General features: G+C 70.9%; 55 protein-coding genes (2 of these 55 running past the window's edge). 34 read left to right on the forward strand and 21 right to left on the reverse strand.

Going from position 1 to position 55,621, the window contains the following annotated elements:
• A protein-coding gene (locus MB828_RS17690; RefSeq protein ID WP_301649048.1) for a S8 family peptidase crosses the window boundary here: on the reverse strand, nt 1-226 show its 5' end (the start). Its footprint begins 3,623 nt before the window's first position; only the first 226 of its 3,849 coding nucleotides appear in the window; it begins with the start codon at nt 224-226; its stop codon lies beyond the left edge, outside the window.
• Between the two features lie 274 nt (nt 227-500).
• On the opposite strand from MB828_RS17690, the gene MB828_RS17695 reads away from it, so the two are divergent.
• On the forward strand, nt 501-1,235 hold the full coding sequence (locus tag MB828_RS17695; protein ID WP_301649049.1) for a formylglycine-generating enzyme family protein: 735 nt from the start codon (nt 501-503) through the stop codon (nt 1,233-1,235).
• Between the two features lie 126 nt (nt 1,236-1,361).
• Here MB828_RS17695 and MB828_RS17700 read toward each other — a convergent pair whose 3' ends face one another.
• Nucleotides 1,362-1,607 carry a DUF5133 domain-containing protein gene (locus MB828_RS17700; protein WP_133024243.1) on the reverse strand — a complete coding sequence of 82 codons (246 nt, stop codon included), beginning with the start codon at nt 1,605-1,607 and terminating at the stop codon, nt 1,362-1,364.
• A 282-nt stretch (nt 1,608-1,889) separates the two neighbouring features.
• On the opposite strand from MB828_RS17700, the gene MB828_RS17705 reads away from it, so the two are divergent.
• A complete protein-coding gene (locus MB828_RS17705; RefSeq protein WP_301649050.1) occupies nt 1,890-2,603 on the forward strand; it encodes a VOC family protein in 714 nt (237 codons plus the stop codon).
• 272 nt (nt 2,604-2,875) lie between these two features.
• The gene (locus MB828_RS17710) at nt 2,876-4,402 is read left to right on the forward strand and encodes an RICIN domain-containing protein (protein WP_301649051.1); all 1,527 of its coding nucleotides are present in this window, start codon (nt 2,876-2,878) and stop codon (nt 4,400-4,402) included.
• A gap of 85 nt (nt 4,403-4,487) precedes the next feature.
• On the opposite strand, the gene MB828_RS17715 is transcribed toward MB828_RS17710, so the two are convergent.
• Together MB828_RS17715 and MB828_RS17720 are read right to left on the reverse strand one after the other, a co-directional pair.
• Nucleotides 4,488-4,994, reverse strand: coding sequence for a hypothetical protein (locus MB828_RS17715; protein WP_301649052.1), 507 nt, complete (start codon nt 4,992-4,994; stop codon nt 4,488-4,490).
• Between the two features lie 42 nt (nt 4,995-5,036).
• Nucleotides 5,037-6,131, reverse strand: coding sequence for a hypothetical protein (locus tag MB828_RS17720; RefSeq protein ID WP_301649053.1), 1,095 nt, complete (start codon nt 6,129-6,131; stop codon nt 5,037-5,039).
• A gap of 244 nt (nt 6,132-6,375) precedes the next feature.
• On the opposite strand from MB828_RS17720, the gene MB828_RS17725 reads away from it, so the two are divergent.
• The 3 genes from MB828_RS17725 (at nt 6,376) to MB828_RS17735 (ending at nt 10,993) form a co-directional block, all read left to right on the forward strand.
• On the forward strand, nt 6,376-7,095 hold the full coding sequence (locus MB828_RS17725) for a hypothetical protein (protein WP_301649054.1): 720 nt from the start codon (nt 6,376-6,378) through the stop codon (nt 7,093-7,095).
• Between the two features lie 67 nt (nt 7,096-7,162).
• The gene (locus MB828_RS17730) at nt 7,163-9,010 is read left to right on the forward strand and encodes an FG-GAP-like repeat-containing protein (RefSeq protein WP_301649055.1); all 1,848 of its coding nucleotides are present in this window, start codon (nt 7,163-7,165) and stop codon (nt 9,008-9,010) included.
• Nucleotides 9,011-9,271: 261 nt separating this feature from the next.
• The gene (locus MB828_RS17735) at nt 9,272-10,993 is read left to right on the forward strand and encodes an endo-1,4-beta-xylanase (RefSeq protein ID WP_301649056.1); all 1,722 of its coding nucleotides are present in this window, start codon (nt 9,272-9,274) and stop codon (nt 10,991-10,993) included.
• A gap of 51 nt (nt 10,994-11,044) precedes the next feature.
• On the opposite strand, the gene MB828_RS17740 is transcribed toward MB828_RS17735, so the two are convergent.
• Nucleotides 11,045-11,941, reverse strand: coding sequence for a LysR family transcriptional regulator (locus tag MB828_RS17740; RefSeq protein ID WP_301649057.1), 897 nt, complete (start codon nt 11,939-11,941; stop codon nt 11,045-11,047).
• Between the two features lie 160 nt (nt 11,942-12,101).
• Here MB828_RS17740 and MB828_RS17745 point away from each other — a divergent pair, with 160 nt between their 5' ends.
• Entirely contained in the window at nt 12,102-13,094 is a 993-nt protein-coding gene (locus MB828_RS17745) for a DMT family transporter (protein ID WP_301649058.1), read from the forward strand.
• 72 nt (nt 13,095-13,166) lie between these two features.
• On the opposite strand, the gene MB828_RS17750 is transcribed toward MB828_RS17745, so the two are convergent.
• Nucleotides 13,167-13,928, reverse strand: a complete 762-nt coding sequence (locus MB828_RS17750; RefSeq protein WP_301649059.1) for a nuclear transport factor 2 family protein — start codon at nt 13,926-13,928, stop codon at nt 13,167-13,169.
• A 398-nt stretch (nt 13,929-14,326) separates the two neighbouring features.
• On the opposite strand from MB828_RS17750, the gene MB828_RS17755 reads away from it, so the two are divergent.
• Nucleotides 14,327-15,259: a helix-turn-helix domain-containing protein gene (locus MB828_RS17755; RefSeq protein ID WP_301649060.1), complete on the forward strand. Its 933-nt coding sequence runs from the start codon at nt 14,327-14,329 to the stop codon at nt 15,257-15,259.
• Between the two features lie 140 nt (nt 15,260-15,399).
• Here the strand turns inward: MB828_RS17755 and MB828_RS17760 are convergent, their stop codons facing one another.
• The gene (locus MB828_RS17760) at nt 15,400-15,531 is read right to left on the reverse strand and encodes a hypothetical protein (protein ID WP_301649061.1); all 132 of its coding nucleotides are present in this window, start codon (nt 15,529-15,531) and stop codon (nt 15,400-15,402) included.
• Nucleotides 15,532-15,972: 441 nt separating this feature from the next.
• On the opposite strand from MB828_RS17760, the gene MB828_RS17765 reads away from it, so the two are divergent.
• The 5 genes from MB828_RS17765 to MB828_RS17785 are packed head-to-tail and all read left to right on the forward strand — an operon-like array spanning nt 15,973 to nt 21,551.
• Nucleotides 15,973-17,295, forward strand: coding sequence for an NAD(P)/FAD-dependent oxidoreductase (locus MB828_RS17765; RefSeq protein ID WP_301649062.1), 1,323 nt, complete (start codon nt 15,973-15,975; stop codon nt 17,293-17,295).
• The gene (locus MB828_RS17770) at nt 17,292-18,026 is read left to right on the forward strand and encodes a DUF1365 domain-containing protein (protein WP_301649063.1); all 735 of its coding nucleotides are present in this window, start codon (nt 17,292-17,294) and stop codon (nt 18,024-18,026) included. Before MB828_RS17765 ends, MB828_RS17770 begins: the two co-directional genes overlap by 4 nt.
• Nucleotides 18,023-19,444 carry a class I SAM-dependent methyltransferase gene (locus MB828_RS17775; protein WP_301649064.1) on the forward strand — a complete coding sequence of 474 codons (1,422 nt, stop codon included), beginning with the start codon at nt 18,023-18,025 and terminating at the stop codon, nt 19,442-19,444. The genes MB828_RS17770 and MB828_RS17775 overlap by 4 nt, the downstream gene beginning before the upstream one ends.
• A complete protein-coding gene (locus tag MB828_RS17780; protein ID WP_301649065.1) occupies nt 19,441-20,751 on the forward strand; it encodes an SAM-dependent methyltransferase in 1,311 nt (436 codons plus the stop codon). Before MB828_RS17775 ends, MB828_RS17780 begins: the two co-directional genes overlap by 4 nt.
• Nucleotides 20,748-21,551 carry a DUF1295 domain-containing protein gene (locus tag MB828_RS17785; protein WP_301649066.1) on the forward strand — a complete coding sequence of 268 codons (804 nt, stop codon included), beginning with the start codon at nt 20,748-20,750 and terminating at the stop codon, nt 21,549-21,551. Before MB828_RS17780 ends, MB828_RS17785 begins: the two co-directional genes overlap by 4 nt.
• A gap of 67 nt (nt 21,552-21,618) precedes the next feature.
• On the opposite strand, the gene MB828_RS17790 is transcribed toward MB828_RS17785, so the two are convergent.
• Nucleotides 21,619-22,374: an anti-sigma factor gene (locus MB828_RS17790; protein ID WP_301649067.1), complete on the reverse strand. Its 756-nt coding sequence runs from the start codon at nt 22,372-22,374 to the stop codon at nt 21,619-21,621.
• Entirely contained in the window at nt 22,371-22,955 is a 585-nt protein-coding gene (locus MB828_RS17795) for a sigma-70 family RNA polymerase sigma factor (RefSeq protein ID WP_301649068.1), read from the reverse strand. Before MB828_RS17795 ends, MB828_RS17790 begins: the two co-directional genes overlap by 4 nt.
• 286 nt (nt 22,956-23,241) lie before the next feature.
• Between MB828_RS17795 and MB828_RS17800 the strand changes: the two genes are divergently transcribed.
• The gene (locus tag MB828_RS17800) at nt 23,242-23,799 is read left to right on the forward strand and encodes an AAA family ATPase (protein WP_301649069.1); all 558 of its coding nucleotides are present in this window, start codon (nt 23,242-23,244) and stop codon (nt 23,797-23,799) included.
• A gap of 21 nt (nt 23,800-23,820) precedes the next feature.
• Here MB828_RS17800 and MB828_RS17805 read toward each other — a convergent pair whose 3' ends face one another.
• Together MB828_RS17805 and MB828_RS17810 are read right to left on the reverse strand one after the other, a co-directional pair.
• Nucleotides 23,821-24,684, reverse strand: a complete 864-nt coding sequence (locus tag MB828_RS17805; protein ID WP_301649070.1) for an aminoglycoside phosphotransferase family protein — start codon at nt 24,682-24,684, stop codon at nt 23,821-23,823.
• 66 nt (nt 24,685-24,750) lie between these two features.
• On the reverse strand, nt 24,751-25,530 hold the full coding sequence (locus MB828_RS17810; protein WP_301649071.1) for an SDR family oxidoreductase: 780 nt from the start codon (nt 25,528-25,530) through the stop codon (nt 24,751-24,753).
• 133 nt (nt 25,531-25,663) lie between these two features.
• On the opposite strand from MB828_RS17810, the gene MB828_RS17815 reads away from it, so the two are divergent.
• Both MB828_RS17815 and MB828_RS17820 read left to right on the forward strand, forming a co-directional pair.
• On the forward strand, nt 25,664-26,512 hold the full coding sequence (locus tag MB828_RS17815) for a helix-turn-helix transcriptional regulator (protein WP_301649072.1): 849 nt from the start codon (nt 25,664-25,666) through the stop codon (nt 26,510-26,512).
• 57 nt (nt 26,513-26,569) lie between these two features.
• Entirely contained in the window at nt 26,570-27,022 is a 453-nt protein-coding gene (locus MB828_RS17820; RefSeq protein WP_301649073.1) for a hypothetical protein, read from the forward strand.
• Between the two features lie 129 nt (nt 27,023-27,151).
• On the opposite strand, the gene MB828_RS17825 is transcribed toward MB828_RS17820, so the two are convergent.
• On the reverse strand, nt 27,152-29,869 hold the full coding sequence (locus MB828_RS17825) for a SpoIIE family protein phosphatase (protein ID WP_301649074.1): 2,718 nt from the start codon (nt 29,867-29,869) through the stop codon (nt 27,152-27,154).
• Nucleotides 29,870-29,975: 106 nt separating this feature from the next.
• Entirely contained in the window at nt 29,976-30,596 is a 621-nt protein-coding gene (locus MB828_RS17830) for a TetR/AcrR family transcriptional regulator (RefSeq protein ID WP_301649075.1), read from the reverse strand.
• Between the two features lie 144 nt (nt 30,597-30,740).
• On the opposite strand from MB828_RS17830, the gene MB828_RS17835 reads away from it, so the two are divergent.
• Nucleotides 30,741-31,202: a cupin domain-containing protein gene (locus MB828_RS17835; RefSeq protein WP_301649076.1), complete on the forward strand. Its 462-nt coding sequence runs from the start codon at nt 30,741-30,743 to the stop codon at nt 31,200-31,202.
• Complete coding sequence (locus MB828_RS17840) at nt 31,199-31,543, forward strand: hypothetical protein (RefSeq protein ID WP_301649077.1); 345 nt, start codon at nt 31,199-31,201, stop codon at nt 31,541-31,543. The genes MB828_RS17835 and MB828_RS17840 overlap by 4 nt, the downstream gene beginning before the upstream one ends.
• A gap of 366 nt (nt 31,544-31,909) precedes the next feature.
• On the opposite strand, the gene MB828_RS17845 is transcribed toward MB828_RS17840, so the two are convergent.
• Both MB828_RS17845 and MB828_RS17850 read right to left on the reverse strand, forming a co-directional pair.
• Entirely contained in the window at nt 31,910-32,644 is a 735-nt protein-coding gene (locus MB828_RS17845) for a class I SAM-dependent methyltransferase (RefSeq protein WP_301649078.1), read from the reverse strand.
• A gap of 234 nt (nt 32,645-32,878) precedes the next feature.
• Nucleotides 32,879-33,901, reverse strand: coding sequence for an LLM class flavin-dependent oxidoreductase (locus MB828_RS17850; protein ID WP_301649079.1), 1,023 nt, complete (start codon nt 33,899-33,901; stop codon nt 32,879-32,881).
• Between the two features lie 199 nt (nt 33,902-34,100).
• On the opposite strand from MB828_RS17850, the gene MB828_RS17855 reads away from it, so the two are divergent.
• From MB828_RS17855 to MB828_RS17870, 4 genes are all read left to right on the forward strand, one after another.
• Nucleotides 34,101-34,406, forward strand: a complete 306-nt coding sequence (locus MB828_RS17855) for a helix-turn-helix domain-containing protein (protein ID WP_301649132.1) — start codon at nt 34,101-34,103, stop codon at nt 34,404-34,406.
• On the forward strand, nt 34,403-35,977 hold the full coding sequence (locus MB828_RS17860; RefSeq protein ID WP_301649080.1) for a helix-turn-helix transcriptional regulator: 1,575 nt from the start codon (nt 34,403-34,405) through the stop codon (nt 35,975-35,977). Before MB828_RS17855 ends, MB828_RS17860 begins: the two co-directional genes overlap by 4 nt.
• Nucleotides 35,978-36,032: 55 nt before the next feature.
• The gene (locus MB828_RS17865; protein WP_301649081.1) at nt 36,033-36,608 is read left to right on the forward strand and encodes a transcriptional regulator; all 576 of its coding nucleotides are present in this window, start codon (nt 36,033-36,035) and stop codon (nt 36,606-36,608) included.
• A gap of 201 nt (nt 36,609-36,809) precedes the next feature.
• Nucleotides 36,810-38,390, forward strand: coding sequence for a hypothetical protein (locus MB828_RS17870; protein ID WP_301649082.1), 1,581 nt, complete (start codon nt 36,810-36,812; stop codon nt 38,388-38,390).
• Nucleotides 38,391-38,821: 431 nt separating this feature from the next.
• On the opposite strand, the gene MB828_RS17875 is transcribed toward MB828_RS17870, so the two are convergent.
• Entirely contained in the window at nt 38,822-39,430 is a 609-nt protein-coding gene (locus MB828_RS17875) for a TetR/AcrR family transcriptional regulator (RefSeq protein ID WP_301649083.1), read from the reverse strand.
• A gap of 57 nt (nt 39,431-39,487) precedes the next feature.
• Here MB828_RS17875 and MB828_RS17880 point away from each other — a divergent pair, with 57 nt between their 5' ends.
• From MB828_RS17880 to MB828_RS17905, 6 genes are all read left to right on the forward strand, one after another.
• Nucleotides 39,488-40,387, forward strand: coding sequence for an alpha/beta fold hydrolase (locus MB828_RS17880; RefSeq protein WP_301649084.1), 900 nt, complete (start codon nt 39,488-39,490; stop codon nt 40,385-40,387).
• A gap of 114 nt (nt 40,388-40,501) precedes the next feature.
• Nucleotides 40,502-40,837 carry a hypothetical protein gene (locus tag MB828_RS17885; protein WP_301649085.1) on the forward strand — a complete coding sequence of 112 codons (336 nt, stop codon included), beginning with the start codon at nt 40,502-40,504 and terminating at the stop codon, nt 40,835-40,837.
• 187 nt (nt 40,838-41,024) lie between these two features.
• Nucleotides 41,025-41,303 carry a GlsB/YeaQ/YmgE family stress response membrane protein gene (locus MB828_RS17890; protein WP_301649086.1) on the forward strand — a complete coding sequence of 93 codons (279 nt, stop codon included), beginning with the start codon at nt 41,025-41,027 and terminating at the stop codon, nt 41,301-41,303.
• Nucleotides 41,304-41,472: 169 nt separating this feature from the next.
• A complete protein-coding gene (locus MB828_RS17895) occupies nt 41,473-42,501 on the forward strand; it encodes an SDR family oxidoreductase (RefSeq protein WP_301649087.1) in 1,029 nt (342 codons plus the stop codon).
• Nucleotides 42,502-42,510: 9 nt separating this feature from the next.
• On the forward strand, nt 42,511-43,323 hold the full coding sequence (locus MB828_RS17900) for a helix-turn-helix domain-containing protein (protein ID WP_301649088.1): 813 nt from the start codon (nt 42,511-42,513) through the stop codon (nt 43,321-43,323).
• 115 nt (nt 43,324-43,438) lie between these two features.
• A complete protein-coding gene (locus tag MB828_RS17905; RefSeq protein ID WP_301649089.1) occupies nt 43,439-44,179 on the forward strand; it encodes a class I SAM-dependent methyltransferase in 741 nt (246 codons plus the stop codon).
• Nucleotides 44,180-44,225: 46 nt separating this feature from the next.
• On the opposite strand, the gene MB828_RS17910 is transcribed toward MB828_RS17905, so the two are convergent.
• From MB828_RS17910 to MB828_RS17920, 3 genes are all read right to left on the reverse strand, one after another.
• The gene (locus MB828_RS17910; protein WP_301649090.1) at nt 44,226-44,621 is read right to left on the reverse strand and encodes a VOC family protein; all 396 of its coding nucleotides are present in this window, start codon (nt 44,619-44,621) and stop codon (nt 44,226-44,228) included.
• A gap of 170 nt (nt 44,622-44,791) precedes the next feature.
• The gene (locus MB828_RS17915; RefSeq protein WP_301649091.1) at nt 44,792-45,499 is read right to left on the reverse strand and encodes an alpha/beta fold hydrolase; all 708 of its coding nucleotides are present in this window, start codon (nt 45,497-45,499) and stop codon (nt 44,792-44,794) included.
• An 82-nt stretch (nt 45,500-45,581) separates the two neighbouring features.
• Nucleotides 45,582-46,367 (reverse strand): hypothetical protein, encoded by a 786-nt coding sequence (locus tag MB828_RS17920; protein ID WP_301649092.1) that lies wholly within the window; start codon nt 46,365-46,367, stop codon nt 45,582-45,584.
• Between the two features lie 221 nt (nt 46,368-46,588).
• On the opposite strand from MB828_RS17920, the gene MB828_RS17925 reads away from it, so the two are divergent.
• The 5 genes from MB828_RS17925 to MB828_RS17945 all read left to right on the forward strand — a co-directional run bounded on the left by MB828_RS17925 (nt 46,589) and on the right by MB828_RS17945 (nt 52,437).
• On the forward strand, nt 46,589-47,173 hold the full coding sequence (locus MB828_RS17925; protein ID WP_301649093.1) for a hypothetical protein: 585 nt from the start codon (nt 46,589-46,591) through the stop codon (nt 47,171-47,173).
• A gap of 392 nt (nt 47,174-47,565) precedes the next feature.
• The gene (locus tag MB828_RS17930) at nt 47,566-48,444 is read left to right on the forward strand and encodes an SDR family oxidoreductase (protein WP_301649094.1); all 879 of its coding nucleotides are present in this window, start codon (nt 47,566-47,568) and stop codon (nt 48,442-48,444) included.
• A gap of 111 nt (nt 48,445-48,555) precedes the next feature.
• Nucleotides 48,556-49,443, forward strand: a complete 888-nt coding sequence (locus tag MB828_RS17935) for an alpha/beta fold hydrolase (RefSeq protein WP_301649095.1) — start codon at nt 48,556-48,558, stop codon at nt 49,441-49,443.
• A gap of 219 nt (nt 49,444-49,662) precedes the next feature.
• Nucleotides 49,663-50,643, forward strand: coding sequence for a threonine ammonia-lyase (locus tag MB828_RS17940; protein WP_301649096.1), 981 nt, complete (start codon nt 49,663-49,665; stop codon nt 50,641-50,643).
• 390 nt (nt 50,644-51,033) lie between these two features.
• The gene (locus MB828_RS17945) at nt 51,034-52,437 is read left to right on the forward strand and encodes a hypothetical protein (protein WP_430381396.1); all 1,404 of its coding nucleotides are present in this window, start codon (nt 51,034-51,036) and stop codon (nt 52,435-52,437) included.
• 136 nt (nt 52,438-52,573) lie between these two features.
• On the opposite strand, the gene MB828_RS17950 is transcribed toward MB828_RS17945, so the two are convergent.
• Both MB828_RS17950 and MB828_RS17955 read right to left on the reverse strand, forming a co-directional pair.
• Nucleotides 52,574-53,344: an SDR family oxidoreductase gene (locus tag MB828_RS17950; protein WP_301649097.1), complete on the reverse strand. Its 771-nt coding sequence runs from the start codon at nt 53,342-53,344 to the stop codon at nt 52,574-52,576.
• A 207-nt stretch (nt 53,345-53,551) separates the two neighbouring features.
• Nucleotides 53,552-54,157 carry a TetR/AcrR family transcriptional regulator gene (locus MB828_RS17955; protein WP_301649098.1) on the reverse strand — a complete coding sequence of 202 codons (606 nt, stop codon included), beginning with the start codon at nt 54,155-54,157 and terminating at the stop codon, nt 53,552-53,554.
• Between the two features lie 422 nt (nt 54,158-54,579).
• Here MB828_RS17955 and MB828_RS17960 point away from each other — a divergent pair, with 422 nt between their 5' ends.
• A protein-coding gene (locus tag MB828_RS17960; protein WP_301649099.1) for a DUF1996 domain-containing protein crosses the window boundary here: on the forward strand, nt 54,580-55,621 show its 5' portion. Its footprint extends 53 nt past the window's final position; the window shows 1,042 of its 1,095 coding nt (coding positions 1-1,042); its start codon is at nt 54,580-54,582; its stop codon lies off the right edge, out of view.

A 55,621-nucleotide genomic window follows, 5' to 3' on the forward strand; every position in this document is an offset into this window, starting at 1 on the left:
TACCCGGCACCACCGAGGCGGTGCGCCGGCCGTCGCTGCCGGGTGTCACCGTCACCCGGTCACCCGTCACCAGCCGTACGGTGGAGGGCGATCCGGCGACGCCCTTCGCCTCCGCCGCACCGGGGGAGGACGCGAGGGAGGACGCCTGCGCGGAGGCGGACGAGAGCCCTCCTGTGGTCAGAACCAGTGCTGTCGATATCGCCGCCGTCAGACGGATCCATGCCATCAGCCACACACCTTTCGTGCAACGCTTGATCACGCGTTGTCCGAAAGAATCTGCCGAGCGGATGACCATGTCACGGGCCCACGATGTCGCGACTGCGACATGTCCCAACTGCGCCACTCCGTGCCGGTGAACGGGCGCGCCGCGACGGTGAACGCGACCCGTCCGTGGCCCGGTGTCCTGGGTCCAAGGTCGCGGGTCACATGGGTCCCTCGGCCGACGCGCGTCCCGCCCACCGAGGTGATCATGGGATGCCCCCGTGAGTTGAGGAGGATCCATGCGGGCGGAGCAGGTCGACTGGGTCGGCATTCCGGCCGGGTCGCTGCAACGGGGCACGCCGGCCGACGAGGTGGCGGCCGTGGCCCGCCGCTACGCGGACACCGGTGTGCCCGCGGAGTGGTACTTGAAGGAGGCTCCGCGCACGGAGATCCACGTCCCGGCGTTCCGGATCGCCCGTACCCCGGTCACGGTCGGCCAGTGGGCACCCTTCGCGGTGGACACCGGCCGACCGGTCCCGCGGGCGCCCGCGGACCACCCGGTCATCGGGGTCGCCTGGGAGTCGGCGACGGCCTACTGCCGGTGGCTCGGAGACCGGCTCGGCCTGGAGGTGCGGCTGCCCACGGAGGACGAGTGGGAGCGCGCCGCGCGGGGCGACGACGGCCGCGAGTTCCCGTGGGGCGACGAGTACCGAACCGGTCTGGCCAATCTGGTGGACCTGGGCATCGGCACCACGACGCCGGTCGGCTCGTTCCCGGCCGGAGCCGGCCCGTTCGGCGTACTGGACATGGCGGGCAACGCCGACGAGTGGACCTCGACCCGCTACGCGCCCTACCCGGGCGCGCCCGCCGGGGTGCCGGCCACCGAGGACTGGGCCTTCGACCGGCACGTCACCCGAGGCGGTGCCTTCCGTCATGACCGGGACCTGGCCCGTTGCGCCCGCCGGCACGGCGCCTACGAGCCGGACCTGGAAGCGATCGGCGTGGGCTTCCGCCTGGCGGCACCGGCCGCGTAGCACCGGACACCGCCCAGGCATCGCATCCCGGAACGTGTCTCCCTCAACGGGATCCGCAGGGACGGAGTCTCCCTCAGCTGGGTCCGCAGGGACAGGGTCCCCTCAGCGAGGTCCGCGGGGGTTGGTTCATGCCGCCAGCGTCGCGTTCTTCTGTCCGGTGGTGTCGCGGTCCGCGAGGTAGCGCTGCAGGAGCGCGTCCGCTGCGCGCAGGGCCTGTTCGGTGGTGCGGGCCCCGGTCATCACGCACAGGGTGTACGTGGCGTCTTCGAGTGCCCTGCTGGTGCGACCGGTCGGACGTACGTCGTGCTCGATGCGTGCCTGGGCGAACTGGGCGAGCACCGTGCGTAGTTGCTTCTCCGCCGGAAGGAGCATGGGGGTTCCCTTTCCATACAGGCACAGCTCGCGAGGCGGCCGGGAGGCCACCGCGAGGAACGGGTCTGACCGACGGCCTCCGCTGCCTGCGGCGACGGACGGCGTCGAGCAAGTGATCAGGTGCCCCGTGCCGGGGGATCTACGCCAACCTGGGCGGTCCGGTCGCCTGTTCGGTGAAAATAGGTTCCTCCGAGCAGGGCGGCTGTACCTATGCTCTCCTGAGGCGCTGACAGGGCGCCCTGCCGAGACCCGGCACTCGACGGACCGAGGAAGCGTGGGGCAATGACCAGCCGACTCATCGCACTCTCCTTCGACGCGCACCAGCCCGAGCGGCTGGCGGACTTCTGGTCCGGGGTCCTGGGCCTGAAGAGAGCTGAGGACGGCTACGACGGCGTGGCCCTGTTGTCCGGGAACGACGCCGGCTACCTCATCGGCTTCCGTCCGGCCCAGGCTCGGAAGGTCGCCCAGAACCGGCTGCACTTCGACCTGACGAGTTCCTCTCCCGAGGACCAGCAGGAGACCGTGGCCCGGGCACTCGCCCTCGGCGCGCGCCACGCCGACGTCGGCCAGGGGCCGGACGCGTCCCATGTGGTGCTCGCCGACCCCGAGGGCAACGAGTTCTGTGTCATCGAGCCGGGCAACCGGTTCCTGGCCGGCTGCGGCCACATCGGCGCGCTAGCCTGCGACGGTTCGCAGGCCGTGGGCTACTTCTGGAGCGAGGCCCTGGGCTGGCCGCTCGTCTGGGACCAGGACGAGGAGACCGCCGTCCAGTCGCCGAACGGCGGCACGAAGATCACGTGGGGCGGACCGCCGTTGATGCCGGACCCCGGCAAGGACCTGCACCTCGAACTCGCACCGGACGGCGATCAGCAGGCGGAGGTCGAGCGCCTGCTCTCCCTCGGGGCGCAACGCCTGGACTCCACCCGTGGCGAGGACGGCCCGGTACTGCTGGCCGACCCCGACGGCAATGAGTTCCGCGTACTCACCCCTCGATGAAGCCGCAGTACAGGGGCGGCCGCCCCGGTCGCATCCGGCTTCCTGGAGCACGCGAGGACCCGGCACGCGCCGGGCGCCGCCCTCCGAGACCACGGAAAGCCCAGGTGGGACATCTGCTGGGAGCGACTGCCGAGCCGGTTCGGACGATCCTCGCCGTGCGCCGCCGCAATCACCCGGAAGTGATCTAGCCAGCCCTCCCGCACCTGTGACTTTCTGGAGTCTCATGACCACTGTCTGTAGCGGGTGGTCCGGATTCGGATGAAGGGATGACGATGAGCACTCCGCAAGGGGCGGACGCGGGTCGTGATGGTTCAACCCCTCCGATCAGAACGGTTGCGGGAACCGGGGTGGCGGGGTCCGCAGGGGACAACGAGGCCGCGGTCTCGGCTCAGTTGAACCGCCCGTACGGGATCGCGGTGGACGGCACCGGCACCCTGTACTTCGCCGACTACAGCGGTCACCGGGTCCGGAAGATCACGACGGACGGGGTGATCAGCACGGTCGCGGGGACCGGTGCCGCGGGTTTCAAGGGCGACGGCGGCCCGGCGGTCTCGGCCCAGCTGAACTGCCCGCGTGAGGTGGCGGTGGACAGGGCCGGTGCCGTCTACGTCGCTGATTCCAGCAACCACCGGATCCGGAAGATCACGACGGACGGGAAGATCAGCGCGGTCGCCGGTACCGGGGTGGCGGGCTTCAGGGGTGACGGCGGTCCCGCCGACGCCGCCCAGCTGAATCTCCCGTTGGGAGTCGCGGTCGACAGCACAGGTGTCCTCTACATCGCCGACTACAACAATCACCGGGTCCGCAGGATCACGACGGACGGGGTGATCGGCACGGTCGCGGGGACCGGTGCCGCCGGTTTCAAAGGTGACGGCGGCCCGGCGGTGTCGGCGCAGCTGAACTGCCCGGCGGGGCTGGCGGTGGACAGCGCCGGCACCCTCCATGTCTGCGACTACGGCAACCATCGGGTCCGCAGGATGACGGCGGACGGGGTGATCGGCACGGTCGCCGGGACGGGTGTCGCGGGCTTCAGCGGCGATGACGGACCCGCCGTCGCGGCCAGGCTGAACTCCCCGTTGGGGGTGGCGGTGGACAGCACCGGCGTCCTCTACATCGCGGACTACAACAATCACCGGGTTCGCAGGGTCACGGTGGAAGGGGTGATCGGCACGGTCGCCGGCACGGGCGCCGCGGGCTTCGGCGGCGACGGGGGCCCGGCCGCCTCCGCCCAGCTGAACGGCCCGCGCAAGGTGGCGTTGGACTGCGTCGACACCCTCTACGTCACCGACCACCTCAACAACCGGATCCGGAAGTTGACGTCGGGGAAGATGGCCGGGCGGCCCGAGTCCGGCACGGTGGTCACCTGGGCCAACGTCCGCAGCAGGCTGCGCATGGGAGTCCTGCGCGAATCCACCCAGGACGGGGCGGAGATCCACCAGACCCTGCCCGTTTCCAGGAACCACCAGCGGTGGCGGCTGGTCGCGGCGGGCCAGGACGACGGCGACGTCCTGTACCGGATCGAGAACGTGCGCAGCGGCAAGGTCCTGGAGGTCGTCGAAGCGCAGGAGAGGGCCGGGGCGCTCGTCGTGCAGCGCGGCTACGAGGGCGGCGACGCGCATCACCAGCACTGGAGGCTGATCCCGGTGGGCCCGGTGAGCGGCGATCCGCGGGTCTACGAGATCGCCAATCGGCACAGTGGTCTGCTGCTGAGGGTCGACACCAACGCCTGTACGGCCGTCAGGCAGCACGGGGCGGAGGGCGACCACCGGGGCCGCCAGTGGCAGCTGCTTCCCGTGTAGCGAACGGAAGGGGGCAGGGGCGGTCCCGCCCCTGCCCTCCTGCGACTGCTCCCTCCTGCGACTGCTCCCCCCTGCGACTCCGGCCCTACTCGGAACGGGACGGCTTGTCCGCGGTCGCCTTGGACGCCTTGGGCGCTTCCGGGGCCTTGGGGGCCTCCGGAGTCCTGGGGGGTTTGGTGTAGTCGCTCTTCTTCGGCATGTTCGCCAGGTCCTCGTCCTTCTGGAGGTCGCCGTGCTCCGTCACCGTCGCACTCGCTTCCTGCATGCCGGCGGAGGCCGCCTTGGTGACCGAGCCGGGATCCCGTGCGTACTGGGACTGCGCGCCCGCGGACGTCCGGGTGGTCTGGATGAAGGCGCCGAGGAAGCCCAGGACGGCCCGTGCTTCGGGCGAGGTCTCCCGCACGATCTTCGCGTCGGAGGAGGCGCCGTGGATCGCGTTGTTGAACAGGCTCGGGCTGGTGTCGTCGTACGTGTCGGCGTCGGAGTCCTCGAAGTCGACACCCTCACCCGGCCGCGGCTTCGTGCTGTCGGTGGTCACGGAGAAAAGCCCCGCGCCCTTGGCCGCGGAGTTGAAGATGTTGTCGAACACCATGGTCGTCACCTCGTGTCGTCGTGGCGGCGGGGTGCCGCGCGGTCAGGGCTGCTTGTAGAGCGTCTGCTGGCTGACGGTCAGGCTCTCGACGTCGAGCAGGGCGTGGTGCACGTCCAGGGCGGAAACGACCTCGGCCAGTCCTTTCATGCGGAAGCCACCGGGCGCCAGGTCGATGTCGCCGATGTCGCGCGCGACCATCCCGCTGAGTGCGGGATAGGTACCGGGCTGCGGGGGAGACAGGACCGCCACCGGCACCGCGTACTGCACCGCGATCAGTCCGGAGAAGGTCACCGGGATCTCGTAGGTGTACTGCTTGCGGGTGCGCCGCTGCGTGACGATGGTCTGCACACGGGAGTTGGCCGGCACCTTGCCCGAGATCTGCGACTTCGACGCCCAGCTGGTGGTCAGGGAACCCCCCACGGTGGCCGCGATGCCCAGGGCCAGCTGGGCGTTGAGCGACGCGTTGCCGGTGGCGCTGCCCGAGGTGGTGAACCCCACCGAGTTGGTCATCCCGTTCGACGAGGAGTTCGTCGCCGAACTGCTCGCGGACGTCTCGCTGGTATTGGCGTTGTCGACGCCGACACTGTCCTTGCTGTTCTTGTTGGTCACCGTGTTCGAGTTCCGGTTCGCCGTCCCGTTCTGGCACGACGCCTGGAGCTGCGACTGGAGATCCAGACGGAGCTGATTCTGCAACTGCAACTGGAGCGAGGCGCCGACGCTGCCGCCGAAAGTGAGTTTGGCGTCCCCGTGGAGCGACCACGTCACCCCGTTCGAGACGGAGAAATCGACCGAGTCGGTGAAGTTCATCTCCTCTTGGCTTCGGTTGACGTATGAGCGGGTGGAGAACGTGTCGGGCGGAGGCTGCCCGATATCGCCCCGCACCTCGATCAACGGCTCCCCGAGGTTCATGTAGGCCAGCCAGCCGAGCTGGAACGCGGAACCGGGGAAGCTGCCGAAGCTCGACTTGTTCACCGAGAAACCGACGGGCTTGTGCTTCACGCCGGAGGCGTCGACGTAGACCAGGTTCGGGTGATTCAGGATGGACTGCCAGGTCTGCTCGATGTTGAGTTCCCGCAGGTTCTTCTTCGTCAGCGGCTGACGCTTGGCGTCTACCAGGCTGTATGCGGTGGAAGGCATCTGTCCGTCCTCGACTAATTCCGACAGAACGTCTTGGGCAGTCGAAATTAGCACGCGAAATAATGGCCGGGAAGAGGTGTCTGTACATCGCACTCATTCGAGTGAGCGCTCCTTAATCGTCACTCGATCGATGACTTTCCGGCGGCCCATTTCTGTCAGTAACATGAACTCGGCCATTTTCATGCACAGGCTTTCCCGTGCATTCTGACGTTGTTCTTCACATGAAAAAGGAGAGGTATCCGCGATGTACACCCAAGAACGCGCGACGATGTCCAATCTGGTGGTCGGCGGCCCGGTGGCGGTGAACAGCTACGACAACGCGATCGTGGCGGCACTGGTCGAGAACCGGCCGGTCATGCTCGTCCACGCCTTCAACGGCGGCTACCTGCGGCCCGTCGAGCTGAAGGAGGAGAGCCATGACAAGGGGGTCAAGCTGGCCACCGCACTCGACCCGGCCACCAAGGAGGCCAAGGGCCACCTTTGGTACATCACCCCGGCCGGCTTCTTCGGCCAGCGACCGCTGTACGTCATCGAGAGCGCAGCGGGACAGGTGACGCCCAAACAGGCCGCTACTGGGACAGCCGACGCCGGCCGGGGGGACGACGGCGTGCCCAAGCCGCAGCGCAGGCGCGTCACCGTCCACCAGGAGGCACCCAAGAGCACAGCCGACAGCGTCCAGGTCGGCCTGCCCGACAAGGTCGGCGACAAGTGGCGGGGGAGGAACGGCGCGCCCGAGGACACCCAGCTCTGGATCGTCACGGTGACGCCGTGGGGCGGGATCACGTTCGTTCCGATCACCCACCCGGACACCATCCTCGGGTTCAAGGACCACGCGGTGGCGGCCGACAGCGAGGTGCGGGTCACCTACAACTGGGGTGGGGACTTCACCGGAACGGTCATCAACACCTTCCACCCGCGGCTGCCCAGCGAGTGGGACGTCCCCTACCACCACGTCTTCACGTGACGGCGCTCGGCCGCCGCACCACACCCGTCCCGAGCCGACGCCCCCACCGTCTGGAGGAGGCACCACCATGCCCCTGCCCGTGGAAGAACTGAAGTTCCAGATCGTCAACGCCGCCACGGGGAAGCCCCTCGGCGTCGCGGCCGCACCCGGCGCGGGCGGAGCCCTCGTCGTCCGAGACCCGCTCGACGGCGACTCACTCGCCGGACAGTGGCAGCTCACCCCCGTACCGCCCGCACCGGGCGGGCGGACCGAAGACGACCTCGTGTACGTGATGCGCAACGTGGCCGGCGACAAGGTGCTCGACAACCCCGCTGCCGCGGACCGCGGCGTGCGCCAGGGGAACCCCGTCGCGGGCAGGAAGGGACAGCAGTGGCGCGTCGTCCCCGTCGACGGCGAAGCGGGTTCCTGCTTCATCGAGACGGTGACCGACGACACCGTTCTCGACCTCGCCGACCCCGGCGAGGACGGCACACGGGTGGTCCTGCGTGCCTACGACGAGAACGCGGCAAGCCAGCGCTGGCGGTTCGTGACCGCCGAACCCGAGCGCAGCAGCGACCCCGTGCTGTGCTGGGCACCCCTGAGCCACTGGAACAGCCGTCGGTCCTGGCGCCTGTCCCGCTCGGCCGCGCTGCGTCCGGCACCCGGCGCGGAGCCTTCCTTCAGCGACCTGCTGCTGGTCCTCGAACGCTTCGGAAGCGACCAGAACGCCGGCGGCTGGCGGAGCGACGGGCCCGCCCGGCCACCGAACGGGCAGCCGGGCGGATGGGCCGGGCTCGGTGCGCGCTTCCTCGCCGACACCACGGGGGCGGGGCGGACGGACATCGTCGCGCTCAAACCCGCGAAGGGGGCGGTGACCGCGTCCGGCAGAGGTGACGGTACGTTCGACGACGACGAACGCGTCCTGCACCAGCCCCCGCCCTCGCCGAATCCTGCGGACCTGTGGGCCCTCGTGGACATGACGGGCGACGGCAGCCCAGATGCCGTCGCACTGTGCGCCGACGGCGTCCGTGTGGCCGCTCGGGGCGACAGCGGGACGTTCACGCCCGCGGGCGGCAACCTGGCCGTCAAGGGGTTCGGCCACGACCGGAAGGCCGGCGGATGGCTCGTCGACAAGCATCCCCGTTTCCTGGTCGACACCACCGGTGACGGACGCGTCGACATCGGCGGCTGCCACGACGACGGCGTCTGGATCTCGCTCCAGGACGAGGAAGGAAAGTTCACGCCGCTCGCCGACGAACCGGTGCTCCGCGCCTTCGGTCACGACGAGAAGGCGGGCGGGTGGCTCGTCGACAAGCATCCGCGTTTCCTCGCGGACACCACCGGTGACGGACGGGCCGACATCGTCGGCTGCCACGACGACGGCGTCTGGGTCTCGCTCCAGGGAGAGGACGGCACCTTCACCGAACCGCGGTACATCCTCGATGACTTCGGAACCGACCAGGGGTCGAACTCGGCCGAGGAGTACCCCCGGTTCCTGATCCGCACCATCGGTGAGGAGAAGACGGACCTCGTCGGGTTCGGCCCACAGGGCGTCGTCGTCTCACGAGGACGCGGTGACGGCACGTTCGAGCCCGCGAAGCTGGTCCTGAACGATTTCGGGCACGCCCAGGGCTGGACCGGCGGCAAGCACCTCCGCCTCCTCGCCGACGTCACCGGCGACGGCAACCCGGATGTCGTCGGCTTCGGCGACGAAGGAGTCTGGGTGTCGCACAACCGCGGCGACGGCCGGTTCGACCAGGCCCGACTGGTGTGCCGTGGCTTCGGGTACAACGACGACGCGGGCGCCTGGCGAGTCGACCGCCACCCTCGCTTCGTCACCGACATCACCGGCGACGGACGCGTCGACATCGTCGGCTTCGGCGGCCAGGGCGTGTACGTGGCCCGCAACCTGTTCCGCCGATTCAGGACCAGGTGACCGTCCCGGGCCTGCGCAGCCGGAGGGGGAGCCACCCCCGTCGGCTGCCGCGTCCACGTTCAGACCGCAGGCCACGGCTGACTACCTGCCGAGCGGTGTCGCCTATGCGCTGTCCGCGCCGGTCGCCTGGCGCTTCGTCCGCAGCCCGGAACGGGCCGGCGAAACGGCGGCACGACACGTGGGTTCGCGGAGTTCCGGACCGGGAGATGATGACCCTGGGCGCGGCACGCACTGACCGGGCCGAGTGGTCGGTGGAGAGTCGTGGAGGGACTGTCGGTGGGGGTACGGCGCAGGAGTGTGGTCGCCGCTGCTGCCTGGCTGCCGTTCGTCGGCGCCTCGACGTCCTGCACCGGCGGCCCCGAGCCGGTACGAGGGCCGGCGACAGACCTGCTCGAGGGCCGGGACTGGGCCCACTTCGCCGGGGCGAAGCCCACGTCGGCGGGGGTTCGCATCACGCGCCTCGACCGGCGCATCACCCGGCAGGACGGCGGCGGAGGGCAGCCGAATCCGCCGGTGAACCTGCGCGGCCCCCACCTCGTGTTCCGGGGCGCCGTCCGGATCGAGGCACGCCTGAGAAGAACGGACGACACGGACGCCTACCTGCACCTGTACGGCGAGACTCCCGTCGTGTACGACGAGTGGCGTCAGGAGCCGCGCGGGGTGCGGATCGGTGTGGCCGGCGGACGGGTCAGGTTCGACCGCTGGGACGGAGACTCGGACCGGCCCGCCGCGACCCGTACGTTCGCCGGGGACTTCGGGGAGGACGTCCGGCTCGCCGTCGAGGTGCGGGGGAGCGGGCTGGTACTGGAGGCCGACGGGACCGTCCTGGGGACCTTCGCGGGGCGGGACGTCTTCGGTCACGGCCGTGTCTGGTTCGGTGCGGACGCGCAGGGTGACGGGGAAGGCTGGACACTCGGCGAACTCCGCGCGCTGCCACTGGGCCGGGGACGGATGGCCGTCCAGAACGCCCCCGGTCTGGAAGTGCCCCGGTCCACCGACGCGTTGCGTGACCTGGCGGCCGACCTCGAACGCCCGATCCGCCTGGGAACCGCCCTGGCCGCGGGCCCGCTGCTGACCGACGGCGCGTACCGCAGGACGGCGGGCGAGGAGTTCTCCATGCTCACCCCGGAGAACGACTTCAAGCCGCAGTTCGTCCAGCCGCGACGCGGCGTGTTCGCCTTCGAGGAGGGCGACACCCTGGTGGCCTTCGCCGAGGCCAACGGGATGCAGGTGCACGCGCACACGCTCGTCTGGTTCGAGGCGCTGCCCGCGTGGATGCGCGCCGAGATGACGGACGCGGACCGCAGGCGCGTCATGACCGACCACATCCGGGCGGTCGCGGGCCACTTCCGGGGCAGGGTGGCGGAATGGGACGTGGTGAACGAGCCCATGTCCGACGAGGACGAGGACTACACCAACGGCAACCTCGGGGTGCGGCCGCACCTGTGGTTCGAGGCGATGGGCGAGCGGTACATCGACATCGCGTTCCGCACCGCCCGGGAGGCCGATCCGCATGCGGTGCTCTACCTCAACGAGTACGGGGTCGAGGAGGACGGACCGCGCTGGGACGCCCTCCTCGCGCTGCTGATCCGGCTCAGGGGACGCGGTGTCCCGATCGACGGCGTCGGTTTCCAGAACCACGAGTACACCGCCGGCGACCGTACCGACCCGGAGGCCTTCCGGCGCAAGGTCCGGGCACTGGCCGGACTCGGCCTCAAGGCCCGGGTCTCGGAGATGGACGTCCTCGTCGGCGACGGCGCGGAGGACGAGGACGTCCAGGCCCGCCAGTTCGCGGGGAAACTCGCCGTCTGCACGGAGGAACCCAACTGCACCTCCTTCTCCACCTGGGGCTTCACCGACCGGTACGGTTCCACGGCCGACATCCGCACCTATCCCCCCGGTCCGGGAAACGCCCTTCCCTGGGACCCCGCGTACGAAGCGAAACCCGCGTACTGGGCCCTGCGAGACGTCCTCGACCGCTAGCCACGCGGGACCACCGCATAGACGGCGCCGCCGGTCGTCGGCCGCCGGTGGTCAGCTGCCGGCGGTGGCCGCGTCCCGTAGCGCGTTCAGGAAGCTGTGCAGAGCCGGTTGTCCGAGGGCGGTCTCCCGGGCGGCGGCCGAGATCACCCGGACCGGCTCGGGGTTGCGGACCGGGCGTACCACGACACCGGGGTGCCGGCTGCGCAGCCCGAGGCGCGGCATCAGACCGACGCCGAGGCCGGCTGCGACGAAGCCCTGTGCGGTGGCGTAGTCCTCGCTCTGGATGACGAAGTCGGGGCTGAAGCCGGCCGCGGCGCAGGAGTCGATGACGGGTTCGAGGCAGGGACCGGGCGGCTCGCTGCCCACCCACTGCTCACCGGACAACTCGTGCAGGTCGATCACCTCCTCGCCGGCGAGCCGATGACCGAGGGGCAGTACGGCCGCGTACGGGTCGTCGAGGAGGTGGACGAGCCGGCAGCCGTCCCCCGCACGGCCTCGGGCCTGGACGGCCACGGCCAGGTCGGCCCGGCCGTCCGCCACCTCCTGGAACGGGTCCTGCGGGTCGCTGAGTTCGAGGTCCACGCGGACGCCGGGGTGCTCGGCGCGGAGCCCGGCCAGGGCCGGCGCCACCAGGGTGGAGCCTGCGGTGGCGAAGTAGCGGACCGACAGCCGGCCGGTGCGACCGGCCCGGAGGTCGGCGAGCGCCGACTCCGCCTGGGCGACCGCCGCACTGATCAGCGCCGCGTGCTCGGTGAGCAGCAGCCCGGCCGCCGTCGGGCGCACCCCGCGACCGACCCGCTCCAGCAACGCCGTTCCGGCCTGTCTTTCCAGCGCGGCCACCTGCTGGCTGACGGCGGACGGGGTGTACCCGAGGTGGGCCGCGGCCGCCGTGACCGTGCCGCTGGTGACCACCGCGCGCAGGACCTGCAGTCGCCTCACATCAAGCATGTAGGACAGCTTAACGGTGTTGGTAGAAGCGTTTGCTTGTTCTCAAAGCTCGGCTGGGGCACCGTCGTTGGGAGCCGCAGGCACCGACGAGTCGACCACCGGACGACGCGACGACAAGCGACAAGACGACAAGACGACAAGACGAGAACGGGGAAACGCCATGGCGGACAACAGCGGCACGCGGGCCCTGCGGGGCGGCGCGCGGGTGGCCGTGCTCGCCCTGCTGTGGGGCTCGACCTTCCTCTGGACCGAGCTGGCGCTGCGTGGACTCTCCCCGCTCCAGGTCACCTTCGCGCGCTGTGCCATCGGCGCGCTCGTCCTCGTCGTCGCCTGCTACGCGTCGGGGCACCGGCTGCCGACGGCCGGCCCCGTCTGGCGGCACATCGTCGTCGCGGCCCTCTTCTGCAACGCCCTGCCGTTCGCGCTGTTCAGCGTGGGCCAGCAGACCGTCGACTCCGGGCTGGCGGGCGTCCTGAACGCCACGACCCCGCTCTGGTCGGTCATCCTCGGTCTCACCCTCGGCTCGGAGCGCGGGCTGCGGCCCGTACGGCTGGCGGGGCTGCTGCTCGGCTTCACCGGCACGATCGTCATCTTCGCCCCGTGGCGGACGACCGGGGCCACCGGGTGGGGCGCACTCGCGATCCTGGGCGCCGCCGCCAGCTACGCCATCGCGTTCACGTACATGGGCCGCACCCTGGTCCGCCGGGGCACACCCACCATCTCGCTCTCCGCCGCCCAACTCGTCGCCGCGAGCGGGCTGACCGCGCTCGCGGTGCCGATCGGCGGTCTGGACGCGATCGACCCCGGACCGACGGTCCTCGTCGCGGCCGTCGTCCTCAGCGTGTGCTGCACCGCGGTCACCTTCCACCTCACCTACCGGATCATCAACGACGAGGGCGCCACCGACGCCGCCGTGGTCGGCTACCTGCTGCCGGTGGTGTCCGTACTGCTGGGTGCCGTCGTCCTGGGCGAGGACCTGAACGTCCGGGTGGTCCTGGGCATGGCGGTGGTACTGCTGGGCGTGGGGATGACCCGACGGCAGGGGGCACCCTCGAACGCCTCGGCACGCCGGCGGACGCCCGCACACCAGATCGCGGGCGTCCGCCGGCGTGCGGGGCACGTCAGCTCAGAGCAGCCTCACCGTACGGGGTGACGGTGACACGGCCTGGTCAGCGGAGTCCCACCGGCCGGCCGGGCCGTGTCCCGTCACCTGCCCGACGGGGCGTCAGAACAGGCCGTTGTCGTGCGGCAGCGTGGCAGGCACCGGCGCGATGACGTCCCAGTGCTCGACGATCTTGCCGTCGCTCACCCGGAAGAGATCGTAGTAGGCCACCGGCACGCCGAACTCGCCCTCGGACTGGAGCAGGACGAACTCGCCCTCCGCGATCACCTTGTGGACCTTCTTGTACGTGAGGAGCTTGCCCTGCTCGGCCCACCGGGCGGCGGCCGCGCCGAAGCCCTCGAGTCCGTCGGCGGCCTCGGTGTTGTGCTGGTCGTAGGTGGTGGTGGAGATGTAGTCGGTGAGCACCGAGTAGTCGGCGCCGACGAGCACCTTGTCCGCGAACTCCGTCACCAGGGCACGGTTGGCCTCGGTGCTGTCGGGTTCCGTCACCTCGGTGGGGCCGTCGGTCTGGGAGCGGCCGGAAGCGGTGTCCTTGACCAGCGGGGTCAGCGCGTCCCAGTGCTCGGCCAGCTTGCCCTCGGCGTCGACGCGGAAGACGTCGAAGGCCACGAGCGGGTCGGGGCCGAAACCGTGGTAGGTACCGTGCAGAGCCACCAGTTCGCCGTCGGCGAGCACCCGGGCGCTCTCGTAGCGGAAGTCCGCGCCGAGGCTCGCGACGAGCCCCCGCAGCGCCTCGGGACCGTCCGCGGCGAGGGCGCTGTGCTGCGTGTAGCCGGCCGCCACCCAGCGGTCGACGGCCGCGGGGTCCTTGTCGCCGAACAGTTCTCCGGCCGCCTGCAGAACCGTGCTCTTGGGGTTGCTCATGATGTCCCTCGGGATGTCGATGTACTCAGACCGGCACCGGCGCATTCGATCGGTGCCGCTGTTCAAACTAGGTCTGGGGCAGGGGGAAGTCCGGAGCCAATCGCGACTCGCGATGGTCGGAATCCGACACGCCCGCTGCGGGCCTGGTCGTTTCCCGATACTTCGGGTGCGTGGTCAGCGGCCGAGCTCCGTCAGGACCACGTCGGCGCGGACCGGTACGGACAGGGCGGGCAGGAGTTCTGGGTGCTGCCGGTGGTGCTCACGACGGGATGGTTCCTTCCGGCGCCGCGGACGTGCGGCCTTCCGCGCCGCTTTCCGCCCGTCGGCGTCTTGCCGTCATGCGGGCGTATCGCCACCGTGGGCCCGGCCCGTGGAAGAACCGGATACACTTCTGACTGATGATGGTCAAAAACCGACACGAAACCTCGCGTGGGATCCTCGACATCCCGTTCGCCGCGCCCGCGGGCACCCCTGCGGGCGTCGAGGTGATGTCGCTGGCCGCGCTGCGCGGTCGGGTCTCGCGGCAGCTCGTCGCCAGGCCGCAGCGCTCGGACTTCCACCACCTGCTCACCCTGACCTCCGGCGGCATGTGGCACACCGTCGACTTCGACCGGTACCGGCTGCGCCCGGGTTGCTGGCTGTGGGTGCGCCCGGGCCAGGTTCACCAGTGGGGGAACCTGACCGGCAGCGAGGGTACGTTGATCCTCTTCCAGCAGGACGTCCTGGACCCGGCCACCGCGGCGGCCGCCCGCGTCGACGATCCCTACGGGGCCGTCGTCAGCGAGCCGGTCCACCAGGACGCCGAGGCGGTGAACCTGGCCGCGGAGCACCTGGACCACGAGTTCCGCGCCCTGGGACAACTTCCCCTGGACGCACACCTCGTCGTGCTGCGGCATCTTCTGGCGGTGCTGCTGCTGCGCCTGGCCCATCTCACGGGCCCCGCCGACGGCCTCCCACCGGCACCGGACGACGCCTACGTCCGCTTCCGTGACCTGGTGGAGCGGCACTTCGCCCGCACCCGGCGGGTGGAGGACTACGCGCAGATGCTGGGCTATTCACCGCGCACGCTCGCCCGGGCCACGCTGTCCCACGCAGGGCTCAACGCCAAGGAGTTCGTCGACCGCCGGGTGGTGCTGGAGGCGAAGCGTCTGCTGGCGCACAGTGATCTGACCTCGGCCCAGATCGCGGGCCGGCTCGGTTTCGCCACCCCCTCACAGTTCAGCAAGTTCTTCGTGCGCCGCGCACAGCACTCCCCGATCGACTTCCGCAACTCCGTCCGAGGGCGTGAGAGCACCCCGGACGTTCCGCCCGGCCCTCTGTCGGCTCACTGAGGTTGTCGGCTTTTGATCCTCGCCCAGCCCATTCGGACATCGTCCTGGTAGGACTGCTGCGGAGGATGGGACGTGACAAGGCCGCTGCGGATTCCGGCAGTTCACGGGATGTTCGAAGGTGACCCGTGAAGAGCCGCCTGTTAACCGGTGGCCTCCAGCAGGCGCTCATGGTGGTGCGTGATGCGGGCCAGGTCGAGGCGGCCGGCGCTCACAGGCGGGTCGTACGACATCGCGCGCGGCGCCCGGGCACGGTTCGATGCCGTGGGGGGCACGCAACGCGGCGGTGGCCGTCGTGCGTGGCAATCATGTATCCACGTGCACTCGGGTGGATTCAGCGAATGCCTCCGCCGTCGCTGGGCGCCGGAGGCGGCGCCTGAGATGCGCCGGATGCTGGGGATGCGCCGGATGCAGGGGAGCGCCGCGGCAGCCACGCCGCGCGCAGGCCCGGTCCCCGGGTGCGCACGAAGACGCCGGGCCGGCCGCATGGTGCCGCTGTGTCCCATGCGGTGCGCCGTCGTGCCGTCGGCCGGCGCGAGGGTGGCACCGCCCAGGGGGTCCTCGGCGTCGGCGTCCTCGTGGTCCTGGGCCGGTTCCCTCCAGCGGACGCGTCCGGTGCCCCCGCCCGTCGACTGATCTCCCACCCGGGCCAATCCATCGCCCGACCTGCTCCGGATTAAGCGCGGAAGCTGATCGCGAAGCGCATGGGAGAGACGATGGAGCACACGTCGCGGGGCGCCCCGCGCGGCCGGAATCAGCCGCCCCGGCACGGGCGGCGGACGGCCGTGGTGGGGTCCGGCGTGGCAGGACTGACCGCCGCCCACATCCTCGGCCGCGCCGGTCACGTCACCCTGTACGAGGCCGACGACCGTCTCGGCGGCCACGCCCACACCCATGAGCTGACGTCGGAGAACGAGGGCCGGGTGCACCGGGTCGACTCCGGGTTCATCGTGCACAACCGGCGCACCTACCCGAACCTGCTGCGGCTCTTCGACGAACTCGGCGTCGCCACGCGGGAGTCCGAGATGAGCATGTCGGTGCGGTGCGAGGGGTGCGGGCTGGAGTACGCCGGTGCCCGCGGCCCGAGCGGACTCCTCGCCCAGCGCCGCAGCCTCCTGCGCGGCCCCTATCTGCGGCTGCTGGCCGAGGTGCCGCTCTTCCACAGGGCGGCCCGCAAGCTGCTGGCCGGGAGCGCCGAGCCCGCCGAAAGCGCCCTGACACTGGGGGAGTTCCTCGATCGGGAGGGCTTCTCCGCCTACTTCCGCTCGCACTTCATGACCCCGGTGGTGTCGGCCGTGTGGTCCTGCGACGCCGCCACCGCCCAACGCTACCCGGCCGCCTACCTGTTCCGGTTCCTGGAACACCACGGGATGCTCTCGGTGAGCGGTTCACCGGTGTGGCGGACCGTGCGCGGCGGCTCACGCGAGTACGTCGACCGGATCGCCAAGCAGATCCCCGACGTACGCACCGGGACACCCGTGCGAGCCGTACGACGCCACGCCGACGGCGCCGACGTCACGACCGCGGACGGCTCCACCGAGTCCTACGACGCCGTGGTGATCGCCGTCCACCCGGACCAGGCCCTGCGGCTGCTGGCCGACCCCAGTGGGCGGGAGCGCGAGGTGCTGGGCGCGTTCCGCTACTCCCGCAACGTCACGCTGCTGCACACCGACACGGCGCTGCTGCCACAGGCCCGGGGTGCCCGTGCCTCCTGGAACTACCTGATGCCGTCCTGCGCGGCCGGCGCCGACCGGGTGCGGGTCAGCTACGACATGAACCGGCTGCAACGCCTCGACGCCACCGAGACGTTCGTGGTCACCCTGGGCGGAGAGGACCGGATCGACCCGGGCCGGGTGCTGGCCCGCATGGTCTACGAACACCCCGTCTACACGCCCGAGTCGGTGGCCGCGCAACAGCGCCTGCCCGAACTGACCACTCCCGTCTGCGCCTTCGCCGGTGCCTACCACGGCTGGGGATTCCACGAGGACGGCTGCCGCTCCGGCGTCGAGGCCGCCGCCGCGCTGGGAGCGCGCTGGTGACCGTCGTACCCGCCCTCTACCCGGTCACCGTCGCGCACGTGCGCACCGGGCCCCGGCGGTACGTGCTGCGGCACCGCACCTACCTGTGGCTCGTCGACCCCGACCACCCGCCCCGGCTGCCGCGCCCACTGCGGCCGCTCGCCCGCTTCGACCCCCGCGACCACTTCACCGGCGACCGGCCCACGATCCGCGCCGGCCTGGACGGCTTCCTCGCCGCCCACGGGATGTCCCTGGACGGCGGACACGTGCTGATGCTCACCCACGCCCGCGTTCTCGGACACGTCTTCAACCCGCTCACCCTGTACTGGTGCCACGGCCCCGACGGCACACTGCGCTGTGTGGTGGCCGAGGTGCACAACACGTACGGCGGCCGGCACTGCTACCTGCTGCGCCCGGACCAGGCCGGCACCGCCCGCACCGGCAAGCGGTTCTACGTCTCGCCGTTCTTCCCGGTGGACGGCGGCTACCGCATGCGGCTCCCGCCACCGGACCGGCGGCTCCACCTGACCGTGCACCTGGACCGTGCCGGCGGCCGGGCCTTCACCGCGACGGTACGGGGCGTCCGCCGGGCGGCGACCCCGACGGCCCTGCTGCGGCTGGCGCTGCGTCACCCCTGGTCCACCCTCGCCGTCTCGGCCGCCATCAGATTCCACGGCATCCGCCTCTACCTGCGGGGACTGCCCGTCCAGCCCCGACCCCACGACCACCGCACCCCGGGAGAACCGACATGAGGACCGCAGAACCCGGCACCACCCCCACAGACCCGCCCCCACCGTCCGGTCCCGTTCTCGCCGCCCCGGCCGGACCGACCTCACCACCCAACTCACCACCCACCCCCACCCCTGCCACCACCCCAGGCATCCCCGGCGCACGGCCGGCGGCCGACGAGGCCGGTGCGGTCCCCGGCACCGCGCACACCGGCGCCGTCGACCCCGCCCGCTGGCCCGACGTCGCCGCCGTACCGTCCGCCTCGCGGGCGCGGACCGCCGTGACCCGGGCCCTGGTGCGCCGGGCGCTGCGCGGGCTGCCGTTGCGGGCGCGGTTCGGCGGGGCGGAGCCCGTCGGGCTCGGCGGGCCGCTGCTGGAGGTGCGCGACCCGGCCGCCTTCCACGCCCGCGTCGGCACCGCGGGCCTGGTCGGGTTCGGCGAGTCCTACATGGCCGGCGAGTGGGACGCCCCCGACCTGGTCGCCGTCCTGGCGGTGCTCGCGGCGCGGGCCGCCGACCTGGTCCCGGCCCCCTTGCAACGACTGCGCCCGCTGTGGGCGCTCCGGCACCCGCACGCCGAACGCAACACCCCCGCCGGCTCCCGCGCCAACATCAGCCGCCACTACGACCTCTCCAACGACCTGTTCGCCCTCTTCCTCGACGACACCCTCAGCTACTCCGCCGCCGTCTTCCGCGGCTTCCCGGCCGACCGGGACCTGTTCGCCGCGGCCCAGCGGCGCAAGATCGACCGGCTGCTCGACCTGGCCGGCGTGGACGCGGGCACCCGCCTGCTGGAGATCGGCACCGGCTGGGGCGAACTGGCCCTGCGGGCCGCCGCCCGGGGCGCCCGGGTCACCTCGCTCACCCTCTCCCGGGAACAGCGCGAGCTGGCCCTGGCGCGGGTACGCGCCGCGGGCGTCGCCGACCGGGTCCGGATCGAGCTGTGCGACTACCGGGAGGCGCGCGGCACGTACGACGCCGTGGTCAGCGTGGAGATGGTCGAGGCGGTCGGCGCCGAGTTCTGGCCGGTGTTCTTCCGCACCCTGGACGACCGGCTGGCTCCGGGCGGCCGCGTGGCGCTCCAGGCCATCACCATGCCCCACGAGCGGATGCTCGCGGCCCGCGACACCTTCACCTGGATCCACAAGTACGTCTTCCCGGGCGGCCTCATCCCCTCCACGCGGGCGATCGAGGAAACCGTCCGCGACCACACCCGGCTCCGCCTCGCCCGCCGTGACGCCTTCGGCGCCCACTACGCCGAGACCCTGCGGCTGTGGCGGGAGCGGTTCACCGCACGCGCCGAGGACGTCGACGCGCTCGGCTTCGACGAGACCTTCCGCCGCCTGTGGACCTTCTACCTCGCCTACTCCGAGGCCGGTTTCCGGGCCGGCTACCTCGACGTGCAGCAGTACCTGTTCACCAAGGAGAACGCCGCCCGATGAGCACCGCCCCCCTGCACGGTTCCGGAACCGCCCACCGGATCACCGCCCTCGCCGAGGACCTGCTCGGCGGCCCGCTGCCGGTGCGGCTGCGCGCCTGGGACGGCAGCGTGACGGGTCCGGCCGACGGCCCCGTGGTCGTACTGCGGTCGCGGCGCGCGCTGCGCCGCCTGCTCTGGCAGCCCGGTGAACTCGGCCTGGCACAGGCGTACGTCACCGGCGAACTCGACGTCGAGGGTGACCTCGGTGAGGGGCTGCGGACGGTGTGGGCCGCCGCCCGGGAAAGGGGCCTGCGCCCGCCCCGGCTCACGCCCGCCGACCGGGCCAGGGCGCTCGCCGCGGCCGTACGCCTCGGCGTGGTCGGCCCGCCGCCGTCGGCGCCCGCCTCCCAGGCCCAGCTGCGCGGCGGCCTGCACAGCAGGACCCGGGACCGGGCCGCCATCAGCCACCACTACGACCTGTCCAACGAGTTCTACGGCCTGCTCCTCGACGACACCATGGCCTACTCGTGCGGCTACTGGGCGAGCGACGACCCCGGCTTCACGTCCGCCGACGCCCAACGGGCCAAACTGGAACTGGTCTGCCGCAAGCTCGGCCTGAAGCCCGGTGCCCGGCTGCTGGACATCGGCTGCGGCTGGGGCTCGCTCACCCTGCACGCGGCCGAACGGCACGGGGCCCTGGTCACCGCCGTCACGCTGGCCCGGGAACAGGCGGCGTACGTACGGGCGCGGGTCGCCGAACGCGGTCTGGCCGAGCGGGTGGAGGTGGTGTGCCAGGACTACCGCGACATCGAGGGCGGCGGTTTCGACGCCGTCAGCACCATCGAGATGGGCGAGCACGTCGGCGACGCCGAGTACCCGGCGTTCGCCGCCGCCCTGCGCCGGTTCCTGCGGCCCTGCGGACGGCTGCTGGTGCAGCAGATGTCACGCGGCAGCACCGCTCCCGGCGGCGGACCCTTCATCGAGGCGTACATCGCCCCCGACATGCACATGCGGCCGCTCGGCGAGACGACGGGCCTGCTGGAGGCGGCCGGCCTCGAGGTCCGGCACACCGAGTCGCTGCGCGAGCACTACGTCCGCACGGTCGCCGCCTGGCACCGCACCCTGGAGGAGCACTGGACGTCGTTCGTCCGCCTCGCGGGGGAGGAGACCGCACGGGTGTGGCGGCTGTACCTGGTCGGCGGGGCGCTGGCGTTCGAGGAGGGCCGCATGGGCGTCGACCAGATCCTGTGCGCACGGCCCGGCCCCGGCGGCCACAGCGGCATGCCGGCGACCACACAGCGCTGGTACGAGGGGCTGGAGAAGCCGTGAGCGGTTTTCCCTGGGGCGAGTTCGCGTCCAACCTCGCATGGGCCGCCGCCGCGGCCCTCGCGGTCATGCTGGCCACCTTCGCGGTCGCGGTGCGCATCGGTGTGCACCGCGTCGTGGACGTCGCCTGGGGGCTCGGCTTCACCGCCGTAGCCGCCGTCACCTTCGCGGCGTCCGCCGGGCACGGCGACCCCTGGCGGCGGGCCCTGGTCACGGTGCTGACCGCGGTGTGGGGACTGCGGCTCGCCGCGCACATCGCACGCCGGGGGCGGGGCCACGGCGAGGATCCGCGCTACGAGGCGATGCTCGCCAAGGCCCCCGGCAACCGGAACCTCTACGCCCTGCGGATGGTGTACCTGCTCCAGGGCGCCCTGATCTGGCTGGTGTCCCTGCCCGTCCAGGCGGCCGCGTACGTGACCGGCCCGCCGTCCGCCCTCACCTGGGCCGGCACCGCGCTGTGGGCGGTCGGCCTCGGCTTCGAGGCGGTGGGTGACGCCCAGCTGGCCCGGTTCAAGGCGGACCCCGCCCACCGGGGCCGGATCATGGACCGCGGCCTGTGGGCGTGGACCCGTCACCCGAACTACTTCGGTGACTTCTGCATCTGGTGGGGCCTGTTCCTGCTCGCCTGCGGCTCCTGGCCCGCGGCGGCCGTGTCCGTGGTCTCCCCGGTGGTGATGAGCCTGCTGCTGTCGCAGGGCGGCGGAAAGCGCCTGCTGGAACGGCACATGGCCGACCGTCCCGGCTACGCCGAGTACCAGGCCCGCACCAGCGGCTTCTTCCCCCGCCCGCCCCGACGCGGCTAGGGGAACCCTCGGAGGGACACCGGAGGGGGGCCGGGCAGCGTGGCTGCGGCCCCCGTCCGGTGCGCCGTCAAGCCGGGAAGCCGAGCAGGGCGAGCGGCTGGGAGGTCGGCTTCTTCGAGCCGCCCGCGGGCTCCACGGTGACCCCCATGCCCGAGGCCCCGTCGACACCGCCTCGCAGCAGCACGGCCTGGTCGGTGCGGCCAGGGTCCATGAGGCCCGCCGACCGCATGGTCCCTCCGTCATCGAACCACAGCTGGTACACCTTGCCCTCGGCGGGAGGCGCCATCCCCGACACGACGAACACGGCCCGGTCCCGGTCACGGGAGACGACGACGGTGCCCGTGGCCCCGTCACCCAGCGCCGCGCTCCGCGTCCTGGCGTCCGGCGCGGCCAGCACCGCGGCGATCCCGTCCGTCCCCTGTTGCGCGCGGCGCGCCTGGCGCAGGGCGTCCTCGGCCCGCTGGTGCTGCCACACCGTCGTACCGCCGAGCGCGGCGGCCGCCGCGACGCAGGCGGCCAGCGCCCACCGGGACAGCAGACGGCCCCGGGCCCTGGTCCGCGCCGCGCGGAGCGTCGTCAGCCCTCCCGGCGACTCCTGCCGGACCGAGGCGATTTGGTGCAGCACCCGCTCGCGCATGGCCGGCGCCGGCGGCACGGCGACGGCCAGACCGAGCCGGGCGGCGGTGGCGGACAGCTCGGCCGTCTCCTCGGCGCACGGCTCGCACCTCTTCAGGTGGCGCTCGAAGGCGCCTAGTTCCTCGCCGGACAGGGCGTGCAGGGCGTAGGCCCCCGTCAGCCGGTGCAGATCAGCAGTGGTTGTCACGCGGACACCCCCAGGCAGTCGCGCATACGGATGAGCCCGTCCCGCAGCCGGGTCTTGGCCGTGCCGAGCGGAAGCGTGAGCGCCTCGGCCACCTGCCGGTAGGTCAGCCCGCGGTAGTAGGCGAGCGTGACGGCCTGCCGCTGGATCTCGGTCAGCGTGCGCAGACACCGTCGCACCTGCTCCCGTTCCAGCCGGGCCTCGACCTGCTCGGTCACCTCGTCGAACTCGGGGGTCCGTGCCAGCATCGCGGCCTTGTGATCGCGGGCGACGGCGGCCTCCACCGAACGCACCCGGTCCACCGCGCGCCGGTGCGCCAGGGTGAGGATCCAGTTCACAGCCGTCCCCCGCTCCGACCGGTAGCGCGGGGCGGTCCGCCACACCTCCACCAGCACCTCCTGGGCGACCTCCTCCGACTGCGCCTGGTCGCGTACGACGGCGCGCACGACACCCAGGACGGGACCGGCCACGATGTCGTAGACGGAGGCGAACGCCTTCTCGTCGCCCAACGCGACGCGGCCGACAAGCTCCTGCAGATCCGGTTCCGACGCTGGATTGGTGCCGATGTACACGGCTTCTTTCACAGGGGCCTCCGCTGTTGGAACATCTCTCGGCGTAATCCGATCCAGGTGAGGGCGCGGATTGGTCCGGACGACGAGCAACCACATACCCGGCCGGCCGCGAACCAGCCCGGTCGCCGACCCACCCTCCTGACGATCCCCGCGCGACTGCCGCGCCGCTCGACCTGAGTGCTCAGCCGGCCCCGTGGGCGGCGAGGAGCGGTCGCCTCCCACAGCGGTGCCGAGGCACACCCCTTCTCTGAACACACCGAGATACCCGGTGCCCTTCCGGCTCCGGCAGGATGAGTACATGCTCATCGTGATCGGCGGACTGCCCGGCACAGGCAAGACCACCCTGGCGCGACTGCTGGCCGCGCGCATCGGCGCGGTCCACCTCCGCATCGACACCATCGAACAGGCCGTCGTCCGCTCCGGCCTGGCACGGCATCCCGTCGGACCGGCCGGCTACGTCATCGGAAACGCCCTGGCCGGTGAACATCTGCGGCAAGGGCTCACTGTGATCGCGGAGTCCGTGAACCCCCTGGCGATCACCCGCGACAGCTGGCAGAGCGTGGGGAGTCAGGCGGCCGCCCCCGTCGTCGAAGTGGAAGTCGTCTGCTCCGACCCGGACGAGCACCGAGAGCGCGTGACCACGCGGTCGACCGACATCCCCGACCTGCCGCTGCCCGACTGGCAGCAGGTCGTCAACCGCGACTACGAACCGTGGAACCGGGAGCACATCGTCATCGACACCGCCGGACAAGACCCGCAACAGTCGCTTGCCCTGCTCCTTCACCGTCTTGATGACACCCGGCGGCCCCCACGCGATCCCGAACCGGACGCCCGTCGGGCTACGAGGCGGAGCTAGGCAGACCCTGGAGGCCGTCCGCTACGCGAGCACCGCGCGGAACGCGCGCTCGCCGATACCGAGCATCAGCGGGTTGTCCGCCGAGTGCGACAGGAAGGCCAGGGACAGGGCAAGCGCCCACCCGCGGGCCCGCTCCCAGGTCGCGTCGTCCGCGCGGCCGTACGCCTGCCGAAGAGCGGCACGCTGCTCCGTGGTGAACAACATCCAGGCCACGGACAGGTCGGTGGCGGGATCGCCGGAGGTGATGTCACCGAAGTCGATCACGGCGCTGATCCGCCCGCGGTCGACCAGGATGTTGGCCGGGTGCAGGTCGCCGTGCAGCCACACCGGCGGCCCGTCCCAAGCGGGTGCCGCGACGGCCTTCTCCCAGGTCTGCAGTGCGGGCGCGCGATCGGCTGGGTCCACATGGGCCAGTGCGGCCAGGACGCCCTCGGCGCGTCCGGCCAGCGGAATCCCACGAACTGGGTTGACGGGCGCCTCCGAGGGAGCCGGGGCGTGCAGCGCATCCAGAAAACCGCCGAGGGTCACCGCGGCCGACCAGGGGTCGTCAGGCTCCGACCGCGCCGCGATCCGGCCTGGGAGAAACGGCACGACGCTCCAGGGCCACGGGTAGTGAGCCGTGGGCATCCCCACCCGCACCGGCGCCGGCACGGGCAACGGCAGACGGCCGGCCAACTCCGGCAACCACCGCTGCTCGTGCGCGACGAGATCGGCGGCCACGGCACGTCGAGGCAGCCTCACGAGGAACTCCTCGCCGAGCCGGCACACGAGGTTGTCCCAGCCGTTCGCCAGCACCTCGACCGGCAAGTCCGCCAGATCAGGGTGCTGTTCGTCAAGCAGACGGCGCACCAGACCGACGGAGACCGAAACCTCAGCAGCAGGCATCCGGTGAACTGTCACAGCCAGAACTCTACGGCGGTGCCATCGACGCCTTCATTACCGCCGCTCAGGTCAACGGGTCCCAGCAGGTCCGTCCTGGCGGCCGGGGAGCATGGCCAAGGCGCGGGAGCGCTGGGCGACGAGGTCGTCGTAGGTGCCGTCGCGCTCGGCCCAGCGGTGCATGAGGACGCCCTTCACCAGGACCTCGTGGGGGGTGGGGTCCTGCGAGAGCAGGTGCATGACCTCGGTGGCGAAGTCGTCGAGCGGGAGCGCGTGCGGGTTCACCTCTTCCTGCCCCGCCGTGGCGACGGCCGGCGGGACGAGTTCGACGACGCCGACTCCGGTGCCGTCGAGCTGCGCGCGCAGTGCCTCGGAGTAGGCGTGCACCCCGGCCTTCGACGCGGCGTAGCTGGGCATGGGCGGGAACGGCAGGAACGCGATGCCGGAGGTGACGGTGACGATGGTGCCTATACCCCGCCGGATCAGGTGCGGGGTGAAGGCGTCGACGACCCGGATGGTGCCGAGCAGGTTGGTGTCGATCGTCGTTTCCGCCGCCTCGAAGTGCGAGGGGTCGCGCAGGTCCTCCAGGAGCATGACGCCCGACATGGTCACCACCGTGTCCAGGTCGGGATACCGGGCGAGCACGACGTCACGGGCAGACGCGACCGAGGCACTGTCGGTGACGTCGACGCCGATCGTGCCGAAGCCTTCTTCGGCGAGCTCCGCGAGTGCCTTCGGGCTGCGGCCGCCGACGGCCACGGTGCTGCCCGCCGCGGCGAACCGCCGGGCCAGCTCCCGCCCGATGCCCGAGGTTCCACCGACGATGAGTACGGTGCGGTCGGAGAGATCCACGAGGTCTTCCCTTCAGTCGCGAAACAGTGCTGTCGCAGTCTCCGCGGCATCCGTCGGGCGTGGCAGAGCCCTCGTCTTCCCTGGTCCTGCCAGGGCCCCCACTGGGACACGCGTACCGCATTACGGTGTCGGTATGAAGGACGAGGATTCCGGCAAGCGGCTCGGCAGCTACCTTCGTGCCCGGCGTGAGCTGGTCTCCCCGGCACAGGCAGGTCTGCCGCCCGGCGGCAACCGCCGCGTGCCAGGGCTGCGCCGTGAGGAGGTCGCCCTGCTCGCCGGAATCAGCCCCGACTACTACCTGCGCCTCGAACGGGGCCGTGACAGGAACCCCTCACCGCAGGTCCTCGAATCACTCGCGCGCGTCCTGCGGCTCGACGACGTCGAACGGACGTACCTGCTCGGCCTCACGGCGGCGCGACCCAGGGCGCCGCGCCGCAAGCGGCCCGAACATGTACCGGCGCGGGTGCACGAGCTGCTCGCCCACCTTCAGATCCCCGCGTTCGTCGAAGGGCGCGCGTTCGACGTCCTGGCCTCCAACCCCATGGCGGTCGCGCTCTCCCCCCGCCTGCGGCCCGGCGAGAACCGGCTTCGTTCCCTCCTCCTCGATCCTGAGGAACAGGCCTTCCAGCAGGACTGGGCGAAGGCCACCGCCGATTTCATCGCCGCCCTGCGCACCTCCATCGGGGACGACACCGACGATCCCCGGTTCGTGGAACTCGTCGGCGAACTCGCCCTGTCCAGTCAGCGGTTCCGCACGTTGTGGGCCCGTCACGACGTCCGCGGTCTCGACGGGGGCACCACCACCGTCCACCACCCCGTCGTCGGTGAACTACGCCTGCACCGCGACAAACTCCCCATCGACGACGTCATCCTCGTCGTCTACTACCCCGACAAGGACAGCGACAGCGACGAGAAACTACGGCTCCTCACCGCCCTCGCACACACCGACCCCACCAGCACAGCGCACGACGCGAGCGGGTAGCAACTGGCTGCGGCCGTCAGCTCCTACCATGCCGTTCACACGGGTTCTGGAGGGGTCATGAAAAAGAGGACGAAGACGGCCGTCGCCACGGGCACGCTGATCGCGGCTCCGCTGCTGCTGGCGATCACGGCCTGCGACTCCGGTGGCACAGCCGCGCAGGGCAGGTCGGCAGCGGCCGCGCAGCCCGAGGCAAGCCACAGCGTCGGCACCCCCTCCCCGGCTCCCGCGTCCGGCCCGGCCCGGAAACTGGCCGCCTTGGACGGGAACCCACGCCCTGCCGACAGCTACCAACAGGTCCTCTCCGCCCTGGCCCCGCGCTGCAAGGAGGACCCGTCCCGCGTGGCGACGGCCGTGGACAGCACCCTCAAGGCCCTCAAGAAGAAAGGCATCGACGGCGAGGACGAATTCGGTGTGCTGCAGCACCTGGAGGCCTGGGTGCCGGCGGGAAAACCCAAGGTCAGCTGTCTGGCAGCGGGGGCGCGGTACGCAGCGCAGCGCACCGACAGCTAGCGCGTTGCGCGGCAGATGACCGGAGCCCGGGAACCGCTCAGAAGTCGGTGGTGTGTCCCAGAGGCGGCCTCGGAGCAGCACAGCGCGGCACGGCGCGGGCTCCGGCTCCGAGGTCCGTGCATGGCGGGGTCATCGTGGCCTGCTCTGGAGGGCGGTCGTGACCTGTGCTGAGCCGGGGGCGCCGGGTGGGGTGGGGCGGAGGGCGAGGAGGGCGATGTCGTCGGTGTTGTCGGTGCCGTACTCGATGACGAGGTCGTCGCAGAAGGTGTGGAGGGGGTCCCGGGCGTGTCGGGCGGCGTGTCGCCGTAGCCGGGTCATGCCGTGGTCCAGGGGTTCCGTGCGCCGTTCGATGAGGCCGTCGGTGTAGAGGAGGAGGGTGGAGTCGGGCGGTAGTGGGGTGTGGGCGGTGTGCCGGGGGAGGGCGGGGTCGAGGCCGATGAGGAGGCCGCCCGCGGTGTCGAGGTAGCGGGAGTGGCCGTCGGAACTGGTGAGCAGGGGCGGCGGGTGGCCCGCGGAGGAGTGGTGGAGGCTGTGTTCCGGGCCGCTGCCGTGGTTCTTGAGGACGGCGTAGATGCAGGTGGCGGTGGTGCGGAGGGCGAGGGTGTGGTGTGCGAGGTCGAGCCGGTGCAGGACGTCCGAAGGTGGTTCGGGGTGGGTGACGGCGATGCCGCGGAGCATGTTGCGCAGGGTGCTCATGAAGACGGCGGCCTGTAGGTCGTGGCCGGTCACGTCGCCGATGACGAGTGCGGTGTCGCCGTTGGGAAGGGTGAACGCGTCGTACCAGTCTCCGCCGACCTCGGCGGTGGTGCTGGACGGCAGGTAGCGGGCGGCCAGCTCCAGGTGCTCCGTCCTGGGCAGTTCGGGCAGGAGGGCACGCTGGAGTTGTTCGGCGTTGGTGTGGGTGTGCTGGTGCAGGCGGGCGTTGTCCACGCCGACGGCGAGGGAGCGGGCGAGTTCGGCGACCAGGGGGATGTCGTCCTTGGTGAAGGGGCGTTCGTCGCTGGTGCGGACGAGGGTCAGGGCGCCGATGACGTCCCGCTGCACACGTAGGGGAGCGATGAGGGCGCTGTCGCCGCCGAGTTGCTCCAGGAGTTCGAGTTGCCGGGCGTCCAGAGGGCTGCGGGCCTGACCTGCCGGGGGGACGATGTCGATCAGCAGGGGGCCGGCGCCGCGCAGGACCCGGGGCAGGGAGCCCGAGGCGGTGCCGGACAGTGGAGCGAGTGCGCCGAAGTGCCCCGCAGCGATCGGCGCCCGGGGGTCGCGGTGCACGATGCAGACCCGCTCGACCTGCTGGTGCTCGTCGATCAGGTCGACGGCGCACCAGTCGGCGAGCTGCTGTGTCAGTACCCGGCACACTCGCCGCAGCCGCTCGTTCAGGTCGAGGGTGCTGGCGAGGGCCCGTCCGGCCTCGGCGAACAGGGACAGCTCAGGGGCCGCCCGGTCGATCCGTGCTCTCCGCGCCTTCTTGGTGGTGACCGGCAGGTGGACCGGGCCCGGCGCCGGCCGCGTCGCGTATCCGCCGTCGTGCGCCGCGCCCGAGGCGCCGTCCGACGAGGCGTCCTGCGCCGCGCCGGAAGCGCTGCCGGGTGCGGTGGGGGCAGCGGTGGTCGCGTAGAGCTGGGCCACGAACACGGTGCGCCCGTCGACCGCTTCCTGGGTCTGGACGGACAGCCGGACGGGGACCAGCCTGCCGTCGCGGTGCAGTGCGCGGACGGGCACGGAACGACCCAGGATGCGGGGTTCGCCGGTGAGCAGCAGCGAGCTGAAGGCGCTCAGGTGGCGGCTGCGCAGATGCTCGGGGATCAGGACGGTCAGCCGTTGTTCGAGGAGGTCGTGGGCCTGCCAGCCCAGCAGGCCGGCGGCGGCGCTGTTGACCGCGATGACGCGGTTGCGGTCGTCGGCGGCGACGGTGGGCACGTTGGCGGCCTCGACCTCGCTCGCGTCCCAGGGAGCCAGGTCGGTGGGGGTGGCGCCCGGTGTGCCGGGGGTCATCGTCCACGCGGTGGGGTGCCCGCCGGACAGCTGGCCGGTGATCTCGTCGAACAGCCAGTGCCGGAAGGCCCGCAGCTGGGGGAGGGCCGGGAGGGTGAGGAGGCTCGCCTGCTGTGCGGTTTCGTCGCCCAGGTCGAGGACCGTACTCAGCGCCGTCACGTCGGGGGCGGTGTCGGCGGGGAACGCCACGAGCAGGGAGAGCGTCGAGCTGTCGGGGGTCTCCTGCTGCACCGCCGCCGTCATGCAGGCGCAGATCATGTTGCTGGTGTCCTGGGCGGTGGCGAGGTCGGCCGGCGGCACCTGGGCGTGACCGGCCGCGGCCGGCGCGAGGAACAGTTCGCGCAGCAGACCCTCCCAGTGCTGCTGGGCCGCCCAGTACAGGGCGTAGGGCACGTCGTTCAGCGTCACCGTCGCCATCCGGCCGGACGGTGCCAGCGTCTCCCACGCGGACGCGGGCGGCCCCGGCGTCCTGGGCCACACCTCGAACCAGACCGTCTTGCGGTCCTCCGTGCTGTGGACTCCGTGACCGGTGGCCAGTTCTTCCACCAGCTCCAGGCCCCGGCCGGTGCAGGCGTAGGTATGGCGGTCGTGCGGTACGAGCCCGCACTCGGGCCGGTGATCGGTCACCCGTACCTGCGCCCGCCCGTCGACGGCCCACACCCGCACCTCGGCCTCGGTTCGCGCGTGGATCACCACGTTGGTCATCAGCTCGCCGGCCAGCAGTTCGGCGGTGTCGGCCACCTCCGGCGCCACACCGTCCAGCACCGACCGTACGAAGCGCCGGGCCACCGCCACGTTCCTGGCCACCGGGGCCAGCCGCCGCGACGGCGCCCCGGGAGGGATGGGGCTGCCCATAGGAACTGGGTGCCCCGAAACCTCGGCCTGAAAGGAACACCACGCGAAACAGAAGCCACCGCGGCCCGCCGTGCCGCCGTGACTCTCGCCGGCTGGAGAGCTCCGCTCAGCCGGTCACGGGACCCGTGGGGGCGGCTGCCACCGCCGCCGCGGTCATGGTGCGTGCGGTGCTCACCAGGCTGTCCACCGCGTCGTCGGGAGCCAGGCCACAGAGGTCGATGAGCGTGAACAGTGACTCGGCGCTGATCACGAGGGAGAGACCACGCACCAGCTGTTCCACGTCGGCGCGTCCCGCGGGACCGCACCTGTCGGCCCAGGGGGCGAGGGCGTGGTCGATGAGCGCGAAGCGGCGGGCGGGACGCTCCTGGGATGTCGAGGGTTTCGCGATGGTCGAGGCGACGACCGCCCGCACCGCGCCCTGCCGGCGCAGCACCGCCCGGGCCAGGATCTCCGCGGCCTGGCCGACCCGTTCGACCGGGTCGTCGCCGCGCGTCGCCGAACGCAGCACGGCGACCAGGTCCTCCGTCATCACGGCGGCACGCAGGAGCGCGAGGAGGTCGGGGAAGTAGCGGTAGGCGGTCGCTTCGGAGACCCGCGCCTCGGCCGCGACCTTCGGCATCGTGATCTCTGCCCCGGTGTCGGCGAGATCGCGGGCGGCCGCCACGATCGCCGACCTGGTGCGTTCCATCTGACTGCTGAGCCCGCTCGGGCCTCTGCGCTCGGCCATGACCGTCCTTTCCTGCCGACCGAGAGCATACCGGCGCCAGGGCCTGGATGAGAGTGGACTCTTTTTTTAAGAGTGCACTTGCATGCGACTGCATGCCGCTCATAAGGTCCTCGGCGTCGGCAACCACCAGCCAGGGAGGGCTACATGACCAAGGTGTCGATCATCGGACCCGGCGAGGGCGAAATCATCGCCAGCGGGCCGTCGACGATCCGGATCCTCGAGGACGGCAGCCATACCGAGCACCGTCTGGGAACGGGGGAGATCACCATTCCCCCGCACACCCCGGGACCCCCGCAGCACCGCCACGCACAGCACGACGAGGGCTTCTACGTCCTGTCCGGCCATGTGCGGTTCACCGTCGGCCAGGACGACCACGACGCGGGACCCGGCACGTGGGTCATGGTCCCGCCGGGCGCACCGCACACCTTCGCCAACGTGAGTGACGAAACGGCGGTCATGCTCAACACCTTCACCCCGGACCTGTACGTGCAGTACTTCCGCGACCTCAAGGCGATGGTCGACTCCGGGCAGCCGCTGTCGCACGACTCCCTCGCGGCGGTCTGGACGAAGTACGGCACCGAACCCTCCACCGACTACGCCTCGTGAACGCCCTGTTGGCGGCCAACGCCGTCGCCGCTGTCGCCTCCGTCGCCTTCGCCCTGGTGGGAGGTGTGCGCCCGGCGGCGCTGAGCGAGAGCGGCACACCAAGTGCCGGGGAACGTTTCTACGGCTGGATGTACGCGACCAGGGCAGTGCCGCTGGGAGTGGCGGTCCTCGTCGCACCGATCGGCTGGCCGGGGCCGGCCAGTTCACTCCTCCTGTCCGCGGCCGCCGCGGCCCAGGCGGGCGACGCCGCCATCGGGATCGCCACGCGGAAATGGACGATGATCGCGGGCGCCTCGCTCCTGACGGTCATACACGCCGCGACGGCCGCCGCCACCGCGTGACCGCGCCCCGCCGGCGAACGTGAGGGGAGGCCGGACGAGTTCGGCACCGGTGTCATGCCCGTCGAAATCCGGTCCGGTGGCGGCCCGACCCGTTCGGCGGCCCGGCTGATCGTCCCGCCTGGCGGAACGGGACGATGCCGACGGAACCGGCGCCATAGACTCGGCCTCCGCCTGCGGCCCGGAGGTCGAGCGGGCGTCGTTTTCGGGAAGGGACCCCTACGGTGAGTGCAACGGCGCATAGCGACGCCCCGATCTACGAACGGCTCATACGCGAACGGGGCGATGTGGCCGCCGACGCGCGCAGGACCGCGGAGGCGACCTGGCGAGAGGTCGGACGGGCCATGGACTTCCGCCTCCCCCACACGATCACCACGCACGGCGTCGGCCCCCGTTGACTCTCGTGCGTCCCCGGTGATCGAGGAACCCGGTTCCGGAACCCGGGGACCCCTCAGGCCGGCTGCCGGCGCCCCAGAAGAACGGGCCGGCTGTCGGCGTGACTGTGATGTCCCAGCCGAGCTCACGAAGCCGTCCTTCCAGTTCTGTCGGCTCGTACGGAACTTTCACGATTCGGTAGGCCGCCCCGTCCGGAGTGCGCCGCTGAATGGTGGAAGACGCCGGGCCTTCGACGAGTTCCTCCGGCGTTCGGTAGTGGTCGTCGACAAAGAACACCCGGCCCCGCGGCGCGAGGGCAGTGGCCACCAAAGACCAGAAGGACTCGAAGCGTTCGGCCGGCACGTGCGAGAGCCAGCACCCCATGAAGACGACGTCATAACGGCGGTCGGGTTCCCAGGCGAACAGGTCAGCCTCGACGAATCTCACCCGGGATCCATCAGCGACTCGGCTCGCGGCGATCGCGAGCATTTCCGGGGACGCGTCGACGGCGGTGACGTCGCCGGCGTGGCGGAGCAGCTGAGGGGTCCAAGTGCCGGGCCCGCAGGCCAGTTCCAGCACACTGCCCGCCGGCCGGAACGCGTCGAGCGCCTCAGCCGGCTCGGCGCAGCCGGGAAGATCGAGGAACTGGTCGAGGTAGTCCGGGGCAAGGGCGCTGTAGTAGGCACGCTGTTCGGACAGAAGCCGTTCGTGAGCTGATCCGGTGTTCATGGCCCCACTGTGGGACTTGTCCAAGGGGCAAGGTCAATCCGCAGAGGGAGTGTGCAGGCGCGTTGTTCCGCCTGCCGAAGCTCTGTGAAGGCGCCGAGGGCCGTGCCGGGCGCCCGAGGCGGGGCGCCCGATCCGGCGGCAACCACGTCCCCGCGGGGGCGAAGGTGCCGCCGGGTCGTCGGCGTCCGTGTGGGTCACTTCCCGGCCGCGTGCTGTCCGCCGGCGCCCCGGTTGTCAGCGCCAGCCGAGTTCCGGCGCGACGTGCCTCAGGATGCTGTCGAGGACGTGTGCGTTGTAGTCGACGCCGAGTTGGTTGGGCACCGTGAGCAGTACGGTGTCGGCGGCGGCGATGGCTTCGTCCTCGGCGAGCTGCTTGACGAGCGCGTCGGGTTCGGCGGCGTAGGAGCGGCCGAAGATGCTGCGGGTGTTCGCGTCGATGTAACCGATCTGGTCCGTCGAGTCCCGGTCGCGGCCGAAGTACGCGCGGTCCCGGTCGTCGACGAGCGGGAAGATGCTCCGGCTGACCGACACCCTGGGGGTACGGGTGTGGCCCGCGGCGCGCCAGGCCTCGTGGTACGCCTCGATCTGCTTGCGCTGCTGGACGTGGAGCGGCTCGCCGCTCTCGTCGTCCTTGAGGGTCGAGCTCTGCATGTTCATCCCGAGACCGGCGGCCCAGACCGCGGTGGCGTTCGACCCCGAACCCCACCAGATGCGCTCACGCAGGCCCTCGGAGTGCGGTTCGATACGAAGCAGCCCCGGCGGGTTGGCGAACATCGGCCGGGGGTCGGGCTCGGCGAATCCGTCCCCCTTCAGCACCTGGAGCAGTTCCTCGGTGTGGGCGCGCGCCAGGTCGGCGTCGGTTCCGCCCTCCGGAGGTCGGTAACCGAAGTGCCGCCAGCCGTCGATCACCTGCTCCGGTGAGCCCCGGCTGAGGCCGAGCTGGAGTCGGCCGCCCGAGATCAGGTCGGCCGCGCCCGCGTCCTCCGCCATGTACAGCGGGTTCTCGTAGCGCATGTCGATCACACCGGTGCCGATCTCGATCCGGCTGGTGCGCGCACCGATGGCGGCGAGGAGCGGGAACGGTGAGGCGTGCTGCCGTGCGAAGTGGTGCACGCGGAAGTAGGCGCCGTCCACCCCCAGCTCCTCCGCGGCGACGGCGAGGTCGATCGCCTGCAACAGCGAGTCCGACGCGGAACGCGTCTTCGAGTGCGGCGATGGCGTCCAGTGCCCGAAGGACAGGAACCCGATCTTCTTCATACCGCTTTCAACAATTTACGAACGCGTTCATTCCGCGGCAGGGCACAGGGCCCGGACGGACGCTTCTTCGCTAGCAGCCCGGGACCCGTCTGAGCGCGCCGACTCGTGAGCCCGGCCGCCGCTACTGAGGGTTCTTCGAACGGCGATGCGTTATCCGTATGAAGGGTGCGTCTCCCGCGGTAGGGTCGACGGCGTGAGCATGAACCTCGAAGAGCGGGTCCGGTCGGCGGTGGCGGCGCTCCTGCACGCCACCGGCGAGTCGCAGACCAGGCTCGCCGACGCGCTGGGGGTCACCCAGGCCCAGGTGAGCCGCCGCCAGTCCGGCACCGCCGGGTGGAGTCTCAGCGACTGCGAGGCGGTCGCCGCCCACTACGGCATCGACCCGCTCGACCTCCTCGCGGGACCGACCCGGGCCGTCGAGGCACTGCCCGTCGCCCGCCGCCGCGCACCCGGCCGCCCGCTCGGCGGCACACGTACCCCCTCCGTCGACGGGACGGTGCGATGACGGACTTCGGCGCGATCGACGCACTCCTCGCCGGGGCGAGGAAAGAGGTCCCGCTGCCGGCCGCCGAGGAACGGCGCAGGCTGCGCGAGGAGCTGAACCTCTCCCGCCCTCAGCTCGCACAGGCGCTGGGCGTCAGCACGTCCACGGTCGCAGGCTGGGAGACCGGACGTGACCCGAGCGGCGAGACCCGGGAGAAGTACGCGTACTTTCTCGAAGGGGCGCGCGGCAAGCTGGCCGCCGTCGCCGCCGAGTCCCGCGGCGCTGAAACGGGCGGCGACCCTGATGCGCTGGACCACCCGCACGAGTTCACCGACCCGGATGAGCTCGACGACACGCGGACGGTCGTCCACGACAGGGACGGCGGCGACGACGCCGACGACGGCGAGGAAGAGGACGACGGCGGCGACAGGGACAGGGACGGCGACGGGGACGGGGACGTGCTCACCACCCCCCAGCCCTGCGTCCTGTGCGGACGCCCCGCCCACCATCAGGTGGCCGGCTTCCCCCAGCACCTGGACCCGGCGGACTGCAACGCCACGACCCCCGCACCCGCGTCGGCGACCGTGCCCCCGCGGCGCGGCGTCAAGGTCGTGCCCGTCGGGCGTCGCCTGAAGTCCGCCGATGCCCCGGACCTGATCGGCTCCGCCGTCGCCGCCGCTCTCGCCGAGCACTCCGGTGACGTCGAGGCGGCGACCGCGGCACTGGTGAAACGGGCGATCCCCGACGCCATGGCCCTGCTGGACCACAGCCGCATGGGCGGCCGGTACGAGGTGGTCGCCCACCCCTGGCTGCCCGACGTCCTGCGCAAGCAGACCTCCCGTGGCGCCGACCAGATCTGGGAGGCCCGCCCCAAGTGGACGCGGCCCGAACTCCCGCCCGGCGCACACGAGATCACGGCCCTGGACGTCAACGGCGCCTACCTCAGCGCGCTCAAGACCCACCTCCCGCTCGGCCAGCTCGAACACTCCACCGGCGACCAGCACGACCGTCGCCGCGCCGGCGTCCACCTGATCACCCCGCCCGACTGGGCACACGACGCCTACCTGCCCAACCCGATCGGCAGCCGTGACGAACCCGGCCCACTGTGGGTCACCGAACCCACCCTGCGCCTGCTGCTGCGGGTGTCGGGCCCGAAGTACGGGCTGTGCGAACCGCCCCGGATCCACGAGTCGTGGACGTCGGGCGCGACGGAGAGCCTGCTGGAGAAGTTCCGCGTCGCCCTGAAGGACGCCCGGGACCGGGCGATCACCGACGACGACGAGGTGACGCTGGAGTACGTCAAGGCCATGTACTCCAAGTTCGTCTCCACACTGGGGGAGTCCAACTACAACCGCGAGCTGTACCGCACCGACTGGATGCACCTCATCCGCTCCCAGGCCTTCGCCAACCTGTGGTGGAAGGCCCACCGCGCCTACGACGAGGGCCTGATGGTCGTACGCGTCATGGGCACCGACGAACTGCACGTCACCGGTGACTGGCGGGCGGTGTTCCCCGAGGGGAGAGGCGTCGCCGAGGTGAAGGTCAAGGACGTGTACGCGGTGGGCGCCGAGCCGGCCGACGACGCGACGTAAGCCGCTGTATTCTCTTGAACACCCGTCACCCGGCCGCGCAGCGAGGAGTGCAGAGATGCCGGAGAGGAACATCGACTTCGGCAAGTTCGGCGCCCGCGGCATCAAGGGACACGAGGCCGTGGCCCGCCAGCTCGACGCGCTCGCGGGCTTCGTCGCCACTCCGATCACGCAGCGCCGCGGGCTGCTCGCCCGGCTGCACTACCTGACCCGCACCGACCACGCCCGCCAGACGGCCCGCGAGGCCGGCCTCACCGTCACCGACCGCACCCTGAAGGCCTGGCTGGACGGCAGACGCAGCCCCTCCAGGAAGAACCTCCAAGCCATCGAGACCGCCTACCGCACGGTCCGCCGTCACAACGTGGCCCGCTACCTGACCGCCCGCCTCAACCGCGAGGGCCGCGGCACCCGCGTCGAGTTCCACCCCCTCAACCAGTCCCAGGTGACCCGCCCGCACCAGCGCGCCCTCTCCTTCCGCACCCTCAACGTGCGCCACTGGGACCGGATCGTCGAGGCCTGGGCCAACGACGACGAGGACGCCCTCGACGACGCCTGGATCAACGACGCGACGGTGGACCTCGGCTCCGAGTGGGGCCAGTACGAATACGTCACCAACGTCGGCTTCGCGGCCTGACCCCCGTCTCGCGTGACGGCATCGGCGCACCACCGCGGGGGTCTGCCGCGCCGGCGAGCCGGCCCGAGTCGCCAGGTGCGGGCGCAGTCGGGGTCGCAGGGGCTGGTGCGGGTGCACAGAGAGGTTGCCGGCGGGGAACCCGTTCGTCAGCCGGCGGACGCTTGGGCGCAACCTTCCGGTGTTCTGGCGTGTCCACGTTGTGTGCTGACGATACGTAGAACATGGCGGACAGCGGCGGCCGCGGCTTTCGCGACCGCCGCCCTGGCGTTCGCCACCCCGGCCGCGCACGCCGCCGGAACGACGCTCGTCCTGGACACCCAGGAGAACTACTACCTCCCCACCGAGGGTGAGGGTCCGATCCTGGACCTCGGTATCACCGCCTCGGGCGGGGACGCCCACGGCGTCTCGGTCACGGTCGACGCGTCGTCCCTCGCCGGGAAGGCGACGATGGAGGTCACGGGGGACTGCGTGAGCACCGGCGCCCTCAAGGTCCGGTGCGACGTGGGCCCGCTGTCGGGCAAGGAGTCGATCGACCCGTTCTTCCTGAAGCCCACCGCGGCCGCCAAGGCGGGCGACACCGGTGCCGTCACCTACACCGCCACCGCCTCCGACGCGTCCACCGTGACCGCGAAGACGGACGTCCTGGTCGGCGGCCCGAAGCTCGCCGCCCGGCCCTACCCGGCGCTGAAGGGCATCGCGCCCGGCACCGTCTTCGAGCGCACCCCGGCCTTCGCCGACACCGGCGCCGCCCCCGCCGACAAGGGTGTCATGCTGCTGGTGCAGGACTCCGACGGCGTGTCGCTCGCCCGCGACCACTCCAACTGCCATTACTCGGACTCGCCCGACGCCGGAGCCTGGTGCCGGTTCGACACACCGGTCGCGCCCGGCTCCGCCTACGAGACGGACACGCCGCTGCGCTACACCGCCGCCGCGGACACGATGTACGGCTACAACACGTACGTCGTGTGGCCGGTCGGCGGCTCCGCGCCCGACTCCTTCGACCCGTCCGACTTCCCCCGGACTGGCACCGGCGCGCCGCTCGGCCTGAAGTCCGTCGCCGCCGGCTCCGGCTTCACCGGCCACGGATACGGCACCTTCGCGACCACCCAGCACGCCGACTACCAGGCGCTCGGTGACACGGTCGAGGGCAAGGTCGGCGAGACCGTGAAGATCACCGTGGGCGTCCGCAACACCGGGCCGGGCCGGATGGACTTCCGGTGGATGGACGCGGACAACTCAGGCACCTTCGTGGTGACCCCGCCCGCCGGCACCACCATCACCGGCGCCCCCGGCCCCGGCGAGCAGGGCGACCCCGGGCCGTTGTGGAACTGCACACCGCGCAAGGCCGGCGCGAACAGCTACACCTGCGACATCGGCAGCACGGACTTCCGGCCGGGCGACTCCGTGACCCAGGAGTTCACGGTGCGGATCGACCGGGCCGTCCCCGGCGCGCGCGGCAGTGTGAAGGCGGTGGAGAACCCCGACTACCCCAACCGGGACGACGACGCGGCGAACGACACCGCGTCGATCGAGGTGAAGGCCACCGGCTCGGCGACGTCCAGCCCGTCGCCCAGCGCCTCCGCGTCCCCATCGGCCACGGCCACCGTGAGCCCGTCCGGCTCCGCGGCGGGCACCGGGACCGGTACGACGACCGGCGGCGGGCTCGCCGCCACGGGCGCGGACGGAGTGTTGCTGCGGGCCGGCACCGCCGTCCTGCTGGTGGCGGCCGGCGCGCTGGTGTTCCTGACGGTGCGAAGGTCGCGACCACAGAACAGCCGCTGACGCCACCGTCGCCCCGGCGAGGGGGCAGCGGGCCGATGAGGTCGGTTGCCCTCTGGGCGCGCCTTGGCCGAGGAGGGCCGTGCGGCGAGGCCTGCGCCCGCGTCGTCGGGACGCGCGTGCGGGCCTTCCGCTCGTCGGCACGCGCGTGTGGGCCTTCCGCCGGCGGTCCACACCTCGGCGCCGCCCGGGCGGCCACCCCAGGACGGCCGGCGGCCCAGGCGGCCGCGGCGATCTGGGCAGTCCGCGCGGTCGACGGTCCAGGCGGTCGCGGCGATCCAGGCGGCCGTGGCGGTCCGGGCGGTCGGCCGTCCGGGCGGTCGCGGCGGTCCGAATCGAGGACCGGCGCCCGCTCGGACCTGCCGAGCCGCCGGCCGCCCCGAAGCCGCTGCGGATCCATGAGTCACATCCACAAGTGACGGAGCCTTTCCCGCCTATCGCGGTCCTGACGGTTCAGCCGGTCGTTTCGGCAGAGCTCCGGCATGCTCAGCGGCGGCCGCCGCGACAGTTGCCAGGTCTTCGCCCGAGAAGCCGGCACGGCTCAGCACCGCCAGGGATTTGTTCGTCGCCAGCGTGCACAGCGCCAGCTCTGCCGCCTCCTGCTGACCGGCCCCCGCCGCCAGCAACGCCTGCTCCAGCCTCGCCCGCAAACCGTCGATCATGGCGCGAACCATCACCTGGCCCTCCGCGTCGAGCGCCGGGAACTGCGTTGCCGACACCGTGAGCAGGCAGCCGTCCGGGACCGTCGGATCGGCGATACGGTCCAGGGCGACCTGAAGGAACGCGGCCACAACGGCGCTCGGGCTCGGGTGTGGGCCGGACAGCGCCTGCTCGTACCTCGGCTGGTAGGTCTGCCCGTATCGCATGAGGCTTTTGCGGAAGAGGGCGCTCTTGTCGCCGAAGGTGCCGTAGAGCGAGCCCCGGCCCAGGCCCGTGCCCTCGGTCAGGCGATCGATGGAGGCCTCCGAATAACCCCAGCGCCAGAAGACGTGCATCGCGCGTCGTAGTGCCTCGTCCACGTCGAACTGCTTGCGGCCTGCCATGGTCCGTCACCCTACACATCTTGTACCGATCGTTCAAAGATGGGTATGGTCGCCGGCATGACGACCTTGAGTTCGCTGCGACTGCCCAACGGGTTCCTCGACGTCTTCACCAGCCGGCTCGTGGAGGTGAACGGCCTGCGGCTGCACGCGGTCACCGGTGGCGACGGCCCGGCGCTGCTGCTGGTCGGCGGCTGGCCCCAGACCTGGTACGCCTGGCGGGAGGTGATGCCCGCGCTCGCCCGTGAGCACACCGTCGTCGCCGTCGACTCGCGCGGGGCCGGGCTCTCCGACAAGCCCGACGACGGGTACGACGCCGGCACGCTGGCCGCCGATCTGGTCGCGTTGATGGCCGAACTCGGGCACGACCGGTTCGACGTGGTCGGCCACGACATCGGTACGTGGACCGGATACGCCCTCGCCGCCGATCACCCCGAGCGGGTGGGCCGGCTCGCCATCCTCGAAGCGCTGATCCCCGGTCTGACGCCCTCGCCGCCGTTCTTCGGCCCGGCCGCGGCCAACCAGAGGCTCTGGCAGTTCGGCTTCAACCGGCTCACCGACCTCAACGAGGAACTGGTCCGCGGACGCGAACGGCTCTTCTTCGGCTGGCAGTTCGCCACCAAGGCGGCCACGCCCACCGCGATCCCCGAGTACGCCGTGGACGTCTACGTCGACGCGATCGCCGCGGATCCTCGCGCACTGCGGGCGAGCTTCGCGTACTACCGCGCGCTGGACGAGACGATCGCACAGAACGAGCGGCGCGCCATGACCCGGCTGACGCAGCCGGTGCTCGCCGTCGGCGGCGCGCTGTGGAGCGGCGCGAACACGGCGCAGACGATGCGGCTGGCCGCCGACGACGTCACCGAAGTCGTCCTCGACGACTGCGGGCACTATCCGGCCGAGGAGCAGCCCGAGCGATTCATCCGGATCCTGGAGGACTTCCTCGCGGCCGGCCGATAGCCGCGCCGCCCCCTCCAGCGCCACGGCGGCCCGGCGCGTCGTGGCCCGGACGGTTCCTCTGAGGCTCCTCAACTCGCTTGGCGCGCACCGGTCATGGCCGTCAGGCTGACCACCATGACAGGAATCATGGGACTGGGCAGGAAGAACACCTTCGTGCTGACCATCCGGGACGCGGACGAGGTCTCGGCGGCCCTGCGCGAGGCGCTGGCGGAGGCTTCGCCGGAGGAACGCCCGGGCCTGGAACGCGCCGCCGCACTCGTGGAGTCCACGGCCGCCGCCACGGAGACCCGGCTGCGCGCCCGCTGGGTCCGCTCCCGGCTGGCCGCCGTCGGCTTCACCGGCGACGTCGGCTCGGTCGCCGCGGTGAAGGCGCTGCGCCAGGCGGAGCCGACGCTGAGCCTGCTCGCGGCCGTGCAACTTCAGCGAGAGGCGGTGGCGCACCCTGAGTAAGTCGGCGAGTAAGTCGGCGCCCGCCCAACGGACTCGGGTGAGCTGCCGGAGCACTCAGGAAGTCCCTGGGCGGAGTGGGCCACGGCCTGAACCGGTGCGGCCGTGACCCGGGTGAGACGTTTGTTCGGGCGGAATCGGTGCACACGATGAACTGACACAGCCCTTATTCGAGGAAGCGAGACGCATCATGGGCATCATCGCGTGGATCATCATCGGCCTGCTCGCCGGCGCCATCGCCAAGGCCTTGATGCCGGGCAAGGACCCGGGCGGCATCATCGTCACCATGCTCATCGGCATCGTCGGCGGTCTGCTCGGCGGCTGGCTCGGCAAGGTGATCTTCGGTGTGGACTCCATCGACGGGTTCTTCGACCTGTCCACGTGGATCGCCGCCATCGTCGGCTCCCTCATCCTGCTGGGCATCTACCGCCTCGTCACCGGCAACCGGCACTCGCACCGCCACGCATAACCCGTAGAAGGCATACGCCGACGCGACCTGAACGGCTCCCTCCCTGGCGCACAGGACGGGAGCCGTCAGCGTGTACGCCCCAGATCCTCGAGCCGTCATGCCTGTCCCTGCGGGTACCAGTAACAGCGGGATCTGGAACCGAGCGGTCGTGCACGCTGATCCTGTCGTCATGGCACACGTACTCGTCACCGGTGGGACCGGCTTCCTGGGTTCCCACACGATCGCGCGGCTCTTGGCGTCGGGGCACGAGGTCACGACCACGTTGCGCTCGCTGAAGCGGCAACCTGACGTCGAAGAGATGCTCTCCGTGGCTGAGGCGCCCGGGCGGGAGGGCGTTTCCTACGTCGAGGCGGACCTGTCCTCCGACGCCGGCTGGGACCGGGCCGCAGCGGGCGCCGACTATGTCCTGCACATCGCGTCGCCGTTCCCCGCCTCCCACCCGAAGGACGAGAGCGAACTGATCGTCCCGGCCCGCGACGGCGCCCTGCGGGTGCTGCGGGCCGCGCGGGATGCCGACGTCAGGCGGGTGGTCCTGACGTCCTCGTTCGCCGCGGTCGGCTACGGCCACGGCCCGACGGACCGGGTCTTCACGGAAGCCGACTGGACGAACCTGGACGGGCCCGGCGTGACCCCGTACGTCAAGTCGAAGACCGTCGCCGAGCGCGCGGCGTGGGACTTCATCGCCGCCGAGGGCAACGGCCTGGAACTCACCACGATCAACCCGGTCGGGATCTTCGGTCCCGTCCTCGGATCCGACTACTCCAGCTCGATCCGCATCATCCACGCGATGCTCACCGGTGCCATGCGTGCCGCGCCGCCGATCTGGACCAACACGGTCGACGTCCGGGACGTCGCCGACCTGCACGTCAAGGCGATGACCTCGCCGACCGCCGCCGGGCAGCGGTACCTGGCGCTGGCAGGCGAGCCGATCTGCTTCGGGCAGATCGCGCGCGCCCTGCGCTCCCAGCTGGGCGAGGCGGCCGCGAAGGCTCCCGCCCGGTCGGCCCCCGCCTGGCTGCTGCGGCTGCTGTCCACGGTCAGCCCGCGGCTGCGCGGGACGGTACCGCAGCTGGGCGTGGTCCGCCGGGCCGACAACGCCAAGGCCCGCGAGCAGCTGGACTGGGCACCACGCCCGAACGAGGAGAGCGTGGTCGCGACCGCACGCAGTCTGGTGCGGCTCGGCCTGCTCGCCGACTAACGTCGGAGGATGAACGACATGCCGGACACCCTCGGCGACTTCCTGCGGGCCCGGCGGGAACAGCTCAGCCCCCAGGAGGCCGGCCTGCCCGCCGGAGAGCGCCGCCGTGTCCCGGGGCTGCGCCGGGAGGAGGTCGCCCACCTCGCCGGCATCAGCCCCGAGTACTACCTGCGCCTGGAGCAGGGCCGAAACCAGCACCCCTCCGACCAGATCCTCCAAAGCCTGGCCGCGGCGCTGCAACTCGACGACGACGCCGCGTCCTACCTGCACCGCCTCGCCCACCCGAGGCCCCCGGCCAGGCGACGCCGTCCCCGCTCCCGGACGGGTCAGGGCGACCTCCAGCCGCTGCTCGACGGCTGGCCCCTCACACCCGCCTATGCCCAGGGGACAACCGGCCACGTCGTCGCCGCCAACCGCCTGGCCGTGGCCCTGTGCCCGTTCTTCGCCGTGGGCGGCAACCCCCTGCGAGCCGTGTTCCTCGAGCCCGAGATGCGCAGCCTCTACCCCCAGTGGGACGACGTGACGGCCAAAGCCGTCTCCGGACTTCGCGCCACCCTCAGCATCGACGACGCCGATCCCGAACTCCTGGAGACCATCGGCGAGCTGACGGTCGCCAGCGAACGCTTCCGCACACTGTGGGCCAGACGGGAGGTACGCCGCCGCGCCACCGGCTACACCCGCTTCAACCACCCCTTGGTCGGGCGGCTGGACCTCCACTACGAAAAGCTCCTCAGACCGGACGCACGGCAACTCCTCGTCGTCTACCACGCCGACCAGGACTCACCCAGCGCCGAGCGCCTCCACCTGCTCACCAGCCTCTGACGGGCCTGACAACCGGCAGCGGATCGTGAGCTGAGCCATGGCCGCACCGAGGTGAGGACCGGCCGGTGTCCTTATCGTGTTGACCACCCCCGCCAGGCGGTGCTGGAGTCGGCAGGTGGACAGCATCCCCGCCAACCGGCGGTTCTGGAATCAGATCAGCAGCGCCTACCAGCACGAGCACGATCCGCAGATCGGAGCCTCACCCCGGCTGTGGGGCATGTACTCCGTCCCGGACGCGCAGCTGCGCGCCCTGGGCGACGTCACCGGCAAGCGGGTCCTCGAACTCGGCTGCGGTGCCGGCCAGTGGTCCAGGGCGCTCGCCGCCGAGGGCGCCACCGTGGTCGGGCTCGACCTGTCCGAAGCCCAACTCGCGGCAGCGGCCCGCGCGATGGGAGCGGCCCGCTACCCGCTGGTGCAGGGCGCCGCCGAACAACTCCCCTTCGCCGCCGACAGCTTCGACCTGGTGTTCTGCGACTTCGGCGGGCTCAGCTGGGCGCCCCCGCACCTGGCTGTCCCGCAGGCCGCACGCGTCCTGCGCCGGGGCGGGCGCCTGGTGTTCAACGTCGCCAGCCCCTGGTTCGAAGCCTGCTACGACGAAGTCGCCGGCCGTGTGACCACGTCGCTCCAGCAGGACTACTTCGGGCTCAACACCATCGCCGAGGACGACGGCGCGACCAGCTATCAACTCACCTACGGCGACTGGGTCAGGGTCCTGCGCGGCGCCGGTCTCGTCATCGACGACCTGATCGAGCCGCGGCCCGAACGCGGAACTCCCAACGGCTACAACGAAACCGACCCACCCGACTGGGCACACCGCTGGCCGGCGGAACTCCTCTGGGTGACCCACAAACCGTGAGTTCCAGCGCGCCGAGACGGTGAGGCATCCCCGCGCCGGACACCACCTAGTCCTGCGGTGCCAGGGTGCGCAGGACGTCGAACTCGTTGCCCTCGGGGTCGGCCATGACCACCCAGCTCCGGTCCGGGCCCTGGCCCACGTCCACCTTGACGGCGCCGAGACCGAGCAGTCTGGTCACCTCGTCCTCGGTGCTGCCGTCGATCGGACTGACGTCGAGGTGAAGCCGGTTCTTGACGGCCTTGCCCTCAGGCACACGGATGAACACTAGGGTGGGCGGCATCTGACGGGCCCGGACCTCCTCGACGGTCGGCACCCAGGAGCCGATCTCGACCTTGCCCTCGCTCCGGTCGAGCACCTTGAAGTCCAGGACCTCGCACCAGAAGGCCGCGAGCCTCTCCGGTTCATGGCAGTCAACTGTCAACTCGGTGAACCTGCTTGTCACGCTTCCTCCTGGCTAGTGCGGACGGAGCCCACCCTGTGTTCTGCTTCCTCCTGCCGGAGACAAAAGCGCAGCGGCCCGGCTGGTGGCCTTCGGGCGGCGGACCTGGGTCTCGGTCCCGTCGCTGAAAATAACCCGTGCGGCCGTACCCACGGCACGGTCCCCGACCGCGCTCATGTTCGGCCGACAGGACGGATGTCCTCCTCCAGGAACGCCGAAACCGCCTCGGCGAACGCCTCCGGCGCTGCGTGGTGGATCAGATGTCCCGCCGGAATGGTGACCACTCGCCCGTAAGGGATGCGGCGGGCGAGCTCGGCGACACCGTCCTGGGGAACATGACTGTCCGGGCCGCCCGCGAGCACGAGGGTCTCGGCGGTGATCCGGTCGAGCCGCTGTAGCCACCTGGGATCGGGCTGGTCGATCTGCCGCCTGACGGCCAGCACCATCTCCCAGTCGAAGGCCAGGGCGCCGTCAGGTCTGGCCGGGGTGCTCGGCTCCCGAGGACGGGGGACTGCCACATCCTCCAGGACAAGCCGGCTCACTCGCTGCGGATGGTCCGCCGCGAGCAGGTAGGCCACGATCCCGCCCATGGAGTGCCCGATCAGATCCACTGGTCCAAGTCCCAGCGCGTCCAGGAACCGGAGCACATCGGCCTGCATGAGCTCGAGTGAGTAGTCCCCCGGCCAGTCGCTTCGGCCGTGACCGCGAAGATCGAGGGCATACACCCTCCGGCTCCGGGCGACGACGGGCGCAACCGCCTCCCAGTCGGTGGCATCCTCGCCCAGCGCGTGCAACAGGACAAGCGGCGGAGCATCCGCAGGACCCGACACCTGGTAAGCCAGCCGGACCTCGCCGACGTCGACCGAGCACTGATCAACCATGCCCGGAGGATATGAGAACGGGTCCCGCCGGAGATCGGCGTTCACCAGCAGCCGAACCACCGTCTCCGCCCGGTGTTGGGCGTCAGTGGTGGTCGACGTAGGCGACGAGTCCGCCGACGGTCAGGCCCGCCGCGCATCCGTAGCGGAAGGATTCGTGGCGCATGCGGGGGGTGTGCTGCGCGTCGCTCATCGCGTACGGTGCGCGGATCCCCAGGTCCACGCCGCACAGGCACACGACGTAGCCGTGCCCCAGGGCGGCGGCCGCCCACTCGGGGTCGTGCGGGACCCAGGTCCGGGAGTAGATCTCCCCGTCGGGCGTCCGCAGTTCCAGCCGGGAGTAGGTGTACCCGAAACGCTGCGCCAGCTTTGGCTGTTCATCGGGTATCTCGTGCAGCTCCCATCCGGGGACCGAGCGCAGGTCGGCGTGGCCGGGCGGCCTGCGTCGCATGCCGAAGTAGACCTCGTCGGGGTCGTGTCGCGGCTGTTCGGGCATGCGCAGCTCCTCGAATATGGTGGGCCGCTCCCCGGCATCGTCGGAACCTGGTGGGCCGGGCATGCGCAGGTCGGAGAACTCGGGCGGCAGGCGCCTCATGCCGAACAGGATGGCGCCTTCGAGCTGCGGTTCCCTGAGCTCGTCGAGCGAGGCTGCCGTCCGCCACGCCCACTTCATCCCGAAGTAGCCCACGCTCAGGGCACGCCTGAACTCGAAGAGGGCAGTGGGCATGTGGCGCGTCTGCGCATGATCGAGGGTGACGGTGCCCTCCGCGGTCTCCAGACACATCAGCACGTACTCGAGCTTGAGCGCGGGGTCGTCGCTGAACAGGATCTGCCCGTTGTCGTCGACCTGTTCCTCCTGATGCCCACTCATCTCCAGCAGCCCTTCGGTTGGTTGCCGTTCCGGCCGCCTACGCGCAGCAGGCGGGAGGATGTTGAACCATCCTATTGAAGGATCGTTGAACAATCCATACATTGGAACGAGTGCGAGTGCACCACCGAGGCGGCGGTTACACCGGAAGCAGGGACGTGTTGACTGCGGAGGAAGTACGCAAAGGGCTGACAGGCGTGGGCTGGTGGGTGCTGGTGGCCGCCATGAGCACCGGCGCAGCGTTGGCGCTGTGGGCGATCGTGCGTCTGATCGGGTACACAGCCTTCGTCACCCACGCCCAGTGGATCGACTTGCTGTGCGCGCTGGCGATCATCCTCGGCTGTGTGTTCCTGTGCACGTGCTGGTATTTGGACCTCCGGTGGCTGCTGTGTGGGGTGTGCCTCCTCGGGCTGCTGATCCTGCAGGGCCTGGAGCTGGACCAGCAGGCACTGCACCAGCACGGGCGCACCGAACACATCAGGGTCCGGCAGATTCAGTGGTCCACCGGCGACGGCATGGATCCGGGCGCCCACCGCTACACGGTCACCGTCCTTGACGGCCCGCCGCTCGCTCCGTTCGAGGAGAACGGGCTCATGGGCTGGAACTGGGTGGTGGGCGGCACTTACACGGTGACCGTCGATCCACAGAGCCGTGCCCCGCTCAGCCGCGGGGACAAGCCAGGGCCTCCGGTGATCCAGCGATCCCTGCAGATCCCACTCGGCCTCGGTCTGGCCTTCGCCCTGTGGCGGCCCGCAAGCCTGCTCGTGCGCAGACAACACGTCCCGTCAGCCGGCCCGACCCAGCCGTAGCGGCTGTGATCGACTTCGGCGGCTGCTTCCCCGACCAGGGCACCTCGGCGCGCTCACCTGTGCACCGGCCCGAGCACGCTTCGGCTGAACAAGACGCGGCTCCGCCCCGCGATCAGCCGGGCAGTACACGGCCGCGGCCAGCGCAACCACCGCGTCCCCATGACGTCAGCTTCTGCGGTGGCCTCTGGGCGCTCGCCCTGCGAACGGCCGCCGGAGGATTGAATGGATCAAGCGATCGTGGGCACTCCGCCCCATGCGGACAAAACGCTTCTGGGTGAGCAGGAAGGTCGGGCCAGGCGCGCGCCCCGGAAAGACCCCGTCCGCGTCGGCAGACCTCCGTTCGGCAGAGAGTCGGCAGACCTCCGTTCGGCCGGCAGAGAAAGGATGATCCGATGTCCGACACACCCCGTTCTCAGCCCCGGCAACCGGAACCGGACTTCCCTCAGCAGGACCAGGAGCACCCTGGATGGACCGGCCCCATGGACCCGCCGCCGGATCACGGCGAGGACTCCTACCGGGGCAGGGGCAGGCTCCAAGGCCACAAGGCGGTGATCACGGGCGGTGACTCGGGCATCGGCCGAGCTGTCGCACTCGCCTTCGCGAGGGAGGGCGCCGACGTGCTGTTCACCTATCTGCCCGAGGAAGGCGAGGAGGCAGCGGAAACCACCCGCCTCGTTCAGGACGCCGGCCGCAAGGCGGTAGCCGTAGCCTGCGACATCCGGGAGGAAGAGCAGTGCCGACGGCTGGTCGAACGCGCGGTGGAGGAATGGGGCCGCATCGACATCCTCGTCAACAACGCCGCCTATCAGATGTCGCAGCCGGACGGCATCGCGTCGATCACCACCGAGCAGTTCGACCGCGTGGTGCGGACGAACCTGTACGGGATGTTCTGGCTGTCGAAGATGGCGCTGCCGCACATTCCCCAGGGTTGCTCCATCATCAACACCACCTCGGTCCAGGCGTACCAGCCCAGCCCACATCTGCTGGACTACGCCATGACCAAGGGAGCCATCGCGACCTTCACCAAGGGACTGGCCCAGATGGTGGCCGCGGACGGCGTCCGCGTCAACGCCGTGGCGCCGGGGCCCGTCTGGACGCCGTTGATCCCGGCGACACTCCCGGACACGACGGAATTCGGGAAGCAGTCGCCCATGGGGCGTCCGGCCCAGCCGGCGGAGATGGCTCCCGCCTATGTCTTCCTCGCCTCGCCGGAAGCGAGCTACATCACCGCGGAGATCGTCAACGCCACCGGTGGATCACCACTTCCGTAACCCGTGCCGCAGAGGTGCGCGCGGGGCAGCCGACCATGTGGCGAGTGCCCACGGCGCGGACAGCGGTGGGTGGTGGGCGGGAGTGGACGGGCCGCGTTCGAAGGAGGCTGGATGTTCGAAGGGTTCCGGGAGACGCAGGTCGACGTCGGCGAGGCGGCTGTCTTCGTGCGCCACGGCGGCGAGGGGCCGCCCGTGGTGCTGCTGCACGGCCATCCCCGCACATCGGCGACGTGGCACCGGGTCGCTCCCCGGCTCGTGGCAGCCGGTCACACGGTGGTCTGCCCGGACCTGCGAGGGTACGGGCGTTCCCGAGGCCCGCGATTCACGACAGACCACGAGGGTTACTCAAAACGCGCGGTCGCCGGGGACGTGGTGGCTGTGATGCGCCACCTCGGTCATCGACGGTTCGCGCTCGCCGGACACGACCGGGGCGGCAGCGTCGCGCTGCGCCTCTCGCTGGACCACCCTGACGTCGTCTCCCGTGTGGCGTTCCTGGACTGTCTGCCGTTGACGGAGCACCTGTCGCGGATCACGACCGAGTTCGCCACCCAGTGGTGGCACTGGTTCTTCTTCGCACAGCAGGACATCCCGGAGCGGGTCATCATGGCCGACCCCGACAGCTGGTACCAGGGCGACCCCGACGTCATGGGGCCGGAGAACTACGCAGAGTGGCGGCAGGCCACGCGCGATCCTGCCGTGGTGCGGGCGATGCTCGAGGACTACCGAGCGGGCCTGACGGTCGACCGTCGGCACGAGGAGTCCGACCGGGCTGCCGGCGCACGTATCGCCTGCCCCACGCTGGTCCTGTGGTCATTGCGGGACGACCTGGAAGAGCTTCATGGTGACCCCGTCGCCATCTGGCGCCGTTGGGCCACCGACGTCCGTGGGCACGGCATCGACTCCGGCCACCACGTCGCCGAGCAGGCCCCCGAAGCCCTGGCTTCCGCACTCACCGGTTTCCTGTCAGACCCGCCGACCCCCACTTCGTGGATCGAGTGAGCAGTTGCGGAACGCCCTCGGCCGGTGAAACCGGAGCTTCCAGACCACCCAGCGCCCGGCTCGGCGAGGCGGGCCCCGGCTACCTCAACCCCAGTTCCGGTGGCCCGAAGAACGACTTCACCACCAGCAACTCACGGCCGCTGCCGTGACGGTGCGCCGCGGCGCGGCACGCAGGCCCGGCAAGGCTTTGTACTGTTGCTCGCGCTACGCTGCTGCGTCGTGCAGAAGACGCGCCTCGACACTGCCCGGATCCGGGCGGCCCGCCAGGTGATCGACCCGGTTTTCCTCGACACTCCGCTGTACCGCTGCGAGGCGCTGGAGCCCGGCCTCGGGTGCAGGGTGAGCATCAAGCTGGAAACAGCGAACCCGGTCCGCAGCTTCAAGGGCCGCGGCACCGAGGTGGTAGCGAGCCTGCTCGCCGAGAACGGCTCGCGAGACGTGGTGTGCGCCAGCGCGGGCAACCTCGGCCAGGCCCTCGCGTGGTCCGGCCGCGGCCGGGGGCTCGACGTCACCGTCGTGGCATCCCGCTTCGCGACTCGGGCAAAGCTTGACCGCATCCGCGCGTTGGGCGCCAGGTTGGAGCTGGTGGACGGCGACCACGAGGCGGCTCGCGAGCGGGCGGCGGCCATCGCGCGCCGCGACGGCATCCGGCTGGTCGAAGACAGCCTGGACATCGAGACCTGCGAGGGCGCGGCGACCATCGGCCTGGAACTGGCCGACGCCGCAACGTCGTTCGACGCCGTCCTGATCGCTCTCGGCGGCGGTGCGCTGGCCACCGGTGTGGGGCATGTGCTGAAGGCCATGGCGCCCGAGGTAGAGGTGATCTGTGTCCAGCCGCTGGGCGCACCGGCGATGACACACTCGTGGCGCGGGCGGCGTGTCGTCACCACCGACTCGACGAACACGATCGCTGACGGCGTCGCCGGCCGGTGTCCCATCCCGGCCGTCCTGGACGACCTCCTCCTGGTCGCCGACGACGCCGTCCTGGTCCAGGAGGCGTCGATCATCGCCGGTATGCGGATGCTCCTCGACCACGCCGGCCTCGTCGTCGAACCGTCCGCGGCGCTCGGCATCGCGGCGATCCTCGAAGACCGCGACCGCTTCGCCGGCCGACACGTGGCCACCATCGTGTGTGGCAGCAACGTCGACGTGGACGCCTATCACCACTGGGTCAACGCGGCTCTCACCCCCAGGCCTTGACGCCACCCGGGCACCTGAACCGACGCCGCGAACCGGGCAGTCTGGAACGCCGACATGGCGAGCACCGACATCAACTCAACTAACTGCTCGGCCGCCTGGCCGACCCCGAATCCTGAAGCCCCCGACCCGGACACCTTCGACGCTCCGCGCTGACGACGAGGCGGGTCATTGGAGAAGGGGCTGGCGTATCGCGATGGTCTCCGGGCGGGTTGCGAACAATATGAATTCAATTACGCAGGTCGTTCAGCTGCTTGCCCGGCGCACATAGCATCGGCCCGCCGCGCGAAGGTCGCGTCCGGTGAAAGGGGAGAGCGTCTGATGAGGGTGCCGTCGAGAATGCCCTGGGCTGGAAATTTCAGGTCCGTCCTTCCCACCCGCCGGGGTACGTCCATGATGGGCGGGCTCACCATGGCCCTCGTCGCGGTCCTCGCGGTTCCCGGGTTTTCCGCGTCGGCTGCCGCCGCCGACGAGCCGGCGACCACACCGTGTCCGGCCGATTTGGCGGGTATGGCGACCTGTTACACGGGGCGGAGCACGGACGGCGCCTACTACGCGATCGCCGTTCCCGAGAAGTGGAACGGTTCCCTGGTCATGCACGCCCACGGCGGACCGGACCTGGGCGAGGAATCCGACCCCGAGCGCAGCATCGGCGATCTCGAGCGCTGGTCGGTCATGGTGGAGCAGGGCTACGCCTGGGCCGGTTCCTCGTACCGCCGCGGTGGTTACGGAACGAGGATGGCGGCCGCCGACACGGAGGGCCTGCGCCGGCTCTTCGTCGAGAACTTCCGTAAGCCCGAGCGGACTTACCTGCACGGGCAGTCCTGGGGTGGCAACGTCGCCGCAAAGACGGCCGAGATATACGGATCGAAGAAGAGCAGACCTTACGACGGGGTATTGCTCACCAACGGCGTCCTCGGTGGCGGCTCACGCGGATACGACTACCGGGTGGACCTGCGCGTGGTCTATCAGTACTACTGCAAGAACCACCCGCGGCCGGACGAAGTGCAATACCCGTTGTGGAAAGGTCTGCGCGCGGGCTCGACGATGACCACGACCGGTCTGCGCGCGCGGCTGGAGGAGTGCACCGGACTCTCCGCGCCGCCCCAGGAGCGCACCGCAGTGCAGCAGCGCAACCTCGACGACATCCTCGCCGTCAGCAAGATCCCCGAACGGACACTGGAGTCGCACCTGAGGTTCGCCACGTTCACCTTCCGGGACATCGTGCACAACCGGCTCGGTGACCGGAACCCGTTCTCCAACGTGGGAGTCGTCTACTCCGGCTCCCATGACGACGCGGCTCTCAACGCCGGCGTCGAGCGCTTCTCGGCGGACCCGAGCGCGGTACGGGACCTCTCCTACGACAGCGACCTCACCGGTAAGGTCTCGATCCCGGTCCTCACGCTCCATGCGATCGACGACCCCACGGCGTTCGTGGAGCACGAGGCCGCCTACCGCGCCACTCTGCGGGGTGCCAAGCGCGACAAGTACCTCGTGCAGACCTTCACCGACGAGCACGAGCACAGCGGGCTGAGCACGTCCGAGTACGCCAACTCCATCTCGGCTCTCGACACATGGGTGCGCAGCGGCAGGAAACCCACTCCGACCTCGATCGCGGCCTCCTGCCCCGCCTTCGACGCCCGCTACGGCACCGGATGCCTTTACCGGCCGTCCTACGTTCCCCGGCCGTATGCGACACGCGTGAACGCACGCCCCGGGGACCTGAGTTGGCCCGCCCTGACGGCTCAGCAGGAGAAGAAGTGGAGCCGCCTGCCCATGGTGGGTATCGCGCCTTAGGGGTCACCTTGACCAGGTGTTGTGACCGAGGCACGGGTGGGCTGATGCGCGCAGCGATGCGCCGGCGGCCCGCCGAGCTCGGCCCCTGACTGGGGTGAGTGCTCGGTGCGATGTGGACCGAGGACGAGGAGCGCGTCTACCAGTCCAGCGGTGCGGCAAGGAAAGGCGTGTCGTCGGGGGCCTCCTTGCGCGCACGAAGGATGGTCGTCGCGTTCTCGCCGACCGGGATGCGGAAAGGCGCCTTCCCACCCTCGGTGATCGTCGCCGCCACGACGTCGGCGACCTCCTCGACGGAGACGGGCGCCGCACGGAACGGGCCCAGCCTGTCCAGCAGCGGACGGTAGGGGTTTTCGTCGTCGAGGTGGACCTGGGCGCGCTCGGCGCCCCCGGAAGCCACCGCCGGTGGTTGAACGACGTGCACGGACACGCCGAAGGGACGGGCCTCGAGGGCGAGGGTCTCGGCAAGGGCCTCCAGCGCGTGCTTGGTCGCACCGTAGGCACCGATCAGCGGGATCACGAGGCGCCCCTGGATGCTGGACATGAAGATCAGCTGTCCTGTCCCGCGCTCCCGCATCTGCGGCAGGACACCCTGCGCGACACGCAGGGCTCCGAAGACGTTGAGCTCGAACAGCGCGGCCAGCGTGTCGAGCGGGATGGTCTCGACCGGCGCCCGGACGGTTGCTCCGGCGTTGCTGAGCAGGACGTCGACCGGGCCGGCCTCCGCCAGCGCCTGGTCCACCGACGCCTGATCGGTGACGTCGAGTCGCACCTTCCGGGCCACCGGCAGGCCGTCGAGCATCGACACATCGCGGGCGGTGGCGATCACCTCGTGACCTTGCCGGTGCAGCGCCATGGCAGTGCCCTTACCGATGCCCCGGGACGCTCCGGTGATGAGTACGCGAGCCATGCGGGTCTCCTCTTCTCTCCGGCGGGAGTCCGTGTCGGCTCCCGTCACCACGATTTAATATGTAGGTCAACATACATAACAAGCTGCGTCAACAGTGGACGGGGTGGCCCCGCCACCAACCGAACCAACCGACCAATCGACCAACCGAGCAACCGGGCAGCCGAACTACGCCGACGCGTCGCCGCCCCTGCGCTCGGCGAGCGCGCCTCAGCCGCGCGGGCGCCTGGTGCCCTTCGGGGACACGCCCGCCGCGTGGCTGGCCAGCACCGTCCGCACCGACTCGTACGGCGCGGGACTGCGCAGAGCGCGGGAGGTGATCATCGCTCCTTCGACGCTCGCGATCACGGCCTCGGCGAGTACCCTTGCCGCGCCGCGCTCCACGCCGAAGGCGACGAAGTGGAAGGCCAGCCGGTCCGTCATCTGTGTGAAGGCGCGGCGGCCGGTCTCGGCGATCTCGGCCGAGTTCTCCGCGGCGCCCTCGGTGATCAGCGGCGCGATGCCGCAGCCTCGCCCGTAGTCGCCGGCGATCATGCCGTCACGGCCCAGGTCGATGTAGCGCTCGACCAGCTGGACCGCGGACGTCGCCTCGGCGGCGGCCCGGTCGATGATCTCGACCTGCTCGAACGCGTGGGCTTCTGCGGCCTCGACGGCCAACTGCGTCTTGCCGCCGGGGAAGTGGAAGTACACCGAGCCTCGGGACGTGCCGCTGCGTTCGAGCACGTCGGCGAATGCGGTGGCGTTGAAGCCGCGCTGCCTGATCAGATCCTTGGCGGCCTGGACCATCTTCTCCTTGGTGTCTGTCCGCTTCCCCATCCCGCACCCTCACTGCTTGCCATGTATGTTTCCCTGCATAGTATCCGAACGGGCGACCAGATCTCGGGGAGCCTCGGTGGCCGGCGCTGCCCGCCGAGTGAACGACGCTCCCTGACGGTCACCGTCCTGATCGTGGACGGCACCCATTTCCGCCGCTGCCGTCTCAGGGTGACGGCGTTCACCACGTCCTCGTGATCCCCAACGCCGTCCAGGCCTTTGGAAGTTGAAGCATTTCCCCGCCTGCTTCTGCCGGATCCCTTGACACCTTGATGACATGCCCTCAACACTCCAGGGCGGGAGAGCGCTCTCCCAGATGTCTCCTGGCTCCTTGAACCGTCCAGCTCCTTACGTCATGTCGCGAGGACGCCGAGCGGTAACCCCCGCAGAAACGCCTGCCCCCCACCGTTCAGGAGGAGGTCTCCATGTCACGGAGATCGAAAGGCCTGTCAGCCACGCTGATCACCGGCGCGCTCCTGCTCACCTCACTCGGCCTCGGCGGCGTCGCCGTCAGCGCGGGGCCGCCAACACCGCACAGCGCCGCCGCGCGGTCGTTCGCGGCCGCCCACTCCGGTCACGCGATGGTCACGTCGACTGCCAGTTCCCCGGAGGACCCGGACGGCGACGGCTACATCCCCGCCAACCCGCCGGTCACCGGCGTGACCCCGTCCACCCAGAACCCGCCGCACCGCTACTTCCACGAGTTCCAGGCCAACTGCTCGGTCACCCGCACCAGGCCGGACGACCCCATCGTGTACCCGCAGCAGCCGGGCAAGTCCCACGACCACACCTTCATGGGCAACACGACGACCGACGCCAACAGCACGACAGCCTCGCTGGCGGCCGGCGGCACCACCTGCAAGGCGCCCGGCGACCTGTCCGGCTACTGGATGCCCACGCTGTACAACGGCGACCGGCAGATCCTCCCCGTCGGCCCGCAGGTCATCTACTACAAGGCGGGCGTCACCGACTACACCAGCGTCCGGCCCTTCCCCAAGGGCCTACGCTTCGTCGTCGGCAGCCCCCTGCAGAGCGCCGACGAGTTCCGGCACCACCCGGGCTTCGTCGAGGGCTGGGAATGCGGGGACAGCTACTTCAACACCGAGTTCCCCGCGACCTGTCCGAACCGTGCGGACGTGCAGCTCAACATCCGTTTCCAGGCGCCCAGTTGCTGGGACGGCAAGTACCTCGACACCCCCGACCACAAGAGCCACATGGCCTACCCCGTGGTCGAGCCCGGCACGAATGACAACATGTGTCCGGCCGACCACCCGGTGGCGCTGCCGATGATCGAGTTCAAGATGGCCTTCCCCGTCAACGGCGACATGTCGCAGGTGCGTCTGTCCAGCGGCACAGGCCACAGCTTCCACTACGACTTCTTCAACGCCTGGGACGCCCCCACCCTGAAGGCGCTGGTCGACCACTGTGTCGTCGGCGGGCTGCAGTGCGACGCGCGCGGCTTCGACG

Origin of the sequence: Streptomyces arenae (genome assembly GCF_022343545.1) — a bacterium.
GTDB lineage: Bacteria > Actinomycetota > Actinomycetes > Streptomycetales > Streptomycetaceae > Streptomyces > Streptomyces humi.

What these genes read in the sequence shown, in the direction of transcription:
- MB828_RS17830 (WP_301649075.1), bottom strand. Translation starts at nt 30,596, where the DNA reads ATGGCCGAGCGCAGAGGCCCGAGCGGGCTCAGCAGTCAGATGGAACGC.
- MB828_RS17875 (WP_301649083.1), bottom strand. Translation starts at nt 39,430, where the DNA reads ATGGCAGGCCGCAAGCAGTTCGACGTGGACGAGGCACTACGACGCGCG.
- MB828_RS17710 (WP_301649051.1), top strand. Translation starts at nt 2,876, where the DNA reads ATGAGCACTCCGCAAGGGGCGGACGCGGGTCGTGATGGTTCAACCCCT.
- MB828_RS17930 (WP_301649094.1), top strand. Translation starts at nt 47,566, where the DNA reads ATGTCCGACACACCCCGTTCTCAGCCCCGGCAACCGGAACCGGACTTC.
- MB828_RS17715 (WP_301649052.1), bottom strand. Translation starts at nt 4,994, where the DNA reads ATGGTGTTCGACAACATCTTCAACTCCGCGGCCAAGGGCGCGGGGCTT.
- MB828_RS17825 (WP_301649074.1), bottom strand. Translation starts at nt 29,869, where the DNA reads ATGGGCAGCCCCATCCCTCCCGGGGCGCCGTCGCGGCGGCTGGCCCCG.
- MB828_RS17805 (WP_301649070.1), bottom strand. Translation starts at nt 24,684, where the DNA reads ATGCCTGCTGCTGAGGTTTCGGTCTCCGTCGGTCTGGTGCGCCGTCTG.
- MB828_RS17845 (WP_301649078.1), bottom strand. Translation starts at nt 32,644, where the DNA reads ATGAACACCGGATCAGCTCACGAACGGCTTCTGTCCGAACAGCGTGCC.
- MB828_RS17865 (WP_301649081.1), top strand. Translation starts at nt 36,033, where the DNA reads ATGCCGGAGAGGAACATCGACTTCGGCAAGTTCGGCGCCCGCGGCATC.
- MB828_RS17745 (WP_301649058.1), top strand. Translation starts at nt 12,102, where the DNA reads ATGGCGGACAACAGCGGCACGCGGGCCCTGCGGGGCGGCGCGCGGGTG.
- MB828_RS17855 (WP_301649132.1), top strand. Translation starts at nt 34,101, where the DNA reads ATGAACCTCGAAGAGCGGGTCCGGTCGGCGGTGGCGGCGCTCCTGCAC.
- MB828_RS17920 (WP_301649092.1), bottom strand. Translation starts at nt 46,367, where the DNA reads ATGAGTGGGCATCAGGAGGAACAGGTCGACGACAACGGGCAGATCCTG.
- MB828_RS17955 (WP_301649098.1), bottom strand. Translation starts at nt 54,157, where the DNA reads ATGGGGAAGCGGACAGACACCAAGGAGAAGATGGTCCAGGCCGCCAAG.
- MB828_RS17835 (WP_301649076.1), top strand. Translation starts at nt 30,741, where the DNA reads ATGACCAAGGTGTCGATCATCGGACCCGGCGAGGGCGAAATCATCGCC.
- MB828_RS17705 (WP_301649050.1), top strand. Translation starts at nt 1,890, where the DNA reads ATGACCAGCCGACTCATCGCACTCTCCTTCGACGCGCACCAGCCCGAG.
- MB828_RS17880 (WP_301649084.1), top strand. Translation starts at nt 39,488, where the DNA reads ATGACGACCTTGAGTTCGCTGCGACTGCCCAACGGGTTCCTCGACGTC.
- MB828_RS17740 (WP_301649057.1), bottom strand. Translation starts at nt 11,941, where the DNA reads ATGCTTGATGTGAGGCGACTGCAGGTCCTGCGCGCGGTGGTCACCAGC.
- MB828_RS17800 (WP_301649069.1), top strand. Translation starts at nt 23,242, where the DNA reads ATGCTCATCGTGATCGGCGGACTGCCCGGCACAGGCAAGACCACCCTG.
- MB828_RS17850 (WP_301649079.1), bottom strand. Translation starts at nt 33,901, where the DNA reads ATGAAGAAGATCGGGTTCCTGTCCTTCGGGCACTGGACGCCATCGCCG.
- MB828_RS17860 (WP_301649080.1), top strand. Translation starts at nt 34,403, where the DNA reads ATGACGGACTTCGGCGCGATCGACGCACTCCTCGCCGGGGCGAGGAAA.
- MB828_RS17890 (WP_301649086.1), top strand. Translation starts at nt 41,025, where the DNA reads ATGGGCATCATCGCGTGGATCATCATCGGCCTGCTCGCCGGCGCCATC.
- MB828_RS17885 (WP_301649085.1), top strand. Translation starts at nt 40,502, where the DNA reads ATGACAGGAATCATGGGACTGGGCAGGAAGAACACCTTCGTGCTGACC.
- MB828_RS17950 (WP_301649097.1), bottom strand. Translation starts at nt 53,344, where the DNA reads ATGGCTCGCGTACTCATCACCGGAGCGTCCCGGGGCATCGGTAAGGGC.
- MB828_RS17895 (WP_301649087.1), top strand. Translation starts at nt 41,473, where the DNA reads ATGGCACACGTACTCGTCACCGGTGGGACCGGCTTCCTGGGTTCCCAC.
- MB828_RS17780 (WP_301649065.1), top strand. Translation starts at nt 19,441, where the DNA reads ATGAGCACCGCCCCCCTGCACGGTTCCGGAACCGCCCACCGGATCACC.
- MB828_RS17815 (WP_301649072.1), top strand. Translation starts at nt 25,664, where the DNA reads ATGAAGGACGAGGATTCCGGCAAGCGGCTCGGCAGCTACCTTCGTGCC.
- MB828_RS17730 (WP_301649055.1), top strand. Translation starts at nt 7,163, where the DNA reads ATGCCCCTGCCCGTGGAAGAACTGAAGTTCCAGATCGTCAACGCCGCC.
- MB828_RS17725 (WP_301649054.1), top strand. Translation starts at nt 6,376, where the DNA reads ATGTACACCCAAGAACGCGCGACGATGTCCAATCTGGTGGTCGGCGGC.
- MB828_RS17755 (WP_301649060.1), top strand. Translation starts at nt 14,327, where the DNA reads ATGATGGTCAAAAACCGACACGAAACCTCGCGTGGGATCCTCGACATC.
- MB828_RS17720 (WP_301649053.1), bottom strand. Translation starts at nt 6,131, where the DNA reads ATGCCTTCCACCGCATACAGCCTGGTAGACGCCAAGCGTCAGCCGCTG.
- MB828_RS17915 (WP_301649091.1), bottom strand. Translation starts at nt 45,499, where the DNA reads ATGGTTGATCAGTGCTCGGTCGACGTCGGCGAGGTCCGGCTGGCTTAC.
- MB828_RS17900 (WP_301649088.1), top strand. Translation starts at nt 42,511, where the DNA reads ATGAACGACATGCCGGACACCCTCGGCGACTTCCTGCGGGCCCGGCGG.
- MB828_RS17765 (WP_301649062.1), top strand. Translation starts at nt 15,973, where the DNA reads ATGGAGCACACGTCGCGGGGCGCCCCGCGCGGCCGGAATCAGCCGCCC.
- MB828_RS17945 (WP_430381396.1), top strand. Translation starts at nt 51,034, where the DNA reads ATGATGGGCGGGCTCACCATGGCCCTCGTCGCGGTCCTCGCGGTTCCC.
- MB828_RS17820 (WP_301649073.1), top strand. Translation starts at nt 26,570, where the DNA reads ATGAAAAAGAGGACGAAGACGGCCGTCGCCACGGGCACGCTGATCGCG.
- MB828_RS17775 (WP_301649064.1), top strand. Translation starts at nt 18,023, where the DNA reads ATGAGGACCGCAGAACCCGGCACCACCCCCACAGACCCGCCCCCACCG.
- MB828_RS17700 (WP_133024243.1), bottom strand. Translation starts at nt 1,607, where the DNA reads ATGCTCCTTCCGGCGGAGAAGCAACTACGCACGGTGCTCGCCCAGTTC.
- MB828_RS17935 (WP_301649095.1), top strand. Translation starts at nt 48,556, where the DNA reads ATGTTCGAAGGGTTCCGGGAGACGCAGGTCGACGTCGGCGAGGCGGCT.
- MB828_RS17925 (WP_301649093.1), top strand. Translation starts at nt 46,589, where the DNA reads ATGAGCACCGGCGCAGCGTTGGCGCTGTGGGCGATCGTGCGTCTGATC.
- MB828_RS17695 (WP_301649049.1), top strand. Translation starts at nt 501, where the DNA reads ATGCGGGCGGAGCAGGTCGACTGGGTCGGCATTCCGGCCGGGTCGCTG.
- MB828_RS17750 (WP_301649059.1), bottom strand. Translation starts at nt 13,928, where the DNA reads ATGAGCAACCCCAAGAGCACGGTTCTGCAGGCGGCCGGAGAACTGTTC.